This window comes from Pseudoalteromonas sp. KS88 (genome assembly GCF_004766475.1).
Lineage (GTDB): Bacteria > Pseudomonadota > Gammaproteobacteria > Enterobacterales > Alteromonadaceae > Pseudoalteromonas.
In genome coordinates, this window is the sequence record NZ_PYHV01000020.1 from 57,672 (window position 1) to 115,342 (window position 57,671).

General features: G+C 40.9%; 60 protein-coding genes (2 of these 60 cut by a window edge). 16 read left to right on the forward strand and 44 right to left on the reverse strand.

The annotated features are described in order from the left end of the window. From C7Y70_RS14165 to C7Y70_RS14200, 8 genes are all read right to left on the reverse strand, one after another. On the reverse strand, positions 1-683 hold the 5' end (the start) of the coding sequence (locus C7Y70_RS14165) for a chemotaxis protein CheA (protein ID WP_135475375.1). The gene continues 1,402 nt to the left of window position 1, outside the view; 683 of the gene's 2,085 nt are visible here — the first part of the coding sequence; it begins with the start codon at positions 681-683; its stop codon lies beyond the left edge, outside the window. A gap of 15 nt (positions 684-698) precedes the next feature. Beyond that, positions 699-1,061, reverse strand: coding sequence for a response regulator (locus C7Y70_RS14170; RefSeq protein ID WP_058561442.1), 363 nt, complete (start codon positions 1,059-1,061; stop codon positions 699-701). A 9-nt stretch (positions 1,062-1,070) separates the two neighbouring features. Continuing rightward, complete coding sequence (locus tag C7Y70_RS14175) at positions 1,071-1,343, reverse strand: STAS domain-containing protein (protein WP_099295538.1); 273 nt, start codon at positions 1,341-1,343, stop codon at positions 1,071-1,073. Positions 1,344-1,512: 169 nt separating this feature from the next. Continuing rightward, on the reverse strand, positions 1,513-2,118 hold the full coding sequence (locus C7Y70_RS14180) for an SCO family protein (protein WP_237113992.1): 606 nt from the start codon (positions 2,116-2,118) through the stop codon (positions 1,513-1,515). Further along, positions 2,115-3,023: a heme o synthase gene (gene cyoE / locus C7Y70_RS14185; protein ID WP_099295536.1), complete on the reverse strand. Its 909-nt coding sequence runs from the start codon at positions 3,021-3,023 to the stop codon at positions 2,115-2,117. The genes C7Y70_RS14180 and cyoE overlap by 4 nt, the downstream gene beginning before the upstream one ends. Positions 3,024-3,032: 9 nt before the next feature. Next, positions 3,033-4,022 carry a COX15/CtaA family protein gene (locus tag C7Y70_RS14190; RefSeq protein WP_099295535.1) on the reverse strand — a complete coding sequence of 330 codons (990 nt, stop codon included), beginning with the start codon at positions 4,020-4,022 and terminating at the stop codon, positions 3,033-3,035. Positions 4,023-4,043: 21 nt separating this feature from the next. Beyond that, positions 4,044-4,538, reverse strand: a complete 495-nt coding sequence (locus tag C7Y70_RS14195) for a transmembrane cytochrome oxidase associated protein (protein WP_135475376.1) — start codon at positions 4,536-4,538, stop codon at positions 4,044-4,046. Beyond that, positions 4,535-5,275 (reverse strand): SURF1 family protein, encoded by a 741-nt coding sequence (locus tag C7Y70_RS14200; RefSeq protein WP_135475377.1) that lies wholly within the window; start codon positions 5,273-5,275, stop codon positions 4,535-4,537. Before C7Y70_RS14200 ends, C7Y70_RS14195 begins: the two co-directional genes overlap by 4 nt. Between C7Y70_RS14200 and C7Y70_RS20800 the strand changes: the two genes are divergently transcribed. After that, positions 5,229-5,591 carry a DUF2909 family protein gene (locus tag C7Y70_RS20800; protein WP_348631090.1) on the forward strand — a complete coding sequence of 121 codons (363 nt, stop codon included), beginning with the start codon at positions 5,229-5,231 and terminating at the stop codon, positions 5,589-5,591. The genes C7Y70_RS14200 and C7Y70_RS20800 overlap by 47 nt on opposite strands. Here the strand turns inward: C7Y70_RS20800 and C7Y70_RS14210 are convergent. From C7Y70_RS14210 to C7Y70_RS14235, 6 genes are all read right to left on the reverse strand, one after another. Beyond that, the gene (locus tag C7Y70_RS14210; RefSeq protein ID WP_135475379.1) at positions 5,491-6,366 is read right to left on the reverse strand and encodes a cytochrome c oxidase subunit 3; all 876 of its coding nucleotides are present in this window, start codon (positions 6,364-6,366) and stop codon (positions 5,491-5,493) included. The two genes, C7Y70_RS20800 and C7Y70_RS14210, sit on opposite strands and share 101 nt — an antisense overlap. 11 nt (positions 6,367-6,377) lie before the next feature. Next, the gene (locus tag C7Y70_RS14215; protein ID WP_135475380.1) at positions 6,378-6,905 is read right to left on the reverse strand and encodes a cytochrome c oxidase assembly protein; all 528 of its coding nucleotides are present in this window, start codon (positions 6,903-6,905) and stop codon (positions 6,378-6,380) included. After that, positions 6,905-8,506 carry a cytochrome c oxidase subunit I gene (gene ctaD, locus C7Y70_RS14220; protein ID WP_099295529.1) on the reverse strand — a complete coding sequence of 534 codons (1,602 nt, stop codon included), beginning with the start codon at positions 8,504-8,506 and terminating at the stop codon, positions 6,905-6,907. Before ctaD ends, C7Y70_RS14215 begins: the two co-directional genes overlap by 1 nt. Beyond that, positions 8,503-9,648, reverse strand: coding sequence for a cytochrome c oxidase subunit II (coxB, locus tag C7Y70_RS14225; protein WP_099295528.1), 1,146 nt, complete (start codon positions 9,646-9,648; stop codon positions 8,503-8,505). The genes ctaD and coxB overlap by 4 nt, the downstream gene beginning before the upstream one ends. Before the next feature lie 468 nt (positions 9,649-10,116). Then, a complete protein-coding gene (gene lexA, locus C7Y70_RS14230; protein WP_099295527.1) occupies positions 10,117-10,734 on the reverse strand; it encodes a transcriptional repressor LexA in 618 nt (205 codons plus the stop codon). A gap of 94 nt (positions 10,735-10,828) precedes the next feature. Continuing rightward, a complete protein-coding gene (locus tag C7Y70_RS14235; RefSeq protein WP_135475381.1) occupies positions 10,829-11,599 on the reverse strand; it encodes a hypothetical protein in 771 nt (256 codons plus the stop codon). Between the two features lie 113 nt (positions 11,600-11,712). On the opposite strand from C7Y70_RS14235, the gene C7Y70_RS14240 reads away from it, so the two are divergent. After that, positions 11,713-12,156: a PaaI family thioesterase gene (locus C7Y70_RS14240; protein ID WP_099295525.1), complete on the forward strand. Its 444-nt coding sequence runs from the start codon at positions 11,713-11,715 to the stop codon at positions 12,154-12,156. Here C7Y70_RS14240 and C7Y70_RS14245 read toward each other — a convergent pair. Next, positions 12,153-12,533: a hypothetical protein gene (locus C7Y70_RS14245; RefSeq protein WP_099295524.1), complete on the reverse strand. Its 381-nt coding sequence runs from the start codon at positions 12,531-12,533 to the stop codon at positions 12,153-12,155. The two genes, C7Y70_RS14240 and C7Y70_RS14245, sit on opposite strands and share 4 nt — an antisense overlap. A 189-nt stretch (positions 12,534-12,722) precedes the next feature. On the opposite strand from C7Y70_RS14245, the gene C7Y70_RS14250 reads away from it, so the two are divergent. The 4 genes from C7Y70_RS14250 to C7Y70_RS14265 all read left to right on the forward strand — a co-directional run bounded on the left by C7Y70_RS14250 (position 12,723) and on the right by C7Y70_RS14265 (position 16,257). Continuing rightward, positions 12,723-13,439 carry a hypothetical protein gene (locus C7Y70_RS14250; RefSeq protein WP_135475382.1) on the forward strand — a complete coding sequence of 239 codons (717 nt, stop codon included), beginning with the start codon at positions 12,723-12,725 and terminating at the stop codon, positions 13,437-13,439. A 72-nt stretch (positions 13,440-13,511) separates the two neighbouring features. Then, positions 13,512-14,165, forward strand: coding sequence for an endonuclease (locus tag C7Y70_RS14255; RefSeq protein ID WP_099295522.1), 654 nt, complete (start codon positions 13,512-13,514; stop codon positions 14,163-14,165). Between the two features lie 96 nt (positions 14,166-14,261). After that, a complete protein-coding gene (locus tag C7Y70_RS14260; protein ID WP_135475383.1) occupies positions 14,262-15,893 on the forward strand; it encodes a S41 family peptidase in 1,632 nt (543 codons plus the stop codon). Then, complete coding sequence (locus tag C7Y70_RS14265) at positions 15,886-16,257, forward strand: hypothetical protein (protein WP_099295520.1); 372 nt, start codon at positions 15,886-15,888, stop codon at positions 16,255-16,257. The genes C7Y70_RS14260 and C7Y70_RS14265 overlap by 8 nt, the downstream gene beginning before the upstream one ends. A gap of 41 nt (positions 16,258-16,298) precedes the next feature. Here C7Y70_RS14265 and hmpA read toward each other — a convergent pair whose 3' ends face one another. From hmpA to C7Y70_RS14280, 3 genes are read right to left on the reverse strand one after another with little or no spacing between them, the layout of a single operon-like run. Beyond that, a complete protein-coding gene (gene hmpA, locus C7Y70_RS14270; protein ID WP_135475384.1) occupies positions 16,299-17,480 on the reverse strand; it encodes an NO-inducible flavohemoprotein in 1,182 nt (393 codons plus the stop codon). 26 nt (positions 17,481-17,506) lie between these two features. Continuing rightward, positions 17,507-18,739 carry an NnrS family protein gene (locus tag C7Y70_RS14275; RefSeq protein WP_135475385.1) on the reverse strand — a complete coding sequence of 411 codons (1,233 nt, stop codon included), beginning with the start codon at positions 18,737-18,739 and terminating at the stop codon, positions 17,507-17,509. Next, positions 18,739-19,005, reverse strand: coding sequence for a hypothetical protein (locus tag C7Y70_RS14280; protein ID WP_058561461.1), 267 nt, complete (start codon positions 19,003-19,005; stop codon positions 18,739-18,741). Before C7Y70_RS14280 ends, C7Y70_RS14275 begins: the two co-directional genes overlap by 1 nt. Positions 19,006-19,164: 159 nt before the next feature. Between C7Y70_RS14280 and norR the strand changes: the two genes are divergently transcribed. Further along, positions 19,165-20,724 carry a nitric oxide reductase transcriptional regulator NorR gene (norR, locus tag C7Y70_RS14285; protein WP_135475386.1) on the forward strand — a complete coding sequence of 520 codons (1,560 nt, stop codon included), beginning with the start codon at positions 19,165-19,167 and terminating at the stop codon, positions 20,722-20,724. On the opposite strand, the gene C7Y70_RS14290 is transcribed toward norR, so the two are convergent. Beyond that, positions 20,719-21,612, reverse strand: a complete 894-nt coding sequence (locus tag C7Y70_RS14290) for a LysR family transcriptional regulator (RefSeq protein ID WP_135475387.1) — start codon at positions 21,610-21,612, stop codon at positions 20,719-20,721. The genes norR and C7Y70_RS14290 overlap by 6 nt on opposite strands. 142 nt (positions 21,613-21,754) lie before the next feature. On the opposite strand from C7Y70_RS14290, the gene C7Y70_RS14295 reads away from it, so the two are divergent. Then, entirely contained in the window at positions 21,755-22,324 is a 570-nt protein-coding gene (locus tag C7Y70_RS14295; RefSeq protein ID WP_135475388.1) for an NAD(P)H-dependent oxidoreductase, read from the forward strand. Between the two features lie 3 nt (positions 22,325-22,327). Here the strand turns inward: C7Y70_RS14295 and C7Y70_RS14300 are convergent, their stop codons facing one another. Continuing rightward, positions 22,328-22,771 (reverse strand): TerB family tellurite resistance protein, encoded by a 444-nt coding sequence (locus C7Y70_RS14300; RefSeq protein WP_099295514.1) that lies wholly within the window; start codon positions 22,769-22,771, stop codon positions 22,328-22,330. 136 nt (positions 22,772-22,907) lie between these two features. Between C7Y70_RS14300 and C7Y70_RS14305 the strand changes: the two genes are divergently transcribed. Then, the gene (locus C7Y70_RS14305; RefSeq protein WP_237113993.1) at positions 22,908-23,234 is read left to right on the forward strand and encodes a hypothetical protein; all 327 of its coding nucleotides are present in this window, start codon (positions 22,908-22,910) and stop codon (positions 23,232-23,234) included. 11 nt (positions 23,235-23,245) lie between these two features. Here the strand turns inward: C7Y70_RS14305 and C7Y70_RS14310 are convergent, their stop codons facing one another. From C7Y70_RS14310 to fabR, 21 genes are all read right to left on the reverse strand, one after another. Beyond that, positions 23,246-23,839 (reverse strand): hypothetical protein, encoded by a 594-nt coding sequence (locus C7Y70_RS14310; protein ID WP_135475389.1) that lies wholly within the window; start codon positions 23,837-23,839, stop codon positions 23,246-23,248. An 86-nt stretch (positions 23,840-23,925) separates the two neighbouring features. Then, on the reverse strand, positions 23,926-24,891 hold the full coding sequence (locus C7Y70_RS14315) for an SRPBCC family protein (RefSeq protein ID WP_135475390.1): 966 nt from the start codon (positions 24,889-24,891) through the stop codon (positions 23,926-23,928). Between the two features lie 120 nt (positions 24,892-25,011). Further along, complete coding sequence (gene leuD, locus C7Y70_RS14320) at positions 25,012-25,611, reverse strand: 3-isopropylmalate dehydratase small subunit (protein ID WP_135475391.1); 600 nt, start codon at positions 25,609-25,611, stop codon at positions 25,012-25,014. Continuing rightward, positions 25,611-27,011, reverse strand: coding sequence for a 3-isopropylmalate dehydratase large subunit (gene leuC / locus C7Y70_RS14325; protein WP_135475418.1), 1,401 nt, complete (start codon positions 27,009-27,011; stop codon positions 25,611-25,613). Before leuC ends, leuD begins: the two co-directional genes overlap by 1 nt. 61 nt (positions 27,012-27,072) lie before the next feature. After that, positions 27,073-28,149 carry a 3-isopropylmalate dehydrogenase gene (gene leuB, locus C7Y70_RS14330; protein WP_135475392.1) on the reverse strand — a complete coding sequence of 359 codons (1,077 nt, stop codon included), beginning with the start codon at positions 28,147-28,149 and terminating at the stop codon, positions 27,073-27,075. Next, the gene (gene leuA, locus C7Y70_RS14335) at positions 28,146-29,699 is read right to left on the reverse strand and encodes a 2-isopropylmalate synthase (RefSeq protein WP_099295507.1); all 1,554 of its coding nucleotides are present in this window, start codon (positions 29,697-29,699) and stop codon (positions 28,146-28,148) included. Before leuA ends, leuB begins: the two co-directional genes overlap by 4 nt. 576 nt (positions 29,700-30,275) lie before the next feature. After that, complete coding sequence (locus C7Y70_RS14340; protein ID WP_135475393.1) at positions 30,276-31,334, reverse strand: hypothetical protein; 1,059 nt, start codon at positions 31,332-31,334, stop codon at positions 30,276-30,278. Positions 31,335-31,403: 69 nt separating this feature from the next. Beyond that, positions 31,404-36,071, reverse strand: a complete 4,668-nt coding sequence (locus C7Y70_RS14345) for an OmpA family protein (RefSeq protein ID WP_135475394.1) — start codon at positions 36,069-36,071, stop codon at positions 31,404-31,406. Further along, positions 36,071-37,192 carry a hypothetical protein gene (locus C7Y70_RS14350; protein ID WP_135475395.1) on the reverse strand — a complete coding sequence of 374 codons (1,122 nt, stop codon included), beginning with the start codon at positions 37,190-37,192 and terminating at the stop codon, positions 36,071-36,073. Before C7Y70_RS14350 ends, C7Y70_RS14345 begins: the two co-directional genes overlap by 1 nt. Then, positions 37,192-37,485, reverse strand: a complete 294-nt coding sequence (locus C7Y70_RS14355; RefSeq protein ID WP_135475396.1) for a hypothetical protein — start codon at positions 37,483-37,485, stop codon at positions 37,192-37,194. Before C7Y70_RS14355 ends, C7Y70_RS14350 begins: the two co-directional genes overlap by 1 nt. Beyond that, positions 37,485-37,634, reverse strand: coding sequence for a hypothetical protein (locus C7Y70_RS20695; protein WP_245321524.1), 150 nt, complete (start codon positions 37,632-37,634; stop codon positions 37,485-37,487). Before C7Y70_RS20695 ends, C7Y70_RS14355 begins: the two co-directional genes overlap by 1 nt. A gap of 29 nt (positions 37,635-37,663) precedes the next feature. Beyond that, entirely contained in the window at positions 37,664-38,626 is a 963-nt protein-coding gene (locus tag C7Y70_RS14360; protein WP_245321526.1) for a hypothetical protein, read from the reverse strand. Between the two features lie 73 nt (positions 38,627-38,699). Next, positions 38,700-39,086 (reverse strand): hypothetical protein, encoded by a 387-nt coding sequence (locus C7Y70_RS14365; protein ID WP_135475397.1) that lies wholly within the window; start codon positions 39,084-39,086, stop codon positions 38,700-38,702. A 1-nt stretch (position 39,087) separates the two neighbouring features. Beyond that, positions 39,088-39,705 (reverse strand): peptidoglycan-binding domain-containing protein, encoded by a 618-nt coding sequence (locus tag C7Y70_RS14370; protein ID WP_135475398.1) that lies wholly within the window; start codon positions 39,703-39,705, stop codon positions 39,088-39,090. Then, a complete protein-coding gene (locus tag C7Y70_RS14375; protein WP_135475399.1) occupies positions 39,702-40,652 on the reverse strand; it encodes a hypothetical protein in 951 nt (316 codons plus the stop codon). Before C7Y70_RS14375 ends, C7Y70_RS14370 begins: the two co-directional genes overlap by 4 nt. Positions 40,653-40,672: 20 nt before the next feature. Continuing rightward, entirely contained in the window at positions 40,673-41,623 is a 951-nt protein-coding gene (locus tag C7Y70_RS14380) for a hypothetical protein (RefSeq protein WP_135475400.1), read from the reverse strand. 20 nt (positions 41,624-41,643) lie between these two features. Beyond that, complete coding sequence (locus tag C7Y70_RS14385; protein WP_135475401.1) at positions 41,644-42,594, reverse strand: hypothetical protein; 951 nt, start codon at positions 42,592-42,594, stop codon at positions 41,644-41,646. 20 nt (positions 42,595-42,614) lie between these two features. Next, positions 42,615-45,677: a toxin VasX gene (locus tag C7Y70_RS14390; RefSeq protein WP_135475402.1), complete on the reverse strand. Its 3,063-nt coding sequence runs from the start codon at positions 45,675-45,677 to the stop codon at positions 42,615-42,617. Positions 45,678-45,690: 13 nt separating this feature from the next. After that, a complete protein-coding gene (locus tag C7Y70_RS14395; RefSeq protein ID WP_135475403.1) occupies positions 45,691-46,347 on the reverse strand; it encodes a peptidoglycan-binding protein in 657 nt (218 codons plus the stop codon). Positions 46,348-46,373: 26 nt separating this feature from the next. Then, a complete protein-coding gene (locus C7Y70_RS14400; RefSeq protein WP_245321528.1) occupies positions 46,374-47,552 on the reverse strand; it encodes a hypothetical protein in 1,179 nt (392 codons plus the stop codon). A gap of 106 nt (positions 47,553-47,658) precedes the next feature. Then, entirely contained in the window at positions 47,659-48,282 is a 624-nt protein-coding gene (fabR, locus tag C7Y70_RS14405; RefSeq protein WP_135475405.1) for an HTH-type transcriptional repressor FabR, read from the reverse strand. 126 nt (positions 48,283-48,408) lie between these two features. Between fabR and C7Y70_RS14410 the strand changes: the two genes are divergently transcribed. Further along, positions 48,409-49,542 carry a fatty acid desaturase gene (locus tag C7Y70_RS14410; RefSeq protein ID WP_099295505.1) on the forward strand — a complete coding sequence of 378 codons (1,134 nt, stop codon included), beginning with the start codon at positions 48,409-48,411 and terminating at the stop codon, positions 49,540-49,542. 13 nt (positions 49,543-49,555) lie between these two features. Then, positions 49,556-50,983, forward strand: coding sequence for a Si-specific NAD(P)(+) transhydrogenase (gene sthA / locus C7Y70_RS14415; protein ID WP_099295504.1), 1,428 nt, complete (start codon positions 49,556-49,558; stop codon positions 50,981-50,983). Positions 50,984-51,063: 80 nt separating this feature from the next. On the opposite strand, the gene hemE is transcribed toward sthA, so the two are convergent. Further along, positions 51,064-52,128, reverse strand: a complete 1,065-nt coding sequence (gene hemE, locus C7Y70_RS14420; protein WP_099295503.1) for a uroporphyrinogen decarboxylase — start codon at positions 52,126-52,128, stop codon at positions 51,064-51,066. Positions 52,129-52,626: 498 nt separating this feature from the next. Here hemE and rsd point away from each other — a divergent pair, with 498 nt between their 5' ends. Further along, entirely contained in the window at positions 52,627-53,097 is a 471-nt protein-coding gene (gene rsd / locus C7Y70_RS14425; protein ID WP_135475406.1) for a sigma D regulator, read from the forward strand. 56 nt (positions 53,098-53,153) lie between these two features. Here the strand turns inward: rsd and fkpA are convergent, their stop codons facing one another. After that, positions 53,154-53,906, reverse strand: coding sequence for an FKBP-type peptidyl-prolyl cis-trans isomerase (gene fkpA / locus C7Y70_RS14430; protein ID WP_099295501.1), 753 nt, complete (start codon positions 53,904-53,906; stop codon positions 53,154-53,156). Positions 53,907-54,108: 202 nt separating this feature from the next. Between fkpA and C7Y70_RS14435 the strand changes: the two genes are divergently transcribed. Both C7Y70_RS14435 and C7Y70_RS14440 read left to right on the forward strand, forming a co-directional pair. Further along, complete coding sequence (locus C7Y70_RS14435; protein WP_135475407.1) at positions 54,109-55,107, forward strand: hypothetical protein; 999 nt, start codon at positions 54,109-54,111, stop codon at positions 55,105-55,107. Next, positions 55,094-55,306: a SlyX family protein gene (locus C7Y70_RS14440; protein WP_087532623.1), complete on the forward strand. Its 213-nt coding sequence runs from the start codon at positions 55,094-55,096 to the stop codon at positions 55,304-55,306. The genes C7Y70_RS14435 and C7Y70_RS14440 overlap by 14 nt, the downstream gene beginning before the upstream one ends. Positions 55,307-55,314: 8 nt before the next feature. Here C7Y70_RS14440 and C7Y70_RS14445 read toward each other — a convergent pair whose 3' ends face one another. Continuing rightward, positions 55,315-55,518, reverse strand: coding sequence for a YheV family putative zinc ribbon protein (locus C7Y70_RS14445; RefSeq protein WP_087532624.1), 204 nt, complete (start codon positions 55,516-55,518; stop codon positions 55,315-55,317). A gap of 122 nt (positions 55,519-55,640) precedes the next feature. On the opposite strand from C7Y70_RS14445, the gene C7Y70_RS14450 reads away from it, so the two are divergent. Both C7Y70_RS14450 and C7Y70_RS14455 read left to right on the forward strand, forming a co-directional pair. Then, positions 55,641-57,563: an ATP-binding cassette domain-containing protein gene (locus C7Y70_RS14450; protein WP_135475408.1), complete on the forward strand. Its 1,923-nt coding sequence runs from the start codon at positions 55,641-55,643 to the stop codon at positions 57,561-57,563. Then, positions 57,550-57,671 carry the 5' end (the start) of a TIGR02444 family protein gene (locus tag C7Y70_RS14455; RefSeq protein ID WP_135475409.1) on the forward strand. Its footprint extends 301 nt past the window's final position, so only the first 122 of its 423 coding nucleotides appear in the window; the start codon lies at positions 57,550-57,552; its stop codon lies beyond the right edge, outside the window. The genes C7Y70_RS14450 and C7Y70_RS14455 overlap by 14 nt, the downstream gene beginning before the upstream one ends.

Genomic DNA, 57,671 nt, shown 5'->3' on the forward strand with positions numbered 1-57,671 from the left:
GCATCATCTTCCACCCACTCAAATACTTCTTTTATTGCAGTTTCAGGTTTTTCGGTATTAAGGAAAAAACGCCATGATAAATAACAATCATCCGGTGCAAGCTCCTTAATGTCAGGTACTTCGTTATGAAAAACAACTACGTCTAAATCACCGAGTTCGGCGAGTTCACTCACCATATAAAGTGGCTCATTGCCTGTTTTAAATAGGTGATGATGTGGCTTAAAGTCAATTTGAAATGTATTTAACTCTGCGTGCGGTTCAGAGCTATTTGTTGATTCATCATTTGAGCTTTCATCCAGTTCAAGGATGTGTTCGAACTTTTTACGTAACTCTATAGATTCGCTTAGGTCTGGCTCTTGCTCTGCTTGCAAGGCACTTAATAAAGCTCGCAAACAATCGATAGACTTAAGTAATAAATTGACGTGCTCGGCGGTAAGAGGGCGAGATCCATCACGAATTTGATCCAAAAGCGTTTCTAATACATGTGTAAAATCTGCGACCGAGTTAAAACCAAATGTACCACTGCCTCCTTTAATTGAATGCGCAGCACGAAATATTGTGTTTATCGCTTCTGAATCTTCTTCGCCGGGAACTAAATTTAGTAATTCTGCTTCCATGGCATCCAAGCCTTCAAAGCTTTCTTCGAAAAAAACTTCAAAAAATTGACTTAAATCTATACTCATGCCCCGCTCCCTAGATTAGCGAATCACTTTTTTTAATACTGCTAATAATTGCTCAGGGTTAAAAGGTTTGACTATCCAACCCGTCGCACCTGCAGCTTTGCCTTCTACTTTCTTATCCATTCCAGACTCTGTAGTAAGCATCAATAATGGGGTAAATTTATAATTCGGGAGAGTGCGTAATTCTCGTATTAAAGTAATACCGTCCATTACGGGCATATTTACATCCGAAATAACGGCATCAAAACCTTGCTGCTTGGCAATACTTAAAGCTTCGCTTCCATCTTTCGCTTCCGTCACATCAAATCCTGCTTTTTTTAATGTAAAGCCAACCATTTGACGCATCGACGCAGAGTCATCCACAGCTAAAATTCTTTTCATATAAACTCCTTAATCTGCATTATCGAGTACTAAATATTCACTTAAACCCAACTGGGTAATAACACTTTTTAGCGCATCACTTTGGCCAACCCAAATAATTTTATGCTGCACTGATAGTAAATGTTTTTGTAAAGAACAAAGTAATTGAACTGACGCTGTATCAGCACGAGTAACATCGCTTATATCTAAACAAACATCATCATTGCCGCTTAATTCATTTAATAAATCTTGGTGTAAGATTTCAACTTGGTTAATCGCTAATTCCGCTGGAAGTTTGATCATATACTTTGTGCTTTGCGTGTTTTACCAATTCATTACAAAAGCTTAGACGGACTTACCGAAAATGCCATAAATGCATCAAAAAAAGAGTAAATTAGTTTTCCAACCGCCTGAAAACAAAAAAGGAGCTATTCGCTCCTTTTATATTTTATACGCCCAATTTATCGCGTGTTTATTCGTAATAATCTGCAATTATTTTAAATTCCTTAAGCATTTTTTTGGTGTTTATCAGGGGCACACTTCCTTGCTTAAACTCAGGTTTGAATATTGCCCTTACAGCCCCAGTTGAATCAACCAATGCAACTGATGCGCTATGATCTACGGCGTATTCTTGTTCTGTACTATCACTAATGGCATAAATAAGCCCAAGCTCCCTGACAAACGGGAACAGTGCTTTATGCTCTCCTGATACGGCTAAAAAGTTAGGATTAAAATAATCTATGTAGGCTTTTCTTTTCTTGGCAGTATCACGTTTGGGATCCACTGATAAAAACCATATTTGCAATGCGTACTGATCACTCAGTGATTTATGGACTGCGTTTAGTTTTGCTAACGTGAGTGGGCAAATATCTGGGCAACTGGTATATCCCAGAAATACGAGGTTCCATTGCCCCTCAAAATTAGCGTTTGTCACTTCACTATTGTGTTGATCATTTAATGAAAATTCACTGAGTGGTTTTGCAGTTTCATAAACTAATGCATCTACGTTTGGCTTGCTCTTATCACTACAACCTACCAATAATAAAAAACATAAAACCACCGTTACCCATATTTTCATATAACTAGCCATTTATCAGCAAATAAGGCTATGAAGAGTAACATCAAATGGATAATTGAAAAACGAAATAGATCCATCGCAGTTCCCTCTTCAGGTGCTACTTTTAATTTAATCGCTTTATAAATGAAGACTGCGTTTAATAAGCTAGAAGCGGTTAAGTAAATCTCTCCAGACATGCCTATTAAATACGGTAGTACACACACTAATGCTAATAAAATAGAATAAGCGATGACACACGTTTTACTAAATTCAATACCATGTGTAACGGGCAGCATAGGGATTTTAGCACGTTCATAGTCACTTTTTCGTGCAATGGCTAATGCCCAAAAATGAGGCGGCGTCCACGTAAATATTATCATCACTAATAACCAAGGTGCAGCCGCCATTTGGCCTGTTTCAGACACCCAACCTAATAAAGGGGGCATTGCACCGGCAAGCCCACCAATAACTATATTTTGTGGTGTAGCCCGTTTTAAAAACGACGTATAAATAAAGGCATAACCCACCAGCGCAAAAAGTGTTAGTACAGCGGTAAGCAGATTAGCCCACATAACCAGCATAACAAAACCGCTCACACCAATGACTGCTGCAAAAGAAAGAGCGTGCCGTTTTGATAAACGCCCTTTCGCCACTGGGCGATGACGCGTACGTGCCATTTTGCTATCAATTTCGCTATCAACTACATGGTTTATTACCGCAGCGGCTGCTGATAACAGACCTATGCCCAATAAACTAATAAATTGTACAGCAACCCCTCGGCCCACATCAGGGGCAAGTGCCAGGCCCACCCAAGCAGTTAAAACCAGCATTGCCACTACTTTAAATTTACTAATTGCCAAATAATCTTTTAATAAATCGGACAGTTGGTGAGGTGTGACTTTTGTTATTGTTAATGATTGTGCCATAACAGCCTCCTAGCTACGTGCTTTTAAATAGAAACATAAACGAATAAGCGTAATTAATAGTATGGCAGCCATTAAATTATGTGCCAGCGCTACCCCTAATGGAAAATGCCAATGCACAACAGCCAGCCCTAAACTTATTTGACACACTAACGCAACCAATACAGTGATCGTGCAATGTTTAATTTTTGCTGATAAGGCATGGCTATAAATTCGCCACATTACGAGCGCAAGCACAACACACGTCACTAAAGCCCAAATTCGATGCAATAAGTGAATCGACATTCTTGCTTGCTGTGACAGCACGCCATATTCATACGTACTGTGTTCTAACGGAAGTTGAAACACACTACTTAGAGAAAAGGGTTGCCCATAACTACACAGTGGTAACCCGTTGCAATGTGGTGCGGCATAATTTGCCGCCAGCCATCCCCCTAATGCAATTTGAATAACCAATACAACCAATGCGACTAGGCTCAAGTTAAAATGACGTCGTGCAGGCGCATCTCCTCCTGCTATAGGTTTAGCGGTTAGCCTTAAATACAACAAAGCGACTAATGACAAAATACTAAAGCCGCCTAATAAGTGGCCCATTACAATAAGGGGCTGCAGATTCATTGTTACAGTCCACATGCCTAACGCTGCTTGAAATATAACTAACACTAATAAAAAAAAGGGTAATTTAACGGGGGATTTTGAGTGCTTACGTTGAATGAACGCGAAAATAAATAGCGCTAAAATCAATACCCCTAGGCTGCCAGCAAAATAGCGATGGATCATTTCTTTCCATGCTTTTGCGGTTTCAAACATCATATCTGGGTAAGTTTGTTCAACATGTGCTAAATCCGCTTCATGTTTTGGTACTGTCAAAAAGCCATAACAACCTGGCCAGTCAGGGCAACCCAACCCTGCATCACTTAAGCGCGTATAAGCGCCTAATCCTACAACCACAATAGATAAAAAGAAGGTTGCTACTACTAAGTTTTTATAATTTTTATACATCATCAGCCCCTTTTAATGGCATTAGCTTGAGCGCGAATAATTGAGTAACTTCTTTAAGTCTTTTAATAGCCCCTTTTGTGTTAAACGGTTTTGTTGTGGTTCTTGCTTATATGGGTAATGCAAAACAACTAACCCCATGTGATCAATTAGATATAAACTTGCAGGCTCAAGCTGATCTGTTTCTGCTAATTGTCGCCACGGTGTTGCGGTGTCTTTTGGTTCTCCTAAAATCACCATGTCTACTTTGCCCTGATTTTTACCCAGTGCGACATATAAATTATCCAGTGCACTTAATTGCTCAGCACACGCTTGCGAGCATTGCTGTGGGTGATTAAGTGCAATTGTCCATTGTTTGTGTTCTGTTTCTCGCCACTGCTTGAGTTTGATCTCTGTTGTTAAAAATTCACCATTGTTACTTATAGCGGGTGAGATCCACTCAAACTTGAGTGCCAGGTAGGCCATTATCAAAGGCACTAAACAGCATCCAACAAAAATAACCATCGGTTTGTTTTTCATTTTAAATCCTTCTTTTTGCTTGCAAATACAGCAACCCCAACGCATGCTAAACCAATTAATAGCCACTGCACTGCATAGCCATAATGTTTTTGCGGGCTCATTACAACAGCTTGGTAATGCGGTATACCTAGCTCATCGCCTGCGCCTTGCCGATAACCAATAAAATCAGCCATCAACGTTCCTGTTTGTTTAGAAAAAATGTCTAAATCAATATTTTGAATTCGCTTAGGCCAACCATCTGACTGGACTGCATCACTATTTTCTAAAGTAAAACCTGATAGTTTTCCTTGCTTTAATTGCACTGTCATTTCAATAGGTTGCTTTGGCAGATTAACGGATGGGAGCTGTTGACGTGTAAGTGGCGCTTTTATCCACCCCAAATTAACGACAATGGGGGTTTTACTGTCTATGGGTGTAAATAAAGTAAGCACATCGTAGCCCACTTGTCCTTGGTATATTTGATTATCCAACAACCAATAATACTGACTTGCGACTTGACCTGTAAGAGTGACTTTGATGCCAGTTTTATTCCAGGTAGCTGGTAATGCTTGCACGTTAGACCATTGCATAACCCCTTGGTCTTGCACACTATCAATATGTGCAAGTTGCAACGACTTTGCCTGTGCACGCTGTATTTGCCAATAACTCAAACGCAAACAAACGAATACCACAACTAACACCACGCAAACGATGAAAATTGAGCTAAGCTTTTGTTTACGCCATAAAACTAACTGCATAAAGGTGAACCCAGTGATTATAAAAATTATTATTGTACTGTTGTTATTGTTTATACTTTTTAACTTATTTCGTGCGCTATTTATTATGGTTTCTGGTCGTGATAAAGGACGGCCTATGTCTCATTATTTAGGCCGTCGCGTGTTATTTTCAGTTGTTGTACTTGTTGTTGTTATTGCCGCGTTCAAACTTGGTTTTATCAACCCAAATGCAAACCCTACAACACATATACAAACACAAATAAACACAACCAAACCACATCAACAAAATGCCAGTACCAAGCAGCAGCTTGAAAAGCAAAATGCTTTTTGGGACTAAAATGGCCTTTTAAAATTCTAAAGAATACAACTAATAAAATAATTGTACCCAAAGTCACATGCATGCCATGGAACCCTGTTAGCAAGAAGAACGTATTGCCATAAACACCTGAGTCTAAGATTAATCCTAGATCTTGATAAGCATGGATATACTCTTCAACCTGTAAGCCTAAAAACACAACCCCTAATAAAATAGTGGCGCCTAAAAAGACTTTTAACGGGCCTCGTTTATTGTTTTCCATTGCCACATGGGCAAAATGCAGCGTCACAGATGAGATAAGCAATATTACTGTATTTATTAAAGGTAGCCCAAGCCACCCCATTGCTTGTGTTGTATCACCGGCTGGCGTAGTTACTAATGGCCATACAGCTTCAAACGTTGGCCATAGCACCTCATTAGTCATCGCATTGTTACCTGCGCCCCCTAACCAAGGAACAGATATCATTCGGGCATAAAATAATGCACCAAAGAAAGCCATGAAAAACATTACTTCAGAGAAAATAAACCAACTCATCCCTTGACGAAATGATCGATCCATTTGGGCTGAATACAAGCCTTGATGCGACTCTTCAATCACATTTTTAAACCAGCTGAATAACATATAGAGTAAAATAGCAATGCCACCGTACAATATGTAATGTCCATTACCGCCCTCTTCGCTCGCTTGCATGACCGTTAGCGCAGCACCTACAGCGATCAAAAACATCGCGACAGCACCCACAATTGGCCAAGGGCTTTGATCAGGCACATAATATTTTTCGTAGTTTTGATTCATCTTACTTGCTCCTAATTACTAGCCAAAAATTGACTACTAATATCAAACACGGTGTATGATAAAGTTAGCTCTTCAACATCACTTGGGAGCTCAGCATCGACATAAAAAAGGAGTTTAAACTCAACCTCTTCTCCCGCTTTTAGCGGCTGTTGGTCAAAACAAAAACACGCCATTTTATGTAGGTACTTAGCTGCTTTACCCGGTGATACGGAGGGAACTGCTTGCATAACTTTGTCTTGGTTACTGAGGTTTTTTGCCTTAAATAATACTTCTCGCATTGCACCAGGTTTTACCACCACACTGTATTCATGTGATTTCACTTCAAACGGCGCGCCACTTTGAGCATGTGTTGTAAAGCTCACATCAACTTCGCGGTTATCCGTAATGGTTTTACTTTGCTGTGCTTGCTCTAGAGAGGGCTTACCATTTAAGCCAGTGATATCGCAAAAAACATCATATAAAGGCACCAAAGCAAAAGCGAAAGCAAACATGCCTATGCATATTAATACCAGCCGTTTAAGCAAAGGTGCATGCGTCATTATTTAATCTCCGGTGGCGTATCAAAGGTATGATAAGGCGCTGGTGATGGGACTTCCCACTCTAACCCCTCTGCGCCATCCCACACTTTTGCTGGCACTTTGTCACCGCCTTTTGCACACTTATAAACCACAACAACAAACAATAACTGTGACAAGCCAAAGGCAAAGCCGCCAATACTAATAATCGCGTTAAAGTCAGCAAATTGCAGCGCGTAATCTGGGATCCGCCTTGGCATACCAGCCAGTCCCACAAAATGCATTGGGAAGAACAACACGTTTACACTCACCAAAGATAGCCAAAAGTGCCACTTTGCCAAGGTGATATTAAACATATTACCCGTCCACTTTGGCAGCCAATAGTATGCCCCCGCCATTATCGAGAATACGGCTCCGGTCACTAACACATAATGAAAATGTGCCACCACAAAATACGTGTCGTGATACTGAAAATCAGCAGGTGTAATAGCTAACATCAAGCCTGAGAAGCCACCCAGAGTGAACAGCACAATAAACGCAATACTGAACAACATGGGCACTTCAAAACTAATCGATCCTCGCCACATAGTGGCTACCCAGTTAAACACTTTTACCCCAGTAGGCACCGATATCAACATCGTTGCATACATAAAGAATAGCTCTGCTGCAACGGGCATGCCTGTGGTAAACATGTGATGTGCCCAAACAATAAAGCTTAGCAGCGCAATCGAAGAAGTTGCATACACCATAGAGGCGTAGCCAAAGAGTTTTTTACGGGAAAAGGTTGGAACTATCGTCGAAATAATGCCAAATGCAGGGAGTATCATGATATACACTTCAGGGTGGCCGAAGAACCAGAAAATATGCTGGAACATAACCGGGTCTCCCCCTCCAGCAGCATCAAAAAAGCTGGTTGCGAAGTATTTATCCGTTAACACCATGGTGACCGCACCGGCTAACACAGGCATTACTGCAATCAATAAAAACGCTGTGATCAACCACGTCCAAACAAATAACGGAAGCTTCATCCACGTCATGCCAGGTGCGCGCATATTAACGATAGTGACAACCACGTTGATGGCACCCATAATGGAGCTAATGCCCATTATATGCACCGCAAACACAAATAGAGCGGTATTATCATTGCTATACGTTGTTGAAAGCGGCGCATAGAATGTCCACCCAAATGCAGGGCCACCGCCTGGCATAAACAACGATGCTAACAAAATCAAAAACGCGAAAGGTAAAATCCAAAAGCTCCAGTTATTCATTCTAGGTAGGGCCATGTCCGGCGCGCCAATCATTAATGGCACCATCCAGTTTGCCAATCCAGTAAATGCTGGCATTACTGCACCAAACACCATAATTAAACCGTGAACTGTGGTCATTTGATTAAAAAAATGAGGGTCGACTAACTGTAAACCAGGCTGAAATAATTCAGCGCGGATCACCATGGCCATCGCACCACCAATTAAAAACATGGTGAGTGAAAATATTAAATATAAACTACCAATGTCTTTATGATTAGTTGTAAACAACCAACGTTTAAAGCCCTTTGCAGGCTGATGATGTCCTGCATCGTGATGCGCAGCGTCGTTGTTATGCTCGTCTGTTATGCTACTCATGGCTTAGCCTCCGCAGTTTCATCAATCCATGCCTGAATATCACTTGGCTGAACTACTTCACCTGTATTGTTACCCCATGCGTTACGTTTATAGGTAATAACAGCGGCAAGCTGTTTAATTGATAGTTGTTTTACAAACGCCTGCATAGCTGTACCTGGGCTACCATGTACAACAATATCGATGTGATCTTTAATATCTCCCAATACGATAGGGCTTCCTTTCAGAGCAGGGAAAACACCTGGTAACCCCATGCCTGTGGGTTGATGGCAGGCAGCACAACTGGCCATGTATACTTGCTCACCAAGTACCATAAGTTCTTCTTTTGGTAGGGTTTGGTCTAATAGTGCAGCATCAGCAGCTGCGGCTTGTTGCTTAGCTTGCTTAGCGTTGGCTAACCAAACATCAAAGTCTGCCTCAGACTTGGCCTCTACTACGACGGGCATAAAACCGTGGTCCTTGCCGCAAAGTTCAGCGCATTGACCTCGGTAAATACCCTCTTCATTAATTCGGGTCCATGTCTCATTGATAAAGCCTGGATTAGCATCCTTCTTAACAGCAAAGTCAGGCACCCACCATGAATGAATAACGTCATCAGAGGTCATTAAAAAACGAATTTTTTTGTTAATTGGTAGCACTAAAGGTTTATCAACCTCAAGTAGATAGGTATCCGTTTTTTCAGCTTGATTTGCAATTTGGTCACTTGGTGTTGAAAGAATAGAATAAAAATCAACATCCTCTCCCATGTATTCATAATGCCATTTCCACTGCGACCCCGTCACTTTGATAGTGATGTCAGCTTTGCTGGCATCCTCCATTGCGATTAAAGTTTTAGTAGCTGGTACTGCCATGGCTATAAGAATGACAAAGGGAATTGCCGTCCAAAGTATTTCGACTTTTGTACTTTCATGAAATTGGGCAGGTACCGCCCCTTTCGATTTACGATGATGTATTAATGCCCAAAACATAACGGCAAATACAATCACCCCAATCACACAACATATTATAAAAATTGTCATGTGCAGTTGATAAACATTATTACTTATATCGGTTACACCTTCGCGCATATTAAATTGGCTGTTTGCCAATAATTGCTGCGGAAGCATTAGTAATATAAGCCACAAGGTAGAGCTCAATTTACCCATGTGACAGCTCCTTTTGATGCTATTGCAAGACGCAAAGCGAAGAGGCGGCACTGCTTTATTCGCGCCAATTCGTTATTTTTTATTGTTACTGATGCTATTTATGTCTTTTGACGCCATAGGGCAAAAAGATCACTAATTAACACAGCGTATTAACCAATTAGTTAAAAAATAAACAATTAGCAAGTTTTAAGGTAAATAAAATTCTATTTTGGTGCAAAAATAACAATGTTAAATCAGGGCGTTATTTTGTTTTTGGGAAATAGTGTAAGGGCTTAAAACTAGCGGATAACGAGCTATGATAAGGGATAAGACGCTACATAGAAGTGTAAGATACAGTAGCTAAAGTTGTAAAAAAAATAAAAGCACCAAATTTCACTTATTTGGTGCACTGAGCATAAAACTTAATAAGGCAGTAACTATCTGGGCAAGCGTAATGTTTATCATTGGCTTGAGTAGTAAAAACAGCTCTTACATCCAATCAGCGTTACGAATCACGCCAACTGCCAGCCCTTCAATATTAAATGATTCATGTTCAAGATCGACCTCAATTGCAGAGAACTCTTCGTTTTCGGCGTGCAATAAAACTTTACGTCCGGCTTTTTCGAGCCGTTTTACAGTCACGTCTTCATCAACACGCGCAACAACTACTTGGCCGTTTTCAGCCACTTGCGTTTTATGTACGGCAAGCAAATCACCATCCATAATACCAATGTCTTTCATACTCATACCTTGTACACGCAATAAAAAATCAGCGGCTGGCTTGAACATTAAAGGGTCAATCTGACAATGGCTTTCAACATGCTGTTGTGCAAGTATTGGTTCACCAGCTGCGACTCGGCCAATGAGTGGTAATCCAAGTTGCTCGGGTTCATCCTCTTCTACCAGCTGAATACCACGGCTTGCACCTGGCTTCATTTTAATAACACCTTTTTTAGCCAGTGCTTTTAAATGCTCTTCAGCAGCGTTTGCGCTTTTGAAACCTAAAGTTTGCGCAATCTCAGCACGCGTAGGCGGCATACCAGTATCTTTGATAAACACTTTGATTAATTCAAGAATTTGAGCTTGACGATTCGTTAATGGGCGCATACAACTGGTTTTCCATACAGTACATTTAACTGTGAGTATATACAGTTATTTGAAAATCGCAAATTTTAAATTAGTTACCTTTAGCCCTTCTTTTTTACCATCTAGTACTTAACAATAAAGTGGCGCTATTTAAACCATCATCAGATTTAAAAGATGCGCCTAAACCAAACTTTAACGCTATATGCTCATTAAACCAGTACTGTGTTTGCAACTCATAGTTATCCGTATTATTGCCATGGTCACGAACATTAGCGACCAAAGCAACTGACCAATCTTGATTTATATAATACGCTACCCGCCCTTGAACATACCGATAGCGCCCAACTAACTGCTTAGCTTGTAGATCCCAGCCTTTATTATTCGTTAAGCTGGTCCAACGCACATACGGCGCATAACTCCATTCAACCGACGTTACATTGTCTTTTAAATAATAGCCTCTCCCTTGAAAATAGTTGTAAAAAGCAGTTAAGCCTATTTGTAGTTGATCATTTACCTGGTTTCCAATTGAGGCCGTCACTAAAGAGCTGTCTGATTGCCAATGGCCGCCATCATCATCAACATGCCGCAAGCCAGCCGCTAAAATTAAGCCATGTTGCCAATAATAAGTCGCATCACTGGTAATATAATAAAGGTTGTCATTCGCAAAGCCACCTAACGCAATATTGTTCACTCGGTGCAAGTGACTTTTTAGCTCTTGAGGACCAGATAAGGCGGTTAAGTCATCACTAAAATAACGGTATCTCGCACCTAAAAATGCTTTATCGAAGCCACTTAAATCAGTGAACCCGAGATCAACCTGATGATTAATATCTGCATAGCTGGATAACGATAAACAGCTAATTAACAGCATTATTCCTTTTTTCATCTTGCGTTCCTAAAATGTAACATTAGGTATATTTTAGCTATTTAGATGATCTTAACTGTAGGAAAGTGTACAAAAGTGTAGACTGGTTTTAAATTTTTAATTGAGGATATTCCATGGCTATTTGGTATCACCCAATCACTCTAGCGCAGTGTAAACAACTTGATGAAGGCATTAATGGCCAAGGCACGTTAATGAAAACAATGGGTATAGAAATCACTGAGATTGGCGACGACTATTTAGTAGCAACTATGCCTGCAATACCTGGACACCACAATCCCATTGGAATGGTTCATGGCGGAGCAAATGTTGTGCTTGCAGAAACAGTTGCCAGTTATGCTGCTAATTTTGTTATAGATTTCACAAAATTTTACTGTGTTGGCCAAGAAATAAATGCAAACCATTTAAAAGCATCGCGCAATGGCATGCTTACAGCAGTTGCAAAACCTATACACATAGGCAAACGGACATCGGTATGGGAAATTAAAATAACAAACAGTCGAGGCGAGCTGTGCTGCGTATCAAGAATGACCGCAGCAGTGGTTGAGCGTAAAAATTAACTTTCCATCGGATAAATCGTTATCTCAACGCCTGCACCAATAGCAGATATTCGCAGCAGCGTATCTGCTTGCAGCGCTTGATTAAAACATTTTGGTGAAGTGCCTGATTCAAAGCCTATATCAAACGTGCGCCGAGAGCACGCTAGCCATTGTTTTAATGCATTACGTGAACAGGATTCAATTAATTCACACATATGGTTAATGGCTTTATCTGGTGTAGACACTTCAATATTCGCCTCAATACGCGCTAATTGACGATATTCATCTTTGTCATAGTGTAAAACTGTGGCAATTTTTTTTAAGTCTGCCACTAGTGCACTAATATCTTGTTTAGACTCAAGCTCTAGATCTACATTTAAAAATTGAATTTCCGACATGCTATTGTTTTACCCCGCGTTAATTACAACGCAAACTTTAACCTAAATTTGCGTTTATACCAAACCCTATCCCTTGCAAATTAGACCATCACCTACGTAGCTAGCCCTACTGCGACAATTTGCCACATGGTCAAACACTGTATACTTTGTAAAATACTGCACAAAAAAATAATAACAAATGAGTTCTTGATGAATAAACGTATTTTTAAGCACGCTCGTAAATGTCATAAATGGCTTGGATACATTCTTGCTTTGCAAATTTTTGCATGGCTATTAGGTGGTTTAGTCATGAGCGCTATTCCGCTTGAAAAAGTTCATGGTAAGCATTTGGCAACTCGAGCTATCGATAATTCATTTACTCAGGCAGATTACCCAGCATCGCTCGACAAAATAGTTGCTCAAGTCAAACAGCCTAAACAGATTACCTATTCTCATTTTTTAAACACCCCAATCATTACGCTAAAAACTGACACAAAAGAGCACCATTTTGATGGGGTATCGGGGCAACCATTTAGTAACCCCAATAAAAAACAAATTACTGCAAATGCAAAAGCCCACCTACTAATTGACGCTGAGATTAATACGATAAATCTACTTGAAACAGGGCCTCGAGAAGTTGGCTACAAAGAAAATATATGGCAAGTGAGTTTTAACGACACTTTTAATACAACACTCTATTTATGGGCAGAGAGTGGTAAAGTAATCACAGTTCGCAGCACAATATGGCGAATTTTCGACTTTTTTTGGATGTTGCACATAATGGACTACGATGAACGCGAAGACTTTAATAATCCATTATTGATTAGCTTCTCTGCAAGCAGTGTTTTATTTTGTTTAACTGGCTTTGTTCTATTGTTTCAAAATGTGCGTTTACGCAACCGTAGACAACCTAGAATAAGCTCCTAATAATTCATTATTTACCCATTAGATTAATCACTCTAAAATGGCGTATCCTGTAGTTCACTAAAATGATTGGATATGCCTTACTTTATTATTGCGCTGATAGCTTCACTTGTAAGCTTTAACCTCCACAGCGAGCAATTTACTCGCTTCTCAACAGCAAAAAGACATTTAATAAAAACGTTACCCAGTGATGCCAAAAGTATTTACTGTGGTTGTGATATAAAGCGCCAAGGTAAAAAGCTAATACCCGATCCAAATGCGTGCGGTTATATACCGCGCAATGCCGTGACTCGTTCAGGCAAACCGAACGCGCGAGCAGTGCGAATTGAATGGGAGCATATAGTCCCAGCATGGGAGTTTGGCCACCAGTTACAGTGCTGGCAAAATGGCGGGCGAAAAAACTGCGTGAAAACCAGTGCCCAATTTAGAAAAATGGAAGCCGATATTAATAACCTTGCGCCTGCAATCGGTGAGATTAACGCTGATAGGTCGAATTATCGCTTTGGTATGATTGCAGGTAGCGCCACACAATATGGTAACTGTCAGGTAAAAGTTAATTTTAAACAACGAGTTGTTGAGCCACCCGCTTATTCACGAAAGCGTATCGCAGATGCATACTTTTACATGCAAAAAACCTACGGATTAAAAATATCTAATAAGCAACAGCAGTTATTTAGAGCATGGCAAAACCAGAGTTTAGCGCAAACCAAAAACTCTCAGCATCTTTAACTCTACAAATGTTTACATTATAAACATATTTTTTGTTGCCTATCTTGGGCTGTATTGATATTTTCGAAACAAGTATTTACAGGAACGTAACTAAGTATGTTTAATAAAAAAAGAATCTCTACTGCTATTCTCATTGCTTTTTCTGGCCTTGCAATTACAGCATGTGGAGGCGGCGGTAGCCTAAATAAAGATTCAAATGATACAGACTCTACCAATGTGGTAACACCGCCACCACAGTCTAATGAGGTTGAATGGGTTGCGGGTGAATTTGACGCATCAAGTACGTTTAAGAATCAATGTGATGTGCCACGCACAGGCAACGATCCATACAATAATAATCAACCATACCCTGATAAAGCGGGCTCCAAGCTGACAGAAAAAATGTGGCTGCGCTCTTGGAGTGATGAAACATACCTTTGGTATGATGAAATCACAGACAAAAACCCTGAAAGCTTTGATACTGTCGCGGCATATTTTGCACAATTAAAAACTGAGCAAACCACAGATTCTGGTGCTAAGAAAGATAACTTTCATTACAGCGAACCAACAGAAGACTTTTACAAAGAAGCACAATCAGGTGTGGTATCAGGTTACGGCATTAACTGGTCATTTATTTCAAATACGCCACCAAGAGTGTTAAGAGTTGCCTATCTTGAAGATAATTCACCTGCTCAGAATGCAGGGATCCAACGTGGCGATACCGTTCTCTCTGTAGATGATGTAAGCATAGATACCAACACTCAAGATGGAATTGACTCGCTCAATAGTATTTTGTTTGGCCCAACAGCTGGCGAAGCTCATAACTTTAGAGTGCGCAGTAATGATGGGACTGAAAAATCAATCACTATTACTGCGGGTAATATTGCCAAAACCCCGGTACAGAACGTAAATACGTTTACTACACAAAACAATACACGTGTCGGTTACATGCAGTTCAATAGCCATATCGGTGTTGCACAAGAAGGTTTAATCGATGCCGTTAATAAGTTTAAGGCTGATCAAGTCGACGAATTAGTCATCGACTTTAGATACAACGGCGGTGGTTTGTTAGCCATGTCATCACAATTAGCTTACATGGTTGCTGGCCCTGCTAACACCGAAGATTTTTACTATTATCAAACCATTCAGAATGACAAGCTACCACAAGAACTACCTTTGTCATTCATTAATCAAGAAATTGATTACTCAACATTTGAAGGCAAGCAAATACTTTTACCTGATTTAAATCTATCAAAAGTTTATGTGTTGAGTACATCAGGTACCTGCTCTGCCTCTGAAGCCTTTATTAATGGCTTGAAAGGGATTGATGTTGAAGTGGTATTAATTGGTGATACAACATGTGGTAAACCTTATGGTTTTACGCCTACACACAACTGTGCAACTACTTACTACACGATTCAGTTTAGTGGTGCTAATTACAAAGGCTTTGGTGAATATTCAGATGGTTTAACACCCACCCCTTCACCCCAGTTTTCAGCTGATGTTAAAGGCTGCCCTATTGCTGATGACTTTGATCATCAACTAGGTGATACAAACGAAGCACTGCTATCGACGGCGTTATACCATATTACAAATAATGGCTGCCCTGAAGTGCCACAAAATGCAAAACAACAACCTGCCAGCTATTCACCAAGTAATGAAACTGGTTTATCGCTTGAGATACCTCAGTCGCTTTACAACACAAATATGGATTTAACCTGGCCTAGTACAGGGGATGCAAATGACTAAATACATGCTAAGTGCTGTTTGCGCAGTCATACTAACCGGATGCAACAGCACACAGGCTTTAGAGCCTCAAGATGCAACTCTAACACGCGTAAATCCGGGCATTGTTACACAGCTGCAACAAGCAATTCAAACTGCAAAAGGTGGTCCTTTAGTGACTCTTGCGGATGATGTATTTACTAAAAGCGCACAGCTTTTGATAGATCACGGCACGACTAAAGGCCCTGATGGCATGCCTATTATGGGCGCACATAACATCCCTTCAGAAAAGTTTGTCTTGCAAAAATCAGGGGAGCAATGCTTTTTATTTTACCCTAAAAAACAACTGAGTATTCCACTTAGCAATGTCGAATGTGAAGTTATTTAAAACCAAAAAGGCGCATTAAGCGCCTTTTTGCTATAAGCGGATTAAAGCGCTTGGTGTGGACCAAACACCTCGTAATGTATGCGCTCAGCATCAACGTTTAAAGCAAGCAACTGTTGCTTAATTGCTGCCATAAAACCTGTTGGGCCACATAGGTAAAAATCGCCTTCTAGCAATGGAAGTTGATCTGCAACAGTGCTTATATTCATTAACCCTCTGAACACTTCATCCTTAGTTTCTTTATTATACCAAGTGTAATGCTTTAAAGAGGAATGCACGGCAGCAAGATCTGTTAAATAATCGGCAAACGCATGATGCTCTGCATTTTCACAGGCGTGTAAATAAAAGGTGTTTGGGCTCACTTCATCCTGTAATAATGTTTGCAGCATCGCGAGCATTGGAGTTTGACCAACACCAGCCGAAATTAGCACTGTTGGTTTTTTACTGTCTTTTAAAAAGAAATCACCAGCTGGCGGAAACAGCTCTACAGTATTACCCACATCAAGTGAGTGTAAGTAGTTGGAAACAATACCAGGACCCGGTAAGCATTCTTTTTTCACACTGATTCGGTAGTTCTGTGTATTACTTTGTTGAGAAATAGAATATTGTCTAATTTCATTATATTGCATGTCATTAGGTTTAACTTTAATACCTAAATACTGCCCAGGTTTATGAGTTATTACCGCCTTGTTATCAATCGGCGCAAGTATAAAGCTGGTGACTAACGCAGACTCAATGTGTTTTTCTTTAATAACAAATGGACGTGTACCTGACCAACCTCCATGCTTGGTTTTATTGTGCTCGTAAAGCGCAGCCTCTTCGGTTATACAAATATCAGCAAGTAAAGCATACGCCTCGCGCCAAGCGTACTCTACTTCAGCGGTGAACTGCTCAGGTAATAGCTCTTTTAAGGTGCCAATCAAATGCCCACCCACAATGGGGTAGTGCTCAGGCAAGATATGCATACTGGCATGTTTATGATTAATTCGTGCTAGTGCCTCTTTTAACACATCTAAGTTATCAATGTGTTGTGCATACGCTGCTAACGCATTAAATAATGCAAACTGCTGACGGCCGCTGCGTTGATTGGCCATATTAAAAATATGCTGTAACTCAGGGTTGTGACTAAATAGCCGATTATAAAAATGTTCTGTCACAACTGTCCCTGCTTGGGCCAGTAAAGGCGCTGTACTTTTTACAATCGAAATGGTTTTTTCAGATAACATACTACGTTTCCTAATAACTTAAAAAATTAACCCCGACGCCCATCAACACGACGCCGCGTCAAAATAGGTGTGAAATGGAGCAAGAACAGTAAAAATGCCACCAGCCAACATAATGCGCTAAGCTGCCACGCAGTAGATGAGCCAATGACGGTGGGAAGTAATGAACGAGTTATCGCTGCAATAATCATTAAAATGAACGCAGCCGATATAGCGTGTGGAACACAAAGAGAACGGCCTGTATGACCCAGTGATACACGACTCATCATGGCTAAAATCATCATGCTAATCGTGCCGATAGTGATCATATGCAGCGCGTCGCTAAATAAGATAATTGAACTGAAAAAGCTCAGGGCAACTAAGGTTAAACCCACACCCAAAGCAAAATAAGACACATGCAGTGACCACAAAAGCGGCACTGTAAATACCTTCTTATTCCACCATATAAAGGAGCGAGTTAAGTGCAAAGCAGCCACAGCGCTCATTATCCAACCGGGGTTTAAACTGCGCACAAATACCTGACTAATGAAAAAAGCAGAGACACCCAGCACCGCGCAATACAGCAATATTTTATCTAATCGGGGCGAGCGCACTTGCTCGCTGAGCTCTAAGCCTCGTGCTGTAAAAAAAGGCACAACACGCCCAGCAATGAACCCAACTAATATCGTCATTACTAAGATGGCGGTATCAACGATTGATAATGCCAAGGCACTCTTTTGTAAATTGACTAACCATAGATAGGAAATATTTAAAACTGCTAGCGCACTGAGCATAAATAGGAATACATAGTTATTGTTACTTTTAGCCGCAATCAGCATATTGGCTAAAACGACAATAGCGCCAAGCCACCATAAAAACTGTAATCCAATCACCAGATATACATTAATATCGCTAACACTTGGAATTGAGAAGAAAAATGCACCGCGCGCTGCTAACCAAATCAAGGTTAACCCCATCAAACGCCATCCGCTGATACTAGGCACGCCGGTCCAGGTTTGAGCCGCGGTTAATAAAAAACCTACAGCAACAAAACCTGCAAAACCAAACATCATTTCATGAGCGTGCCAGAGTGTTGCAGGCATACTTAACTGCCAATTTGCATACCCAGTTAAAATAAGTAACCAATAGCCAATAGAAAAAAGGGCAAGCAAGCCCGCACCTAAAAAAGCAGGACGAAAAGCGAGGTTCCAGATTGGCCATTGACTAATTTGATAAAAACGCACATTTTCAGCCGCCGGCTCAGTTAAATTTATTGGGCGCATTAGCGTACCTCTCTACCTAAGCTACTTAATGCTATACAGCGCAACACATAACTAATTTTTAAAATAGTCGCTGCGATAATAGTGGAAATATGCGCCACTATTTGCAGCTTAATTGAAAGCAAATCAGCCAATGGGTAACTAAATAAAACAGTCACTCCAAGGGACAGGCAACTCAGTAAAAGCGCCCAGTTAGCGCCTCTTAATAAACGCAGGTAAAAATCAGTATCTGTGGCTAAGTTGCTGCAAACAGTGTTGTAGTAAGACATAAATCACCCTATACATTATGGATATACACCTTGTATTGCACAGAGTGAGCCAACAATTAAAGTCATTAATTATCAACAACTTAACCTTTAACCATTGACTTAAATGTCATAATGACACACCATTAAAAACAAAATAAAACACATTAGAGTCAAATTGACATGATAGATACTACTGTCCTTTTAAACACCGCTTTGCAGCTAGGCGCTATTAAGGCACAAGCCAATCACTATCAACATATTATTGAGTGTGTAAAAGGCGTAGTCTCCAGTGATGCAACTGCATTGCTTATTAGTCAAAACAACGTGTTAAAACCAGTAGCCATCGATGGCTTAATGCCAGATACATTAGGCAGACGATTTGTGATCAACGATCACCCCCGCTTACAGGCTATTTGTCGCTCAGGACAACCGTTACAATTTGCTCAAGATTGCTCGTTACCGGATCCTTATGATGGGTTACTTAACCATCAAGAAGGGGATATTCCCGTACATGCCTGCCTGGGTATGCCATTATTAGAAGGCGACACTTTATTGGGTGTGATTACATTAGATAGCCTAAATGCCCACGCCTTTGATGACTTTGATATGCAACAGCTCGCCATACTTAGTCAGCTGTGTGCAGCACAGTTAAAAACCGCCCTTTTGTTACAGCAGTACCAACATCATGCCCAACATAGTCATGCATTAGTACAAGAGTTAAATCGTGAAGCACTCACCCGAGATGGGGTTGAAATTATTGGTCACAGCCCAGCGATGCAAACCTTAAGAAATGACATAAAACTGGTTGCAGGTTCTGAATTTAGCGTACTTATTCAGGGTGATACCGGGGTTGGAAAAGAACTTGTTGCCCGCAATATACACTTACACTCGAAGCGCAGTCAGCAGCCTTTGATCCATTTAAACTGTGCCTCATTACCTGAAAATCTCGCCGAAAGTGAATTTTTTGGTCATGCTAAAGGAGCGTTTACAGGCGCAGAAAATGCACGCCAAGGAAAGTTTCAACTCGCTGATGGTAGCACGTTATTCTTAGATGAAATAGGCGAATTACCACTTACGATGCAAAGTAAATTACTGCGGGTATTACAAAGTGGTGAAATTCAAACGCTCGGCGAAGATAAGATAAAATATGTTGATGTACGTGTGATCGCCGCAACTAACCGTAATCTTAAAGATGAAGTGGCACAAGGTCGCTTTAGGGCCGATTTATATCACCGGCTCAGTGTGTATCCGTTACATGTACCGACATTAAAACAACGTGAAAACGACGTGGTACTTCTAGCCGGTTTCTTTATCGAAAAAACAGCCAGAAAACTAGCCATTAAGCAACTAAAACTGAGCGTCGAGGCGCAGCTGACATTAACTCAATACTCTTGGCCTGGCAATGTTCGAGAGTTAGAGCATGTTATAAGCCGCGCAGCATTAAAAGCCAAACAAAGCCAATGGCAGCAGGCCATCATTACTATAGAGGCTGAACACTGCGAGCTAAACCTTAATACACAGACTCAGGCTCTGCTGACAACACCTACCACCGTGTCGGAAAATAGCCCGCAACTGTCATTAAAACAAGCAACAGATACCTTTACGCATAACCTTGTTAGTCAGCAGCTTGAACAGCATAATTTTAACTGGGCCGCGACCGCACGCACTCTATGTGTTGACCGCGCTAATTTAATCAGGCTGGCAAAAAGGCTCGGCATTGAAATTAAAAAATCGTTATAAGGTTATCTCTTTAAAATACGCTTTTAAAAGTTGGCTAAAAGCCTGCACCTTCGCTGTACGATGTACCAGATGATGTGTAACTAACCATAAATCGGTAGGCCAACTTAACTCACTCGCTAATACTGGCACTAAATCGGGGTATTGCGCAGCCACATCATGTTGTAAGCCACCAATACCTAATCCTTTCACAATAGCGCGTGTTGCTTCAGAGGTTTCAGACACGCGTAATTTAACTTGTGATGCGGGAATATTTTCATCCACCCAAGCAAAGTAAGGCACCTTGGCATTGTAACCTGCTACGCCCGAAACAAAATTATGCAGCTCTAACTGCTTTAATGACTTAGGCAGCCCATGCTTCTCTATATAACGTTTAGATGCATAAAAGCCCGATGACAAATGAGCTAAGTGCTGAGCAATATAATCCCCTTCATCAGGCCGGGGACCTGCACGCACTGCGATATGCGCTTGACCATGATCTAAACGTAAACGTTTTTGGTCAAGAATGACTTCTAACTGCACTTGCGGGTGTAAACTCTGAAACTGCTCGCACACATCGCTCAGTACATCAATGAAACCACTTACAGTGGTAAGCAATAAACTGCCTCGTAAAGTGCTATCTGCTGCAATTATGTCATTATGTAAGCGCTCAAGGTCGGTATTAATAGCCTGTGCAGTAGTGAACAGTTTTGCACCGATTTCTGTGACTTTATATCCTCGAGCATGGCGGTGAAACAGTCGTGCATTTAAATTCTTTTCTAAATTATTTATCCGCCTAAGCACTGTGCTGTGGTGTACGTTCAAATTTTCCGCAGCGGCAGTCAATGTCCCTAACCGCGCAACTTCATAGGCAACTTTTACATCTTGCCAATCATCAAAGTGTATCGCCATGCTTACTCATAATTTTAACTGTGCATATATGCACATAAGTTTTGCGTTTATTTGGCTTTTCTGCAAGTAAATATTTGCTAAAGTAACTAACAGACAAACTAACCTGAACTCGGGTTAACTAAATAACATTAAGGCGAACACCATGACTGCACCAAAAATTATTGCCTTAGCAGGCAGCTTACGTAAAGACAGCTTTAACCAAAAATTGATTAATGAAGCAGCCCGCTTTGCACTAGAAAGCGGTGCAGAAGTTGAAGTGCTTAAATTAGCTGATTTAAATTTACCAATGTTCGATGAAGATATTGAAGCACAAGGTACACCACAGGGCGCACAGCTTTTGAAAGACAAACTACGTGCTGCAGATGGTATTTTGCTTGCAAGTCCTGAATATAACGGTTCGATTACCGCCGTACTTAAAAACGCTATTGACTGGGCTTCGCGCACAGAGCAAGGTGCAGTGCCTGCATTTCGTAATAAAGTAACTGCGCTTTATGCCTCTTCGCCTGGTGGTTTAGGTGGCCTGCGCGGATTAAACCATGTTCGCGATATTCTATCGGGTATCGGTAGCTTAGTGCTGGCTGACCAACTTGCAGTGCCAGCCATCCACACTGTACTTGATGAAAATGGTCGCATTAATGACCCTGCTACAGCAGAAAAAGTAGCCGGCCTTGCACAGCAGTTAGTAAGCGTTGCCAGCAAACTAAACAAGTAATTGCTAAATTTTGGTCGCTGCTAACTTAGCAGCGATAAAATCCTCATGGGTAACATACAATAAGTTTGCTACCCTGCGAATAACATACTCCTCTTGTGGGTCTAACTCACCATCGGCATACGCTAATCGCCATAATAACTCCACGATATCTATGCGCTGCTGCGCGCTGCACTGATTATTAATTTGTTTAGAAAACTGAAAGTAGTCAATCGCTTCATCTAAGCTTTTACCCGCACTTTGCATAAGCTCATCAACTTCTTCATCCGTTAACTGAAAATACTTTTTAAGTGTGAAAGTTAACGTTTTAAGTTCATCGTCCTGCTGCTGGGTATCAGCCCGCATTACTTCAATCAATAGTGCCGCTACAGCCGTTTTCAGATCATGTTCTTGCATCTGAGTTGGCTGTTCATTAAAAGTTGAAAATAGCTGTTTTATTTGTTTGAACATCACATTTTCCCTTTTTGGGTGTTAGACTTAGATCATGATTTACCACTGTAGTTAAATCGCCGACGCAATACAATAATGGAGTGTAAGGTTTATGAGAGGAAAGATAGCACGGAACTTAAAATTAAGCGGTAGTTTAATGCTATTGGTAAGTTGTGCCGTGACACACGCAGAGGTAGGCAAAACCGAAAAGCGCTATGATTTTGATCATGAAGTGCATTATCACCAAACTCAAATTGACGATAATAACTATCGCCTCGAAATACAATCAGACAGCTATCAGCACTTCCAAAAACAATCTGTGTTTTTACTACGCCATGCTCAGCGCTTATGTAAGGGCAGCTCTTTTATGTTAAAAGTGACTGATGGCGTACAAGAGTATGAGCGCTTCCCTAGCAAACCTCGCCCCTATCAGCCACCTTTAACAGTATTACTGCAATGTGAGACAGAACCCACAAAAGATTAATTTTTACTTTTTTAGTCTTTATAGCCCCAAGGCGCAGCAGGTGGTGTAATTGGTTTAGTTAAATCAAAATCAACGCGGAACTCACGGCCTTGACGAATCAAGCGATAAGTAAATTTTTCAGGGTAAATATACATCTGCCACGTATTACCCATTGATTGCGGTATACCTTGGCTCACAAACAATTCTTTTGAATATTGATCTGCAGGAAATGACTGCACGCTTTCAAAGCCCGCATCAACCGTATGACCACCATACATAGTTGATACATCATCAGTGCCGTCTTTATGGCGATGATCGTGCTTTAAGCTCAAACCACTGCCTGTTTTTGTGATGATCCACGTACGTGACGCATCATCGCCAACATGAAACGGGACTTGAAGCTCTCGCTCATCACAACGGCGAACATGCATAACCAGCTTTTTACCCGCAAACGAGCTAGGACCAGCAGCATTATCAACCGTAACTTTACCTTCATACGCTTTACCACAATGAGCGGCTATATTTTCAAAAAAGCCATCATGGCTTGGAATAGACACCAAAGGCGCAGGGCGCGCAAATGCCGCAGTAGATGCCAACAATAAAGTCGCAGCAGTTAATAATTTCATAGCATGTTCCTAAAAATATAAAGTCCTAGCTTAGCGTGATTGTACATACAAAGAAAATATTCTCGTTAAGTGGATATCGCTAAACTTTATACGGCCTTCTCAGCTCTTTTTTTAAGTAATGTGAGCAAAGAGTAATGAAAGTCCTGAAAAATCACTTCCCCCCAAAACCGCGAATAAATACCAAAGTTTGTATTGTCTTGAACAGTGGTTTTTAAGGTTAACCGTGTGTGACCATCAGACGTGAGAGTTAGGTAGTAGCCACCATAAAGCGGAGAAAAATACTCACCACCTAGCTTTACATGTTTATCAAGCGCCTTGTCGGGAATTAAATCAGGGTCGATATCAAACTGATAAAGCATATGCTGATTAGGCTGCCAATCTGTAATCACTTCTTTAAATACGACTCCTTTTTGCCATTTGCTCGTCCTTATAGCGCCGACCCCATTTGCATCCATGTCCGCTTGCAAAGGTCGGGGAATACCAATGAACTGAGAAAATGACAGTGGAAACTCCCCTTCTTCTATGTAGCTTACATCAGCCAATTGGCGCCAAACAACCTCAATCGGGGCGTGTATTACTATATCGTTTTTCACTTCATAGGTTTGCGAAAGCGCTAAAAAATTAACTTCAAGTGGCGATAATACCAAAGGTAAAAAGGCTATAGACATTAATACTTTTTTATCTTTTTGTACCCACGTACGGTGGACAAAACCAGCTAACATCCCGCCAATACTTGCAAACAGCATAAAAGCGGGCAATGCCATAGCCACACAAATACTACCTTCGAGCAACGTCGCTACACTCACCAGTAAAAACACAAAAATAGGCTGCCAAGCCTTAACAGCCATTTGTTTGTAAGACATTGATTGGTTGGCTTTGCACTCATAAAAAATACGAATATAACCAATGGCCACAGGAACTAAAAACATAAAAGAGATAGTAACAAGGCTACTAAAGTTCATCGTATTACCAAACTCTACGAATACCCGCATTGCAATACCATAAAGTGCACCTAAGATAATGCCTATGTTTTTTGGGGAAAGGGTTTGCATAAATGTTTCTTTCAATTTTTATGAGTGGCGAGCATGCCTCGAAGTTAGCAACTATTTTTACCCGCAGCAATAAAAAACGCGGCCTGAGCCGCGTTTCATCATTTAATAACTTTTAAACCACTACTGCCAAGGGCGCTCGGCGTTAAGCTTAGCTTCAAAGGCGTCGATTTGTGGGTTTAGGGTTTCGGTCACGCCGATAAAATCTAAGCCACTTAATAAACGCTCTTTTACGTCTTTGCGAATATCAAAGCTGATTGGCGCAAACTTGTTACTGGTAAGCACCTGATTTTCAAGATCGATGTCGATATGAATATCGTCGTGCTGTTCACTCAGTACAAATAAGTCTTCCAATGTTTGCGCTGGTAATGCAATCGCAAGCATTTGGTTATTACCGCAGTTATTAAAGAAAATATCAGCAAAGCTTTCTGCCAAAATCACTTCAAAACCGTATTGTTTAAGCGCCCACGGTGCGTGCTCACGTGATGAGCCACAGCCAAAGTTATCGCGAGTTAGCAGTATTTGCGCACCTTGGTAACAGGCACGATTTAATATAAAATCAGGATTTGGCTCGTCGTTATCTAAATAACGCCAATCATAAAATAACGCAGCATCAAAACCATCGCGGCTGGTTGACGTTAAGAACTGCTTAGGAATTATCTGGTCAGTATCAACGTTGTTTTTATCTAGTGGGGCCATTAAGCCGCTAAAATAAGTGCTCATTAAGCTTCTCCTCTAATATCAACAAATCGACCATGTATTGCTGCCGCTGCGGCCATTGCAGGGCTAACTAAGTGTGTACGTCCGCCACGGCCTTGGCGACCTTCAAAATTACGGTTTGAGGTAGATGCACAGCGCTTGCCTGCACCTAAACGGTCATCATTCATTGCTAAGCACATTGAACAACCCGGCTCGCGCCATTCAAAGCCTGCGGCTTTAAAAATATCAGCTAAGCCTTCGTCTTCGGCTTGTTTTTTCACCAAGCCTGAACCTGGTACAATTAACGCTTCAACACCCGCGGCTACTTGTTTGCCTTGCACGATATGAGCAGCAGCACGTAAATCTTCAATACGGCTGTTAGTACATGAGCCAATAAATACGGTATCAACGCTTGCTGATGACAGTTTTTCTCCCGCTTTTAAGTCCATGTATTTAAGTGCACTACGAATTGCATCGGCTTTAATTAAATCAGGTTCTTTATCTGGATCGGGTATAAATTCATCCACACCAATTACTTGCTCAGGGCTCGTGCCCCACGTAATTTGCGGCTGAATGCTACTCGCTTCTAGTTCCACTTCTAAATCAAATTGCGCGCCTTCGTCGGTTTTTAGCGTTTCCCAATAAGCAACCGCGGCATCAAAATCAGCGCCTTTTGGTGAAAACGGGCGACCTTTTAAGTAATCATACGTAATTTGGTCCGAAGCAATTAAACCGGCTTTCGCGCCCATTTCAATACTCATGTTACACAATGTCATACGCGCTTCCATTGACAGTGCTTCAATGCCTTCACCACAAAACTCAGCTACATAACCTGTACCACCGGCGGTACCAAGCTTGCCAATCACCGCCATTATTAAATCTTTGGCTGTCACAGTTGGGCGTAATACACCATTAATTTGAATTTTTAAAGACTTGGCTTTTTTCTGCTGTAGCGTTTGCGTCGCGAGTACATGTTCAACTTCAGAGGTGCCAATACCGTGAGCCAATGCACCAAATGCACCGTGCGTTGAAGTATGACTATCACCACAGACTATGGTAGTGCCAGGCAAGGTAATCCCTTGCTCAGGCCCCATTACATGCACAATGCCTTGATTAATTGAATTTAAATCGTAAAGCGTAATGCCAAATTCTTTACAGTTTGCATCAAGCGCCATTAATTGGTTCTTTGATACTTCGCTGGCAGCATCAAGTGATCGGCTTTTGGTCGATACATTATGATCCATGGTCGCGATGGTTTTTTCTGGGCAACGTACTTTACGGCTTTTTTCACGAAGGCCTGCAAACGCTTGCGGCGAGGTTACTTCGTGGACTAAGTGACGGTCAATATAAAGTAAGTCGGTTTGCTCATTAATACTGGCCACTACATGTGCTTGCCAGATTTTGTCGTATAAAGTTTGGGCCACTTGCTCATTCCCTAATGCTGTTTTGAGCCGAAGCATAACGGTGCTTCGGCTATGAAAATATTTAGATGCGTGAAACGATTGCTGCTGCAACATCACTAGTCGTATATCCGCCATTTGGATAAATATCTGGCGTACCAACGCCTGCCTCAACGGCTTCGGCGACTGCTTTTTCAATACTACGCGCCGCTTCGTCTTGGCCTAGCGAATAACGCAACATCAGTGCAGCACTTAAAATTTGTGCGATTGGGTTAGCAATACCTTTTCCTGCAATATCAGGTGCAGAGCCACCAGCAGGTTCATACATACCAAAACCCGATTGATTCAAACTGGCTGAAGGTAATAACCCCATAGAGCCGGTGATCATCGCGCACTCATCTGACAAAATATCACCAAATAAGTTATCGCAAAGCAATACGTCAAACTGGCTTGGTTGCTTAACTAGTTGCATCGCTGCATTATCAACATAGATGTAATCTAGGCTGACTTCTGGGTAGTCTTTGCTTATTTCTGTCACCACTTCACGCCATAATACACTTGATGCAAGTACGTTCGCTTTATCTACTGAGGTAACATGATTGCTACGCAACTTTGCCGCTTCAAAGGCAAAACGCGCAATACGTTCTATTTCTTTGCGTGAGTAAGTTTGTGTATCAAATGCAGCTTCATCAGCACCTTCACCAGTACGGCCTTTATCACCAAAATAAATACCACCGGTTAATTCACGCACACATAAAATATCAAAGCCACGCTCACTTATATCTGCTCGCAGTGGCGAAGCTGCACTTAATGCTGGTAATAGCTGTGCTGGGCGTAAATTACAAAACAGTCCAAAGTGCTTACGCAGTGGCAATAAAGAGGCGCGCTCTGGTTGTTCATTTGCCGGTAAATGCTCCCATTTCGGGCCTCCGACTGAGCCAAATAAAATCGCATCAGCCTTTTCACAGGCTGCAAGTGTTGTATCTGGTAATGCTTTGCCAAATTCATCAATTGCCGCACCGCCAATCGCATGAGGATGGCGAGTCATGGTAAAGCCAAACTTGTTACTTACAGCATCAAGTACACTTTCTGCTGCTGCCATTACTTCTGGGCCGATACCGTCGCCTGCTAATACCGCAACGCTATAATTTGTTTGACTCATCCTGCTTTCCTTTGTTGTTTTAAATCAGACACTTTTTGTGCACGATAAATTAAGTTATAAACACGGATCATGGCGCGTACTGACGCTTCAACCACATCCGCTGCAATGCCCGCACCGTGATAAGGACGACCATCGTATTTAGCTATAATATTGACTTGCCCCAGTGAACTTGCGCCTTCACCGGTGGCTTCTAAATTAAACTCTATCATTTCAACAGCCATACCCGTTAAGCGCTCAATCGCTAAGAATGACGCTTCAACTGGGCCATTGCCGGTTGCGGCTTCTTGTTTCGATTCGCCACCGATAGTCATGCCAATCGTTGAGCTCGCCACTGACTGCGAGTTAGAGGTAGAGTTAACAAACTCTAATTGGTATTTTTCGTCTTTATCACTGATTTGATTAAAATAAATCATCGCTTCAAGATCATAGTCGTAAACCGTGCCCTTCTGATCAGCTAAGGCTAAGAAGCTTGCATACAAGCTATCCATATCGTAATCAGACTTTTGGTAACCTAGCTCCTCTAAACGATGTTCAATAACGTGGCGACCTGAGCGTGAAGTCATATTTAATTGGTTGTTTGGTACACCTACGCTTTCTGGCGACATAATCTCATAGGTATTTTGCGCTTTTAATACACCATCTTGGTGAATGCCAGAACTGTGCGCAAAGGCGTTTTCGCCCACAATCGCTTTGTTAGGCTGCACTGGCATATTACAAATTTTTGCCACTTGGCGTGATGCGCGGTAAATTTCTTCACTGCGAATATCAGTGTGTACTTTTAAGTGGTCTTGGCGCATTTTCATAATCATCGCCACTTCTTCAAGCGAGCAGTTACCCGCACGTTCACCAATACCATTGATAGTACATTCAATTTGGCGTGCGCCAGCTTGAACAGCTGCAACAGAGTTTGCCACCGCTAAGCCTAAGTCGTTATGGCAATGCACACTTAAACGGGCTTTATCAATATTAGGCACATTATTCATTAAATGATGGATCATCGCCGCGTACTCGTCTGGTGTTACAAAACCAACGGTATCGGGTAAATTAATTGTTGAAGCACCGGCATTGATGGCCTGTTCAACAATTTTGCATAAATCCCAATGCGGTGTACGGCCGGCATCTTCACATGAAAATTCCACATCATCGGTATAGTTACGAGCAAGTTTGATTGATTTAACCGCCATGGCTGTAGCGTCATCTAAGCTCATACGTAATTTGTGCTCTAAGTGCAATGGGCTGGTAGCGATAAAAGTATGAATACGGCTTTGCTGTGCTGTGCGAAGTGCTTCGCCGCAGGCTTCAATGTCTTTAGCAACAGAGCGAGCTAAGCCACAGATAATAGGACCTTTTACTTCAGTCGCAATGCGTTGTACTGAACGAAAATCGGCAGGGCTCGAAACCGGAAAGCCCACTTCCATCACATCCACATTTAGGCGGCTGATCGTGTGTGCCAGTTGAATTTTATCATCTTCAGTTAGGCTTGCTTTAAGCGCCTGCTCACCGTCACGTAATGTGGTGTCGAAAATCCATACCTTGTCTTTATCCTGCATAATCTACCCTTAATTCTCAGCTACCCTAATTGCGAGATAAAAAAAACCCCGCATTTTGCGGGGTCTTTTAATGTTTTTTAATGAAGATACACTAATGCCCGCTCACATACGTTAGCAGCAGGAGGTTTAGTTTTAATGTAATTAACTGTGTATTTTGCATCATCTTTACTAAATGTGTGTGTTCAGTGAAGCCTATTTTTAACATTACAGAGAGATCGAAGCAAGCATAAAAATTTCACAAAACACCTTTAAAACACAACCACAAAGAAAATATAAACTAACATACCTTAAATAATAAGATTAAAAATACAAAACACGTTTCTTGTCACCATAATTAAATCGGCTTTAAAGTGATCCCCGATTAGATAAGTTTTGTCACTTTTATTTAAGTTTGTAAAGTAATCACATGTTTAATGATTAAAAAGTGTCATTACTCACTTTATGGCCGAAGAGCCGAAATGATTTGAGCCATATTGAACCTACTTTCACATCGATGGAATCGGTTTATTATTTTCAACATAACCTGTCAACAAATAAACAAGTGGGCTTGCAGATCCTTTGCTTAGTTCATGCATATTAACTTCCTTGCATTGCCGAATTCGTAATTGCTATAGGGTATATTGAGCCCATACCCCAAATATTATTCTCTTTTTCTAATGCTTCTGATTGCTCGCCTGTCACTATGTTTATTGTTCTTATAATACGCTCTGAAAGGAACCACCCTTTCTCATTACGCTCAGGCAAATTGCGATTGGTATATTCAAACTGATAATCTTCTTTATTAGAGAAGATAACGCCATTACCTTCTCCTATTTCTGAGTTCTTTATTTCTGGGTTAGCAATATTCACCCAATGAAAATGTGCTTTCGGCCTTGAGTGAGTCATAAACGCTAAATACTTACCATCAGGTGAAATACGGTGGTTTTTCATTTCCCACGCTTTCGGAAAACCAAAATTAACTTTGCGCACTACTTCACCATTAAACTTATGTATCCAAAAGCCATCGTGCTTTACCGCTAAAAACTCTTTATCGCCCGGGAGTAAAAATAACTCGTCAGAGTAAATTATTTCGCGCTGTGTAAGTGTTGCTGTTGATACCTTGTAGTTGTAATGTTTACCATCTGCATAAAAAATCACATTGTCACTGTCTAAGGTCCAGTTAAATGATGGGTAACCTCCACCGCCCGACATGGTAATGAGCTTTTTCTCTTTAGTGTCGTATAGCTGGCGCGTCGCTCTGTTATTTAAATACCCTGAAATAGCGATATGACGATTATCTGGTGAGCGATTTGATTTATGCAGCCCTACAGGCCTGAACTCTATAAACACCTCTTCAGGAATAATACGACGCCTGTCTGAGCCATCGAGTCTTGATGACCACAGCGTGCGTACCTCACTGTATTTGTATTTATTCCAAAACATTAACCGCGGGGATGAAAATGTATCTGCATCGCCATACACCTCTTCACGTATTTCCATCGGCCACTCAGGGTGGTCTTGATGTTCTTTAGCCCATGGGTATTTAGCAACATCAACCTCTGCCTGCTCAGAGCCTTGTGAAGATGGCTCAGAGCAACCGGTTAATAAAGCTATAAACACAAATACGGATACCGTATAGCCCTTTTTAAAAAACACCTTAAAAATCCTTTTATAAAAATCTAAATAAAAAAGCCCATATCAATGAGCTCTTTATTTACGCAATGTTTAATCGCTTAATTTGCGAACATTAATCGCCTCGATACTGACTTCATCTAAACTTTTCGAATGTAATTCAAACCATTCCTTGACCTCATCAGCCGTCATCTCATTTGAATGATAAAAACCTTTTTGGTGATCGTTTAAGTGCGGTTCGAGTTTGTTATAGCGTTTACTATTCATTGCTTTAGACCATGGCGCGTTATTGATTACTGATTTCGGTAAGTCCACCTCTAGGGCAAAGCCGTGACTGTATGTATCATCGAATAACAAGCCATCAACAGTGCTAAAGTCGGCAACGTTTATACCTGAATTACCAGCCGTTCTAAATTCTTTAAAACATAGTTTAGGTGATTCATCAACCGAGCCATTAGCGTTTATATCCACGTTACCAAAAGGGCGAATACCTTTTACGGTATTACCTTTAGGGGTTTTATAATCCAGTTTAAAACGTGCGACATACAAATGCTTTTTCTCAGTTTGGCCTTGCTTATCTAACTCAGCTTTTTTGTTATGCCAATTAAACAACGAGAGTACCTCTGGAGAATCATCTTTTAAAAATGAGATAAAATCGCGAAGTTGAAATTGCTCTTTAACTTTACGTCGTCTTGTTAGTTTATAGTGATTACCACGTATTTTGCCTCTGTTAAAACCACCTGTTAAAGAACGCTCAATTTCACCAATATTAATTAAATTACTGGAATAAGTAGGCCCTTGCAACTCACTGTCTTTAAGCCAACTTGACGAAATACCCGCCATACTTAAAGAGCACGGAATAGTATTGGGGTTAAGGTTGATCAGGTCTTTGCTATAATTACTTTCAAGTAACTCATCGGCGGTTACCACGACAAACACTTCTATTTCAGTATCCCAATCATATTTTTTAATTTTAAGGCTATTACCGTGGCGAGTGATGGTAAGGTTGTTTTTATTTTCAATTGCCCTAAGCTCGCGCTTATACAGCTCTTCATTAATAGTTTTTTTGTAAGGTCCCTCTAAATACTCATTGTTTAAATTCGCTAATGAGATAAATGGCGCGCCTTCGCCCCCAATTCTAATTGCCATAGTAACGGTTTTCTCACCATCAAATAACGCAGGGTAGGCAAAGCTTGAATCATAGCTCGTTAGGTAGTCTTTAATTAACAGTGAGCTGTGTTTTTCTTTATCAACACTCACTAAAAAGTCGTCTTCAATAAAACTAAATACCCCATCAAACTCAACGGGGCCTTGTGAAGGTGTTTGTTTAAGCGGTAAATCTACACTTGCCGTGCCAGCCACTTGGCACATAATTCTATAGCGCATATTACTGAGGCGACCAGAGTCAGCATAATCATCAACGGTATTTATCCCGGGTAATAAAAAGGCCCCTTGGTGTGCGGTTGGCTTTATACCTAAATACGTTTTAGGCCCAAGTTGATAAAATGGCTGAAATACACAGCCAACCATGCCTATATAACGCGATTCATCAAAACCGTCTTGATTAATAAATAGCTCATCTTTGGTCAGCGCACGCGCAAGCTCTGAATACTTAATACTGGTTACATCCCAACCATCAATGCGTTGCACTTCAAATGTGAGTGGTGCTATGTGGGCCATTGTTTCATCAAACACCACCAGCACTCTAACCGGTGTAAATGGGGTAATTGATTCATCCCCTAAATCACTCATTAAGTGCCATTTTTTAGTATTAACATCTTGGTAATACATCACACTACAATGATAATTTGCTTCACCGTATTGCATCATTAATGGGTCAAAAGTATCAATAAAGTTGTCAAGCTCATTGGTGCCTAAGGTATGTATCGGAAAATACTTTTGATACTGTGTTTGTAAGTAACCTTGCAAGGAAGACACTGGCGCTTTAGACATCATATAAAACCCAAGCGCAGGGCTAATTACACTTAGCCAACTTGCAGTTGATCTATTATCATCTATTACTTGTACGTGGTTGTCGTATAACGTTTTACGATTACTTGCGGCGGTTAATTTAAAGTCTTGGTTTACACCATAGGTTAATTGGTATTCCCGCTCAGCGGCACCAGAGCCTTTCATTTTATTTACGTTTTCAACTAAGTTAACCCAAAACGTATCCATTTTTATTACCGCATTATCTATTAGCGGGTACGCCCACTCATCGCCAAGTAGAAAGTTTTCAATATAGGCCTGAATCTCTAATTTTTTTGCATTGTTGATATAGTCTTCTTTGCTGCTTGCATACACTTGCGCTCTCAGTAGTAACCCCACTAAACCCGCAATGGCTTCAGCTCTTACTCTGTATTGCGCCGCCCATAAAGTGCTATTAGCAATGGTGTGGTTACTGTTCATCTCTTTGACTAAATCACGCGTTAATGCTTGGTTGGCGCTACTTCGTTCGCTTTGCTGTTTTTGCCTATCATCAACCGCTAAATATTGTTTGCATATATTATCTGTCATTATTTCATCAGCTAAGGCAGCAACGCCACGAGTAACAACAGGCGCGGCGTCTACCACCGCTTTAGCAAGCCCAATTGAACGTGCCACAAGCGCGGTATGAGGTATTACACTTAATACCGCAAGCGCAGTGTCAAGCGCGGCCATTAATGCTTTGTCGCCCTCTTTTGAGCGTGCTATTTTTTTCTCAACACTTAAGCTACGGTAACGTTCTAAATTATTCAGCCCCTCACGAGAAGCACTTACAGCAAGGCTACTGACAATATAAGCTTTAAGGCTTACCCGCCGGTTAATTGCACGTTGGCTTTCTGAGTCGTTATCAACCACGTTCTCAAGCATGCCGTACCCATATACCCGCATGCGAGATTCAACTTGGTTATGATCCATACCGCGGCTAATCATTTGCTCAGCTAAAATAGTTTTAACAGCCTCAGCGCGCCTTAAAGACAGCTTTTTATTATATTCAACGCCACCTATATCACAGGTATACCCTGAAATATCAACCATTGCATTAGGGTTTGCGAGCAGCCCTTCAACAATAATTTGGCTACGCGATATTATTTCATTTTGGTACCGCTCACTCACAACGTCACTATCAAGTTCAAACTGGCTTTGAATAACTACATCGTGGCTTACTTCGCGCTCGCTTAAACGGGCAAAATAATCATCAGCTACTCTTTTATAATGACTAACACTGGTGTTTAAGGTGTTTTCCGCTTCACCAAAATACGATATGGTCGCCTTACTAAACGCGCTAATACTTACAGCTAAATTAACGGTATTAATAGACTTATCTAATACGTTAAGTACGCTCGCAGGAATACCTAACTTACTACCGAAGGTATTATTGAATTGCAGTCTCTCATTTTCAGTTAATGGATGCGATTTACTAAAAGGCAAGAAGTATTTGCTTAATGCATCGCTTGTTGTCACGCCACTGGGGTTAGTTAATGCCTCCCTCATTTTAGCCCAGGCATCAACACCGCTATCAAGTGCAAAGGTAGCATCAAGCATTGCTGATACTGCAGGGTCTTGGTTAGTTTGAAAGTGTGTATGCAGCGTTTTAGCTACTAACTTGGCAAATTTCCCTCGGTTATCATAGTGTACGCCATCGGCATCAACATATTGCTGCATGTCGGCAACTAAAAAGCCCGCAGCAAGGCTGGCGCGGGTTTTAGTTAACTCCCAGTTTGTACAGTAATCTAAAAAACCACTGGCAATTGCCGTAGGTTTGCTATTCGGCATTTTGGCATCAGGCGAGCCATATTCAGGCAAGCCTTTTTTTGGCTCATTAGGATCAAAAGCCTCAGGGGCAGAGGCCGTGTTTTTTGCAAAGTTGATTAAGTGGGTGTAATAACTCGGAAACTGCTTAATCAGTGACTCTTCAACTGAAATTGGATCGCAGTTAATAATATCAAATTCACCCGCTTCATTTTGAATGTCAAAATGCAACATTTCGCTGAGTTCGTAATAAGGGGTGCCATCTTCGTCATAGTTAAGAGCGTTTTGACTCCAAAGATAAAGCCTTTTTTCTAACTCTAAAGCGTCTAACTTTATCCGGATTTTATATAAACCAGCCCTCAGTTTTTGATCATTATTATTTATAACTGCACTATAAACTTTACTTTCTTCTTTCTTGGCTTTTGCTATATCAAAAAAACCTTTAATTGGCGCTTCAGCACCTTTTATTATTTCAACATTACCATCGCCAGTTGCCAGCGGAATAGAGCGATTTACACTGAGCAACAGCGCCCGTGTTTTGGGTATAACATAACCATAAATATGGGTTACCTTGCATTTAATAATGTGTTCATTATACCAGTCGCTGTAGGTTGTATCTTTATTATTAGTGTCGGGGCGTTGTAAATCTGCAACTGCAATTTCTTTGTAGCTGAGAGTATTAGTTTTACCCTTATAGCTTTCTAGTTGAGTTTTAAACGCATCAAACCACTTATCACCTTGGCTTGCCGCTAACAAGCTTATCGCATCAACCGGCGGCACTATAATAGGTCGGGTTTTATGGGCATGAAACAGTGTTCGTGTTGTTAACTGCTTGTCATCAACAGCCTCAAGCACCGCACCTTCATCACTACTTAACAGTATTGGGGCAGCTCCATCGCTATCAGCCACCACCACACGGTTAAACAGCGGGGTGAGCTTACTAATTGGCTTACCTTCATTCACATAGCCCGTCAATAAATACGCTTTAGGGAAGCTACATATTCCTGTATTAAATCGCTCTGTCATTATTCATCCTTGATATTAAACACATCTAAAATACGTATACTGCCCATACCCCAAATGTTGGTCTCTTTAATTAGTATGGACTTTTTTTCTTTTGTAATAAGGTTATATTCCTCAAGGTACACATCATAAAAAAAACCACCAGTACCAATTGGCTTTTTAGTCTTTTTTAGGTATTTCGAAAATACCTTATTTTTTTTATCTGAGAAAAAATAACTCCATGTTTTTTTTGGCAATATAATGCGCTTACTGGGGTCTGATAAATTAATCCAGTAATTTTGCGCTGCCCCAAGCCCCTCTGATACAAAATAAATATAATCACCAAAAGGTGATACCTTAAAACTACGCATAGAAAGGTGGTTGTTATACCCTAAATCGACCTTCTCTATCACATCGCCATTAAAATCATGCAACCAATACTCATTTTTTTTATGTGCTAAAAAGGTTTTACCATCTGGCAATAAATACAAGCCATTAGAGTAAATAATTGGCCGCTCAGTAAGTGTTTTAGTGGGTACGTGGTAGTTATAATGTTTACCACTGGCGTAAAAAATCACATTTTCACTGTCTTTAGTCCAATTAAAATGCGCATAACCATGGCCTTTACTCATAAAAATAAACTGTTGGGTTTTAGTGTCCCACAGCTCACGGGTAAAGCCGTGCTCTGTTGTATCCATAGATAAAGCAATGTAGCGGTTATCTGGCGAGCGCTCAGGTTTATGTAGCCCAACCATCCATTTATCAGTAAATGCGGTTTCGGGAATAATGCGGCGCCTATCAGAGCCATCCATACGTGCAGAAAATAATGTAGTTTGCTCCATCCACTCTATATCAGCACTAAATAAAATACGTGGGGTTGAAAATGTTTCTTTATCGCCATACACCTCATTGCGCACCTCTTTAGGCCACTCAGGATGGTATGTGTGGCGATATGCAAAATTACCTTTACTAAACCGGCTAGGTTGTTCTTGTTCAGCCGTTTGTTTTTCTGGTGGTTTAACTTCATCACCACAGCCTGTTAATAGCAACGTAGCGACACTTAGTAACATTATGATTGCACGGCGTGAAAATGACTTAGTTAACAGCGGCGTTAGAAGTGAGTTTTTTACTGAGATTAATGACATCAATAGTCCTTGATTGTACTGTGTAGATTGGTTGCGATCGCAGCTATGTGAGGATTTCTAGGTATCGGAGCATGAAACGGGTTTCGTGTTGTCAACTGCTTGCCATCAACAGTTTCTAACACCGCACCTTCATCACTACTTAATAGTATTGGTGTCGCTTCATTACTATCAGCCACCACCACACGGTTAAACAGCGGGGTGAGCTTACTAATTGGCTTACCTTCATTTACATAACCCGTGAGTAAATACGCTTTAGGGAAGCTACAAATCCCTGTATTAAATTGCTCTGTCATTATTCATCCTTGATATTAAACACGCCATAAATATATACTCGCATCATGCCCCAAATATTACTTTCTTTGATGGGTATTTCTCGTGTTTGCTGAGTATTTAAATCGAATTCATAAAAAAAATAATCTAAATAAGTCTGACCATTTCCCATTAAATCAGTCGAATCTTTAAACCTCCTAGTTAACACTTTATTTTTTTATCTGAGAAAAAAAACGTCCCTGCTTTCCTTGGTAGTATAATGCGCTTGCTGGGGTCTGATAAATTAATCCAATAATTTTGCGCGGCCCCAAGCCCCTCTGATACAAAATAAATATAAACGCCAAAGGGGGATACTTCTAAATACTTCATAGTAAAATGGGTGTTATAGCCTAAATCAACCTTTTCATTCACGTCGCCATTAAAATCATGTAACCAATATTTATTTTTTTTATCGGCTAAAAAAGTTTTACCATCTGGCAATAAAAACAAGCCATTAGAGTAAATAATTGGCCGCTCAGTGAGCTTTTTTGTAGGCACATGGTAGTTATAATGCTTACCACTGGCGTAAAAAATCACATTTTCACTGTCTTTGGTCCAGTTAAAATGGGCATGACCATAGCCTTTACTCATAAAAATAAACTGTTGGGTTTTAGTGTCCCACAGCTCACGGGTAAAACCGTGCTCTGTTGTATCCATAGATAAAGCAATGTAGCGGTTATCTGGCGAGCGCTCAGGCTTATGTAGCCCAACCATCCATTTATCATTAAATGCAGTTTCGGGAATAATCCGGCGCCTATCAGAGCCATCCATGCGCGCAGAAAATAATGTAGTTTGCCCCGTCCACTCTATGTCGGTACTAAATAAAATTCGCGGAGTTGAAAACGTTTCTTTATCGCCATACACCTCATTGCGCACCTCTTTTGGCCATTCAGGGTGGTATGTATGACGATACGCCATTTTATCTTTACTAAATCGGCTTGGTTGCTCTTCAACAACTTGTTTTTCTGGTGGTTTAACTTCACCGCCACACGCAGTTAATAGCAATGTAGTAATACTTAGCAATATCATTGCGCTGCTACGCACGCTTTTACTAAACGCCTTTATATCCGTTATGTTGTGTAAAAACGGTTTAAATCGGGTTTTGTTCCGTGGGATTAATAACATGGATAATCCTAGTATATGCGGTGTGAATTTATTAATAGATTTATCTTATAAATCTATATTATTTATAATAAATTCACTCATCATCTATATTAATGCTTGGCATTAATTCTGCTTGCGGTGTTTGACCACTGAGCTGTGCATAAGGCACTCGTTCAAATATATAAAAAGGCTCAGCCCCGTCATTAGGATCTTGTAATAAATTAAATGTACCTTCTGTAGGGATTTTTTTAAACGTGAGCCGAACCCAATCTGTATCTACAATACGCCGTTCTCCAACAGGGCATTCTTGGCGCCAACAGCTTTCCACATGTTCCAAAATAATTTTCTCATTGAGCGGGTTTATTGGTTTGGCCGATGATTTAGTTAAATTTAACTGGTATGCAAAGGTGATTTTTGGATCTGTAATATACTTTTTATTTATATTATTTACTTGCATGGGCGTACACTGTAAAGCACTCATTTTAACTCCCAAATACTTGCTGTAATTTTGCTTTGGTTTTAGGCCCCGCAATGCTATCGACTTCAAGTTCGTGCTCATATTGAAATTCTTTTACCCCGGCTTTGGTTTTTGGGCCATTAATGCCATCTACCTTACCGCAGTCAAAGCCCAGTAAATTACAACGCGCTTGCACGCCTGAAAGCGTGTCTATTGGGTCTAAATGACCAACTTGTGCGGTAAAACTTTCACTGGGTGAGCTTTGATCTTCCTTGAGGTATAAATCGACTTGAGCGGTGAGGGTGTCGTTTTCGTTTAGCTCAACTTCAACTAGGCCGTCGCTCGGTAAAACGGTATCGATAGTTTGGCTGCCTATGTTGAGTACAATACGTTTGCCAGTGATGTCATCACCATCTTCATGAATTATTTGCAGGCGAAAATATTCTTTTTCGTTTTGTACTACAAAGGTGTTTACGCTACTGGTGCGCAGCGGCATAAACTTTTCTTTTTTAGGTGGTATGGTAATTTCATCGCCCGGGTAAATTAAGTTTGGATCAGGGCGCAGCGCTCTAAACTCAGCATTACTGGGGTGGTTATAAAGCGCTTTTGAAGTTCTAAAACCATCAGCCCTTACCTTATTCACACAGGGGGAATGGGTAAATTGTCTTTATCAAGCGGGATATCTGTATCATTCTCCGATAAATGTGTTAACACCGCATTTAGCTGCTGCGCAAAATCTTTTGGTTTTTCATCATCAAAAAATGCAAAGGGTTTGTCATCGGTTTGCCACTGTTCATGCTGTGGCATTACATGCTCGCGGCCATATTCCATAAATTGGCAAATAAATGCCAATACTGGCTCGTACGCATCTTTGCCGTTGTAATAAGGATTATGACGAGGTTGCACCATAAAGTTTGCCCATTGCATGTCACCGCGCTTACCAAGGCTGCGCGTTTGAATACGCATCATTTGAGAGTCTTCATGTATTCGTAGGTCTTTAAAATGCTGGGCGCGAACGTTGCCCTTATACCAGTGATAAACAATTTGCCGATTACGGTCAAACACCATCGGCGCTTGGCGTTTAAAAAAGATCAAAAAATACAATAAGGGCGGAAGTGTTAGTATAATAAAGATGGATAAAATTATATCTCGCTTAAGGCGAAACGTACCGCCAACATCAGCGGTTTCATAGTAGTGATAATGCATATAGCGGCTTAATGACATTTTGCCATTTTCATCAAGCCGTTCATAAATATTTTTCCTCACGGGGGGTAAAGTGGAAGATAAAAAATAGTTTTCTCCGTATTTTTTTTTATAAGAGTCAATATATTCCAAAGTTTCCTGTTCAACTGACTTCCACATAGAATAAAAACCAACTACCTGGTAAAACGCAATAAATGACACCATGAATAACATCGGGATAATGCCCATATTACGTGCTTTAATAGAGTTGTTGCTAAGCTTACAGGCATTATCATCAACATAGATGATCGGCGGTGGTGGCATCTCTGAGCTAGGCAATTTAAATGCCAGCAACGCTTTTATTTTATTGATTAATGGTACTGGGTAAATTGGTTTAATTAATGTCATTGTTTTTTACTTAACCGTATTCATGCTGGAGGAATAGGCAAGTTGTCTTTATCAAGCGGGATATCTGTATCGTTCTCTGATAAATGTGTTAACACTGCATTTAATTGCTGCTCAAAGTCTTTTGGTTTTTCATCATCAAAAAATGCAAAGGGCTTATCATCGCTTTGCCACTGTTCATGCTGTGGCATTACATGCTCGCGGCCATATTCCATAAATTGACAAATAAATGCCAGTACTGGCTCATACGCATCTTTACCGTTGTAATAAGGGTTATGGCGCGGTTGCACCATAAAATTAGCCCATTGCATGTTGTTGTGTTTATCAAAACCACGTGTCTGAATACGCATCATTTGAAAGTCTTCATAAATCCGTAAATCTTTAAAGTGCTGGGCGCGTACCTTGCCTTTGTACCAGAGGTAGACAATTTGTTTATCACGATCAAACACCATCGGTGCTTGACGTTTAAAACGAATAATAAAAAACAACAAAAGTGGAATAGTAACAGCATAAAAAACTAAAAGTGAAATGTCTTTTTTAAGGCGATAAGTACCGCCAACTTCGGCAGTTGTATAATATCGATAATGCATATAATTACTTAATGATAGCTCACCATTTTCATCTAACATCTCGAACCACATTCTGCGAACTTCGGGAATATCTGGTGATTTAAAATAATTATTACCAAGTTCTTTTTTATAAAAATCTATTTTTTTTTGTACAGACTCTTCTTTCTTACCCCAACCAGTATAGAAGTCATCAACATTCAAATGTACAGCAAATAAAATCATTAATAACAATGGGATCAGTCCCATATTACGGGCTTTCATTGAATTATTACTAAGCTTACAAATATGTTCATCTACATACACTATCGGTGTTGGCGGCGGTGCCTCTTTAGTGAGTTGAAAGCTAAGTAGTACTTTCAACTTATTTGCTAAAGGTACTGGGTAGTGGTGTTTAATCAAAGTCATTGTTTTTTACTTAACCGTATTCATGCTGGAGGAATAGGCAAGTTGTCTTTATCAAGCGGAATATCTGTATCGTTCTCTGACAAATGTGTTAACACTGCATTTAATTGCTGCTCAAAGTCTTTTGGTTTTTCATCATCAAAAAATGCAAAGGGCTTATCATCGCTTTGCCACTGTTCATGCTGTGGCATTACATGCTCGCGGCCATATTCCATAAACTGACAAATAAACGCCAGTACTGGCTCGTACGCATCTTTACCGTTGTAATAAGGGTTATGGCGCGGTTGCACCATAAAATTAGCCCAACGCATATCACCGCGCTTACCAAGGCTGCGCGTCTGAATACGCATCATTTGTGAGTCTTCATGTATTCGTAGATCTTTAAAATGTTGAGCACGGACGTTGCCCTTATACCAGTGATAAACAATTTGCCGATTACGGTCAAACACCATCGGCGCTTGGCGCTTAAAAAAGATTAGAAAATACAATAAAGGCGGCAGTGTCAGTATGTAAAATACCAACATAAAAATATCTCTTTTGAGTCTAGCCGTGCCGCCAACATCAGCCGTCTCATAGTAGCGGTAATTTATATACTTACTTAATGTAAACTTTCCATTTTCATCGAGCCGCTCATAATTGTTTTTTCTTACCGGGGTTACAGCTGAGGATAAAAAATAATTTTCCCCATATTTTTTTTTATGAAATTCAACTCGTTCCTGTATCCTATGTTCATTTGACTTCCATGTCGAATAAAAACCAGCTATCTGGTAAAAGGCAATAAATGACACCATGCACAACGCCGGAATAATACCCATATTACGAGCTTTTATTGAGTTGTTGCTAAGCTTACAGACATTATCATCAACATAGGTGATCGGCGGTGGTGGCATCTCTTCGTTAGGTAATTTAAATGCCAGCAACGCTTTTAATTTATTGATTAATGGTACTGGGTAAATTGGTTTAATTAATGCCATTATGGCCTCTTTTATTAATTTCAGTTCGGCATAAAGTCATTATCAATCATACCAATAATTGCATCATCAAGGACTTCGTTTTCAACTAAGTAACGCTTAGGCACAATACTATTAGGGCTAGGCTCATAGTACCAATACAAAGTCACATTATTTTTGTGCTGATGCTGCAAACTTAACGTAAATGTTGCCACCCCTGATATTAAAGCGCTTTTTAGTGCGTTTAGTTGCTCTTTTAATTGCTTAGTTAAAGCGGGGGCTTCTTCTGGTACAACTGTATAAATTTCGCTCCCCCCTTTTAGTGACGCAATCGCCATGCCATCAGCTTGCTCTAACCTATTTACCATAACTTTAAAATGCAATTGCGATATTCCCTGCTTAAAATTAGGTAAAGTAAAATGAAAATCTGATTGCCCCGTTTTATGCTCAAGCGCTAACACCGGGCGATTAAATAAATTTTCAAATTCTTGCAATTCCACTTTGTAAGCATCTGCTATTTTTTGCTCTTCATATATATCAAAAGCTAGTTCTAATCTATCACTTACCTCTAAACGTTCCTCCGATACATCAAGCGGATTATATTTGTCGCCCTTATCCCAAAATGGATACTTTTCACTACCCCCCCAAAAACAACAAGAGAGCAATAATTCTACATCGTTTTTACCATGGATAAATGCAACTGCCGCACCTGCACCGATTGCAATTAACCCCACAACAGTTAATAAAAGGCTTACTGGCAAGGCGCCAGTTGTTGCTGTTGCACCAGCACCATAAAGCATCGCTTGCCCTGCCAAAATAAAAGAGCCTGCTGAAATAGCTAAGTAGCCAACCCCTTCCTCGTCACTACCCATATTAAAAGCATGTAAGCTACTTATTGATGAACTAATACCACCAGTAATATTCGCCACTAAAATAAGCCGAGCAGCCACTTTACCCGTAACAAACTCACTTAGTGATTTACTTAAACGTGTTGCCTGCGATGGTAACTTTTGCATTGCTTGGGGTTGTAACAACTTAGGCTGCACCTTAACACCTAGTTTTAGTGTGTCACTTCCTATGGTAGCGATATCAACCGTTAGCGCTGAGAGCACACTCGTCCATGTCATCACAGATTGAAATGTTGAGCGGTTTTTTAGTGGGTTTGTTATATCAAATCGATTTTGGTGGATTAGGTCGTTAATTGCTAAAAGATTAAAAAAGGCACTTAAACCAGCAAAGCTGCCATCTACTAAAAGCGCAATTTTACTCGCTTCACTGTAAGGGCTATGCACAAACTCATAATTATTGTAATGACGAGCATCAACCTGAATTTCTGATAAGGTAATCAGCGTGGGGAGTTTAGCGTCTTTTACGCCTTCAACCCAGTCAAATGCCGCTTGCCCTAGCTTAATTTTATGCTCAGCACTGCCGACATAACGCTCTGCTGTTTGCGGGTTAGTTACATGTAAGGTGTGGTTTAAGTTTGAGTCATTGATGACTTGGTTAAGCAGTTTCTCTAGCTGTGACTCGGTGAGAGAAACTGTTTTATCGAGTATTTGTATGCCATATGCGTTTAAGATAGCGGGGACTACTTTGTTGGCGATATAATTAATCCCTGCCCCAGCACTTACACCAAATAGTTTTTTTGCGTAGTCCAAACTCACCTTTGTAGGTGAATATAACTTAGAGATAACCGGGGCTATCGTCACCATCAGTCTATCTAGTGCTCTTAAGGTGTTTGCAGTAAAGTCTGTGCCCTTTTGTGGTTGCGTAATGATTGGCCTTAAAAAGTAGTGCCAAAATATGGCGATTGGTGACGTATGACTGTTGTTTTCGGCTTGTTCAGCTCCTTCAATAAACAACTGCTCAAAGGCTTTATTTCCCGGGGCTGATGCTAACATTCCGGCAAACATATCAGTGTAGATATCGCACACCTTAACAAATTCATTTTCCTGCTCAGCATCTTGTTCGGGCTCTGCAAAAAAACTGTGCAGGTAGGTATTTAAGCTCCCCACTTGATTTTGATGCGGCGCAGCTTCCATAAATGCGCTATACAAATCGACGAACTCTTGCTGGCGTGCTAAGTATGTACGCTGACGTTTATCCATTGCTTGCCAATAGCGGCCATGCTCTTGCCAGTTGATGTTTTCTGCTAAGGCTTCTTTAATAACTTCGTCTTTACTACTACAAAGCGCTTGTACAAACGCGCCTATTGTATAGGGATAAATGTTTTGAGCGGATTCGGCTTGCTGTAAAATACACAGCTGAGCATGGGCAAGTGCAATATCTTTTTGTCGCCCAACAGGGTCAAATAACGCAACAATTTTAGATTTTTTAGAAAACCTCAATGTGTGATTGATTAGTAAGGAAATATAACTTGCATCAAGCTCGTAGGAGTCATCCGTAGTTAGCACATCTAAACTAATTTCATTTTGATCAGCCTCTGTACTTGCTTGAAACTTTAAAAAACGCTCTTTGCGCTCTCTGTAATCTTCAACAAGCTTCCACAAATTGGTTTCTGTAGCTGGAACAAAGTCCTGCCCGTCTTCTTTTTGAAGGTCAATTAACTGCATGCATTCGCGACGAAAGCTTTGCTGACTTTGCAGCTTATCGAGTACTTCCTTTGCTAATTCATGCTCGGTATAAACAATAGAGACTTTTTTTACTTCTCTACTGGCAAATACAAAACCATAGCTACCATCATCAGAAAGCTTACACTTTTTATGTGTATCCACTTCGATACCTTGAGAAGCATCGACACCATTTTTAAATTTGTACTTAACAAAATGTTCTGTCGCTATGCCTTTATCACTTTTGCGTTTTTCATATTTAAAAATATGCAGTAAATCTGTTGCAGGATTATCTTCATCAAATAGATAAACCCACCCCTCACGCAGTAAACGAATAATATAACCCTGCCCATCTTTAATCGTTCTTGCATGTAATAACGTATTTAAATCTGTGGGTAGCGCATTTTCATGTAATGTTTCTTCAAAAAAATTGGCATAGGCATATCTCACGGGATAAATAGGTGTCACTTCAGTATCAACTATCACTTTATTGATGCTATTAACCGCCATAGGTAAGGCATTATTTGCTGTATTCATTCTATTCCTTAGATTAAGATCCATAAACTTGCTTTAACTTAGCTTTTGTTTTTTCCCCTGCTATTGCGTCAACCTCTAAGCCATGCACAAATTGAAATCCCTTAACACCTGCTTTAGTTTTTGCGCCATTAATTCCATCTACCTTACCGCAATCAAAGCCCAGTAAATTACAACGCGCTTGCACACCTGAAAGCGTGTCTATTGGATCTAAATGACCAACTTGTGCGGTAAAACTTTCACTGGGTGAGCTTTGATCTTCCTTGAGGTATAAATCGACTTGAGCGGTAAGGGTGTCGTTTTCATTTAGCTCAACTTCAACTAAGCCGTCACTCGGTAAAACGGTGTCGATAGTTTGGCTGCCGATGTTGAGCACAATACGTTTACCGGTAATATCGTCACCATCTTCATGAATTATTTGTAAGCGAAAATATTCTTTTTCATCGCGAACCACAAAGGTATTTTTACTACCTGTTTTTAGCGGCATGAATTTTTCGGTTTTTTGCGGGATCTTTATAATATCCCCAGGAAAAATTAGGTTAGGATCGGGCCGCAGTGTTCTAAATTCAGCATTAATTGGATGCTGGTAAAGGCTTTTTGAGGTCCTAAAACCATATTGTCGCGCAATCCTTAACAGGGTTTCTCCTTGCGTTACTGTGTGTTGCTGGGCCATGATTTATATCCTTATAAATAATTAGCTTAGGGCGCTAGGCCTACAAGCCAATCTTTGTCGTCTAATTCAAAAAAGCTGACTTTGGCGTTTTCAAAATCAGGTCCTGAGACATTGGCGTAGCCATTTTGATCAAGTTGGCCAGTAATAACATGCCCGTTACGCAGACGAATTTTATAACCCATGTTAGCTTGCGGTTCGCCTGCTTCGTCGAGCAGTTCGATTTCATACGCTAATGTCGGCTGTTCAACGGTAAAGGTAGTGGTATCTACTGCGCCACTGGCGGTTACAATCACATTATAAACACCTGGTTTCACAGCAAAGTAGTGCTGCCAAAACGAGACTTCGTCGGGGCGTTTTTTAGCAAGCTGCAGAGTAACTTGCCCGCTGGTTGGCCCTTGCCACTTAATAACCACTGTGCGACTGTTGCTACATGAGCCTTCAATATTAAGCTTCCAGCCATCGGGCACTAATAAACTAGTGCCGGGTTGGGCTGGCTTGCGTTCGCTAAAACCTAAGTTGTAGTCGTAGATTAAATTGGCATTTTTATAACCAGTATATTGCTGGGCGAGCTGCTCTACGCTTTCACTCGCTTGTAAAAGATGGTTTGAAAAATTTTGCCTAACTTGATGCGACGCTTTTAGCAATACAGTACTTTGTAAAGCGGGCTTATATATACATACTGCGGGCAAGTGAACTTCAACAACAGTAGGACTTAAAGCGCGCCTATTTTGCTGCATTGATTGGGCAATATACTTTGCTTGACCTTCGCCATATTGGCTATTGAGTAGCGCTGGATTTGCTAAAAAGTTTGCTTGTTGAGTGTCATTTAAAAAGTGCTCAGAAGCCGAATAATCAGGTGCAACATTTGCTCCGCCAGCTGAGGAAAACTTAGTGTTACTTGCGGGCTCTTTTGGATAAACAGCTAAGCCTTGCGTAGTATTTTTATAGGTGTTGTAGCTGACTTTTCGCCATGTTTTTTCATTTACCCAAAATTGGCTACGAGGATCATCACGTAGTCGTGCGGCTTGGCGTTTATCAATAACACCATACTGATTATCTTGAATAAGCCGTTGTAGTTTTTTCGGTAATAAAAAGAATTCAGCACGCCTGACGTACGAAAACGTTACAACAGGTGCAATGGCTTCATCTTTTATTTCATCAAAAACATGGGTATGTTGGAAGTTCACCGCGTCCTTGGTGAGCATGTGCATCCTCGCTCTCTCTATTACTTAGCTTTAATCAACTAGGTACAAATGTAGTTACCAATAATAAAGAAATAGGAACAAAAAATCTACAGGCATTTATACTGACTCATTTGCTTTCAGTCTGATTATCACGCACATAATTACTCGCACCGCGGGTAATGTAACGTAACTGCCAAATCACTCGCTCAACCAACTCATCACGTTGTTGGCCTTCCAAATCAAGGGCTTCTGCTCCTGCATTAAATACCAGGGTAACCATTGCTTCTGCTTGAATGTATGCTTGAGTTGCATCACAAGGTGTTTCGCTTTCAAGGTAATGTGCCAGCTCCAAAATAAAATGCTTTATTTCCCGGGCAACGGCTGCTCTGAATGCTTTTGATGTGCCCGAACGTTCTCTCAGAAGCAATCTAAACTGATTACTTGAGTTATCAATGAACTCCATAAAAGTCACCACGGAGGTCGTGATCACACTGCCACCGCTAGCGATACGTCGGCGCGCTTGGCGCATCAATTGACGTAATGTTAGACCAGCTTCATCAACCATGGTCAAGCCCAGCTCATTCATATCTTTAAAGTGGCGATAAAACGAAGTAGGCGCAATACCCGCTTCACGAGCAACTTCACGTAAACTGAGGTTAGAAAAACTATGATCAGCACTTAATTGATTAAATGCCGCCTCAATTAAGGCTTGTCGTGTTTTTTGTTTTTGTTGCGCGCGAACACCCGACATGAACTACTCCTGATTTAATTTAAATCAAATTATGGTGACTTTTAGCTTAATTCCCCAGTCTAATACTTGACGGCGAGAGAATGAAATACTATTTTAGCGTACAAGTGTACGCTCAGATTTTTAAAGATGAAAAAACCACCGATAATTTGGACCAATGTCCTATTTTTTAGCCTGACCTTTTTGGCTGCTGTTACCTTAGTTCCTTGGTATGGAATTACCCATGGATTTACCAGTGCGCATTGGATTGCTTTTGTTGCGTGTATGTTTTATGCCGGCATGTCGATAACTGCTGGCTATCACCGCCTATGGGCACATAAAACCTACGACGCTCACCCTGTCATAGAGGCTTTTTTTGCTTTAGGTGGTGCTTTTGCATTACAAAATAGCGCGCTGCATTGGAGCAGCGATCACAGAATTCATCACGGCCAAGTAGATGACCCTGTAAAAGACCCATACGCTGCAACTAATGGCTTTTGGTATAGTCATATAGGTTGGATGTTGCGTGATTATCAAGGTGATAGCTATGGTGATTACAGCAACTGCCGTGACTTACAACGCAATAAAGTAGTTATGTGGCAGCATCGTCACTATATGAAATTGGTATTGGCAACAAACATTGGTATTCCTTTAGCCCTTGGTTTAATGGTCGGCGATGTATTTGGTATGCTATTATTAGCTGGATTATTGCGTTTAGTGTTAAGCCAACATTTTACATTTTTTATTAATTCAGTGGCGCATATTTGGGGCTCTCGCCCTTACACTGAAAAAAATACAGCCCGTGATAATGGCTTTTTAGCGCTATTCACCTATGGCGAGGGGTATCATAATTTTCACCATATATTTGCCAGCGATTACCGCAATGGCATTAGATGGTTTCATTATGATCCTACAAAATGGCTAATTCGCTCGCTTGCAGCATTAGGCTTAGCACATAAGTTGAAACGTACGCCGGTCGAACGTATTGAAAAAGCGAAGGCCGAAACGCTCATGAATAAAACGCAAATTCGCTTAGCTAAATTGCCACTAGCGCAAGATAAGCTAACATTGTTGCAGCAAGAATATGATTTATTGTTGAAAAAACTACAGCACTTTTGCGCCCTAAAAAAACAGGTGCTAGAAGTTAAAAAGAATAACATGCTGCAACAATGCGAAAAATCAGCTTTAATTACACAATACCATGAATTAGAAGCCGCTTGGGAAAGTCAAAAGCAAGCATGGCTAGCACTGAATGCGAGGTTATTAAAAGCCTCTTTTAGTTAATGTAGGAGTGGCAGTGGCCAAACAACAAGTAAAGAAAGAACAGCCATCATATCAATATGATGCAATTATTATAGGCACAGGACCTGGCGGTGAAGGTACCGCCATGAACCTGTCTAAAAGCAACAAAAAAGTAGCCGTTATCGAACGCCAAGAAGGCGTAGGCGGAGGCTGTGTGCATTGGGGTACCATTCCATCAAAAGCCCTACGCCATTCAGTTAGCCGCTACATTGAATACAAAGCAAACCCGCTATTTAGTATGGGTGAACGCCCCACCCGCTTAACTTTTCCCGATATTTTGCGTCACGCAAGCTCGGTGATCTCAAAGCAGTCTAACTTGCGTAGCAGCTTTTATGATCGTAACCGCATTCATTTATTCCAAGGTGATGCGAGCTTTATTGATAAAAACACCGTTGAAATTACTCGCCTAGATGGCTCAACAGAGCGCTTGACGGCAAAGACTATTGTTATTGCCACAGGTTCACGCCCGTATCGCCCACCTGAAGTCGATTTTACTCACTCGCGTATTTACGACAGCGACACAATTTTAGGGCTTGAGCATGACCCTCATCGCGTTTTAATTTATGGTGCTGGTGTAATTGGCTGTGAGTATGCGTCTATTTTTAAAGGGCTCGGTGCTAAAGTAGATCTAGTTAACACTCGCGACCGTTTATTGGCGTTTATGGATGCTGAGATATCAGATGCATTAAGCTACCACTTTTGGAACAGCGGCATTGTTATTCGTCATAACGAAGAGTTTGACCGCATTGAAACCCGTGAAGACTGCGTAATAATGCATTTAAAATCAGGTAAACGTGTAAAAGCGGATTGCATTTTATTTGCTAATGGCCGAACTGGTAACACCGACGGTTTAAACCTTGAAGCTGTTGGCTTGAAAGCTGATGGCCGTGGCCAGCTAAAAGTCAACGAAACATACCAAACCGAAATCGATAACATTTACGCTGTGGGTGATGTAATTGGTTACCCGAGCTTAGCCAGTGCGGCGTTTGACCAAGGCCGAATTGCAGCGGATGCCATTGCCTGTGGTAATTGCGATGAAAAGCTGATCATTGATATTCCGGCGGGTATTTATACTATCCCTGAGATGAGCTCTGTTGGCAAAACTGAGCAAGAGCTTACTGCGGCTAAAATACCTTACGAAGTAGGTCGTGCGCAGTTTAAACACTTAGCTCGTGCACAAATTGCAGGCACTGAAGTAGGGAGTTTAAAAATATTGTTTCACACTGAAACCAAAGAAGTACTCGGCGTACATTGCTTTGGTGAGCGTGCCTCAGAAATTGTTCACATTGGCCAAGCCATTATGGAACAAAAGCATGGTGGTAATAATATCGATTACTTTGTTAATACGACCTTTAACTACCCAACCATGGCTGAAGCCTATCGCGTTGCGGCACTTAATGGCTTAAACCGTTTATTTACATAATCCGTATTTAATAAGCGCTTAAAGACAATAAAAAGCCCGCTAATTTAGCGGGCTTTTTAAATTATAAACGCTAATAGCCTTTATTTATGATATTGCGCACTTAACTCATGTACCGCATTGATGAATACACCTGCATTTTCAGGATCAACATCCGGTGTTATACCGTGGCCTAAGTTAAATACGTGACCATTGCCAGTACCAAAGTCTTCTAAAATCGTACCAACTTCTTGACGAATACGATCATGCGTACCATGCAGCATTGATGGGTCCATATTACCTTGTAGCGCTACTTTATCGCCTACACGACGTTTAGCATCACCAATGTTGATAGTCCAATCAAGCCCAACAGCATCACAGCCTGTTGCCGCGATTGCTTCTATCCATTGACCACCGTTTTTAGTAAACAATGTTACAGGCACTTTACGGCCGTCATATTCACGGATTAAACCATCAACAATTTTATGCATATACTGCAGCGAGAATTCGTTGTAATCACGTGGGCTTAATACTCCGCCCCATGAATCGAAAACCATAAGCGATTGCGCACCCGCTTTTACTTGTGCATTTAGATAATCAATCACTGAATCAGCTAGTTTATCAAGCAATAAATGCAATGTTTGCGGCTCTGCAAACGCCATCTTTTTGATTTTACCAAATACCTTGCTGCTACCACCTTCAACCATATAAGTGGCTAAAGTCCAAGGTGAGCCAGAAAAACCAATAAGTGGCACTTCACCTTTTAGCTCACGACGAATAGTGCTTACGGCGTTCATTACATAACCAAGTTCATCCGTTGGGTCGAGCTTTGGAATTTTCTTAACGTCAGCTAAAGATGAAATTGGACGTTCAAATTTAGGGCCTTCACCGGTTTCGAAGTACAAACCTAAGCCCATTGCATCTGGGATCGTTAAAATATCGCTAAATAAAATAGCTGCATCTAGCGGGTAACGACGCAATGGCTGTAAAGTCACTTCACAGGCAAGTTCAGCATTTCGACACAGGCTCATAAAATCGCCCGCTTGTGCACGTGTTGCGCGGTATTCAGGCAAATAGCGGCCAGCTTGGCGCATCATCCATACCGGAGTCACATCAACAGGTTGTTTTTGTAATGCACGTAAATAACGGTCGTTTTTTAATTCGCTCATAGCGTAAAGGATCCTAAAACTTGTAGATATTGCGCAGATTGTATCACCATATGGCACAGCGCTCTATCGCAATAATTGTAAAACACCCCTGTATAGATTTAGATCAAAGGTTTTATGCAACGTAGAAAAAATGCCCGAAAAAGAATGTAACATTTAAATTTTTTTATTAATAAGTTTGCAACATACAAAAAACCTTGGTATAACTTGTCCCGCGTTAACAAAAACAATAATAAAAATTGTATAACAACAAAAATAAAAATCTTCCCAAAACAAAAAGAAAGCTTGTTTTAACAAGTCATGGAAAAAGAAATTAAACCACCATTTATGGTGGTTTTTTCTTGCCTTAAAGAAACTAAACACATTTTTATTTAACTTCGATAAGTTAATTTAAATCAATAGCTTAAAATTTTGTTACTGAATAAAGAAAAAAATGTGTTGATCTTTTCTCCATATTTCATTGTTATATAAACAAAACCAACCCGGCTTAGGAGAATAATCATGCTGACGCGTTTGGAAAAAGCTCAACAAAAATGGGGCGGGAGCCACACAATTATCGATAAATGGCTTACAGAGCGCCAAGAGCTGCTCGTGCTTTATTGTAAAATTGCTGGTTTTTCACCGTATGACAAAAATGATCACGCTTTACCCGATCAGCTGCAAATTCAAACCTTTTGCCAAATTTTAATGGATTATTTGTCTGCTGGACACTTTGAAGTGTATGACGACATAGCAAAAGCTTGTGAGCAAAAAGGTCCTAAAAGCCAACAACTTGCCAATGAATTATACCCTCGCATCTCTGACACAACGGATATAGCATTAGACTTTAACGACAAATATGCCGAAGTTGCAAAAGATGATTTGTTGAATCAATTTGATAATGACTTATCTAAGTTGGGTGAAGCGTTAGAACTACGCTTTGAGCTAGAGGATGAACTCATCGATAACCTATATTCAAATCACTCTGAATAAAAAGTAATTTATACAAAAAAGGGGCCAATTGGCCCCTTTTTGCTAGCTTGAGTAAATTACTCAGCAGCTGCTACTTCTTCTTCACCTTGAATTTCAAGTAATTCTACTTCAAAAACAAGTGTTGAGTTAGCAGGGATCTTACCTAAATCACGTTCGCCATAAGCAAGCTCTGATGGAATAGTGAATTTGTACTTAGACCCAACAGGCATAAGCTGTAAACCTTCAGTCCAACCTGCGATAACACGGTTAAGTGGGAATGTTGTAGGTTCATTACGTGAATAAGAGCTATCAAATTCTGTGCCGTCTAGTAAAGTACCTTTGTAATGTACTTTAACAACGTCAGTCGCTACAGGCTTTTCACCGTCACCCATTGACAGTACTTCGTATTGAAGACCTGACTCAGTCACTGTTACGCCTTCTTTTGCAGCGTTATCAACTAGGTATTGTTCACCCGCAGCTTTGCTTTTCTCTGCTTCAACTTTCGCCTGAGCTTCTTGCTTAGTACGTACAGATGTATCAAGTGCAGTTAATACTTCACGGATTTTCTCTTCATCTAGCTTAGACTCGCCAGCAAGCGCATCTTTAAAACCGCGCATAAGTAATGCTTGATCAAGCTCAACACCTAGCTCAGTTTTGTCAGCTAAATCTTTATTTAAAAAGTTACCTACAGATGCACCAATACCGTATGCTTGTTGTTGTGCTTCAGTTTCTAACTTTACAGGTGCTTGTTCTTGTTTTGCTTCTTGATTACAAGCTGTAAGCGCTAAAACTGACGCTGCAATCAATGACAATTTAATCGTCTTTTTCATTTTAAATCTCCGACACACTTTGCAGATGTCATTTATTGTATTATTACTAGTTAAAGATTAACGGCCTACGTGATAGGCTGCTTATCTAATTACTGAGTAAGGCAATATGCCAATTTCAAATCATTAGATAAACGACCTCGACCTTTATCGCGTCCTAGTCTAACCTCTCAGTCAATAAGAGTTAAGGGGAAATACCTGTAATATGTCGATATTTCGTACTTTTTTGTATCTTCTGTGCTGTACTTTATTAATTGCCTGCTCAGAACAAAAAGAACACGCGACTGCCAGCTATGAGCACGCAGCAAAGGGCGCATTTGCCTCTGCCCTTTCTCATGATGGCCGGTATAGCCTGATCTCATCTATACACCATGGGGTCGCCCTATGGGATAATCAACAGCAGGTATTAAAATACCAATGGTTTCAGCAACAAGACCAAGATAGTTTGGTACATACTGTTGCCATCGCCTTTGATAACAGCCATGCCGTTACCGCTGAAAAAACCACGTTTGCCGTTTGGGATATCAACACGGGTGACAACGTTGGCTACTACAAAATAAAAACCGCCACCATTCGCGATATCGCTATTAGCAACCAAGGCCGCAGTGTTTTGTATGGCCGTAGCGACAATGTTGTGGTTTACCTCAACTTAGAGACCGGAAGGCGCATTGAGTTCCTTGGCCACCAAGAAAAAATTAACGTGGTAGATCTTTCACCCAATGGCCGCTTCGCATTAAGTGGATCAAATGATTATGTTGCCTACTTTTGGGATACGCAAAGCGGCCAAGTTATTCACCGTTTTAATCACCCCAACCGTGTTACGCAAGTAGCCCTTGATCCACAAGGTCGCTATGCCTTTACCGCAGACAGTATGGCACAAGCACATGTATGGCAGCTGACAACAGGTGATCTTGTTAGCAAACTAAAGTATATTGCCCGTCAGAAAATTTTTACTGCGGTTCGATTTAACGAACAAGCAACGTTGCTGTTAACTGGCTCACCTAACCGCTTAGTTGATTTATGGCAAATAGCCGATGGTGAAAATATTCAAAGCTGGCGAGTCACTCCGCGTGAAGGCAGTAAGCCTAAATCTGCGGTGGTATTAGATGTCGCGTTTACTGATAACGATACTGCGTTGTTAACCGAAAGCTCCAGCGGAATCGCTGAGCGCTTTACTATACGAGAAGCTAATGAACACAATTGAACATCGCTTAATGGAGCTTGAGGCCAAAGTAGCCTTCCAAGACGAGACCATTGATATTTTAAATGATGAAATTAAAGCTCACCAGCAGCTGTTGGCTAAAATGAAACGCCAAACAGAGCTACTGGCTGAAAAAATAAAAGAGTCGCAACAACCCTCTTTAATGTCGCAAATGCAAGAGCCGCCGCCACCGCATTATTAAACAAACGGTTAATCGCCCGGCTTAAACACGCCAATCACTTGTTCAAATTGGCGTGTTGATGCTTGCACAGCTTGCTCTGGCTGAGTCATTTTATGACCGCACTGAACGCACTCAACCTTTTCAACGTCATGCTCTTTATAAAGCATCATCATGTCCATGGTTTTACATTCAGGGCAGGTTGCACCCGCAATAAATCGTTTTCTCTGTTTCACACCGTTTCTCCACAGTTTTAACTGCTTTCATTTTATCCTAATACAGATACGATTGATAACCATAAGTCGATCCGTGCTATGATGTGGGCAATTAAATCAGGGCACAATAAAGTAACGTATTCATGATCCAAATTTCAGAAATAGAACTACTGCGTGGCGGTAAAGCACTATTAAAAGATGCTTCAGCAACCTTATTCCCCGAACATAAAGTGGGCTTAGTTGGAGCCAATGGCTGCGGTAAATCTACCTTATTTAGCTTATTAAAGTCAGAGCTTTCGTTAGATGCGGGTAACTATACTATTCCGAAGGACTGGTCTATTTCGTCAGTAAAACAAGAAACACCAGCGCTTGAAATAAGCGCTATTGATTACGTATTACAAGGCCACCCTGATTACTACGCGCTGCGGATTGCATTACGTGAAGCTGAGCAAAATAACGACGGCGATACACAAGCCAAAGTGCATATTCAGCTTGAGAACATTAAAGGCTACAGTATTGAAGCCAAAGCAGGCGAACTATTGCACGGTTTAGGCTTTGCCAATAACCTAATTGAAAACCCAGTCAGTGCGTTTTCTGGTGGTTGGCGTATGCGTTTAAACCTAGCCCAAGCACTGATTCGCGATGCCGACTTGCTACTGTTGGATGAGCCAACTAACCACTTAGACTTAGATGCCGTATATTGGCTAGAACGTTTTTTACGCGCTTACACAGGCACGCTGGTATTGATCTCTCATGACCGTGAATTTTTAGATGCAGTGGTTGATCAGATTTGGCATATCGACCAACAAAAAATCAATGTATATAAAGGCCACTATTCGCAATTTGAACGCCAAAAAGCCGAGCGCTTACTGCAACAACAAGCGATGTTTGAAAAACAACAGGAGCAAATTGCCCACCTTGAGCAATTTATTACACGCTTTAAAGCCAAAGCCAGTAAAGCTAAGCAAGCACAAAGTCGTGTAAAAGCCCTTGAGCGTATGGAAAAACTTGCCCCAGCGCATGCCGATTCGCCATTTGATTTTGAATTTGCCGAGCCACTTGCCTTACCTAACCCGCTTATGACACTTGATAAAGCCAAAGCAGGTTATGGTGATGTGACTATTTTAGATAGTATAAAACTTAACTTAGTACCGGGTAGTCGTATTGCACTTCTTGGGCGTAACGGTGCGGGTAAATCAACACTTATTAAACTCCTCGCTGGCGAGCTACAGCCACAAGCCGGTGAAGTATTTCAACACCAGGGTTTAAACATCGGTTACTTTGCGCAGCACCAATTAGAATCCTTAGATTTAAAAGCCAGTGCCGTTACACATATCCAGCGCTTAAATCCAAAAGCCAGTGAGCAATCTCTGCGTGACTTTTTAGGCGGTTTTGCATTTATAGGCGACAAAGCGCTTGAGCCAGTTGCGCCATTCTCGGGGGGTGAAAAAGCCCGCCTCGTTTTAGCTATGCTAGTCTATCAAAAACCTAACTTACTGCTGCTGGATGAGCCAACCAACCACCTTGATTTAGAAATGCGCCACGCTTTAGTGATGGCGTTGCAAGGCTTTGAAGGTGCTATGGTTACGGTATCGCATGATCGCCATATGCTCAAAAACACCGCCGATGAATATTACTTGGTTGATAACGGAGAAGTCACACAGTTTGGCTATGACTTAGATGAGTATTACCAATGGTTACTCAATGCCAATAAAGAAGCCGCAAAGGTTGGGCAAACTGATGACGAACCAAAAGCAAACTCACAAGTTAACCGCAAAGAGCAAAAGCGTTTAGAGGCAGAATTTAGAAAATCAATTCAGCCCCTTAGAAAGCAAATTGAAAAACTTGAAAAACAACTCGATAAACATTCAGCAGAACTAAACGAAGTTGAAGTTGCACTGGGCGATAACACCCTTTATAACGATGACAACAAAGCCAAGCTAAAAGAGTTAATAGCAAAACAAGCGACATTAACACCTAAAGTAAACGATATCGAAGAAGAGCTACTCATGGCCCTTGAAGAGATGGAAGAAAAAGAACAAGCGTTTGCCGATGAACTTGCTTAACTGCGATGACTTTTGGCAATTTGCATGTGACCTTTATAGCAAAGGTGACATGCAAACGCGTCTGTTGGATTATCAAAACCAGCAAGGTAAAAATGTAAACCTGTGTTT

What these genes read in the sequence shown, in the direction of transcription:
- C7Y70_RS14310 (WP_135475389.1), bottom strand. Translation starts at nt 23,839, where the DNA reads ATGAAATTATTAACTGCTGCGACTTTATTGTTGGCATCTACTGCGGCA.
- rsd (WP_135475406.1), top strand. Translation starts at nt 52,627, where the DNA reads ATGCTGACGCGTTTGGAAAAAGCTCAACAAAAATGGGGCGGGAGCCAC.
- C7Y70_RS14170 (WP_058561442.1), bottom strand. Translation starts at nt 1,061, where the DNA reads ATGAAAAGAATTTTAGCTGTGGATGACTCTGCGTCGATGCGTCAAATG.
- cyoE (WP_099295536.1), bottom strand. Translation starts at nt 3,023, where the DNA reads ATGGCACAATCATTAACAATAACAAAAGTCACACCTCACCAACTGTCC.
- C7Y70_RS20800 (WP_348631090.1), top strand. Translation starts at nt 5,229, where the DNA reads ATGAAAATTGAGCTAAGCTTTTGTTTACGCCATAAAACTAACTGCATA.
- C7Y70_RS14275 (WP_135475385.1), bottom strand. Translation starts at nt 18,739, where the DNA reads ATGCGCCCAATAAATTTAACTGAGCCGGCGGCTGAAAATGTGCGTTTT.
- C7Y70_RS14215 (WP_135475380.1), bottom strand. Translation starts at nt 6,905, where the DNA reads ATGACGCATGCACCTTTGCTTAAACGGCTGGTATTAATATGCATAGGC.
- C7Y70_RS14315 (WP_135475390.1), bottom strand. Translation starts at nt 24,891, where the DNA reads ATGCAAACCCTTTCCCCAAAAAACATAGGCATTATCTTAGGTGCACTT.
- C7Y70_RS14350 (WP_135475395.1), bottom strand. Translation starts at nt 37,192, where the DNA reads ATGTCATTAATCTCAGTAAAAAACTCACTTCTAACGCCGCTGTTAACT.
- C7Y70_RS14235 (WP_135475381.1), bottom strand. Translation starts at nt 11,599, where the DNA reads ATGAAAAAAGGAATAATGCTGTTAATTAGCTGTTTATCGTTATCCAGC.
- C7Y70_RS14175 (WP_099295538.1), bottom strand. Translation starts at nt 1,343, where the DNA reads ATGATCAAACTTCCAGCGGAATTAGCGATTAACCAAGTTGAAATCTTA.
- C7Y70_RS14375 (WP_135475399.1), bottom strand. Translation starts at nt 40,652, where the DNA reads ATGACATTAATTAAACCAATTTACCCAGTACCATTAATCAATAAAATA.
- leuA (WP_099295507.1), bottom strand. Translation starts at nt 29,699, where the DNA reads ATGCAGGATAAAGACAAGGTATGGATTTTCGACACCACATTACGTGAC.
- C7Y70_RS14200 (WP_135475377.1), bottom strand. Translation starts at nt 5,275, where the DNA reads ATGCAGTTAGTTTTATGGCGTAAACAAAAGCTTAGCTCAATTTTCATC.
- fabR (WP_135475405.1), bottom strand. Translation starts at nt 48,282, where the DNA reads ATGTCGGGTGTTCGCGCGCAACAAAAACAAAAAACACGACAAGCCTTA.
- C7Y70_RS20695 (WP_245321524.1), bottom strand. Translation starts at nt 37,634, where the DNA reads ATGGGAAATGGTCAGACTTATTTAGATTATTTTTTTTATGAATTCGAT.
- C7Y70_RS14210 (WP_135475379.1), bottom strand. Translation starts at nt 6,366, where the DNA reads ATGAATCAAAACTACGAAAAATATTATGTGCCTGATCAAAGCCCTTGG.
- C7Y70_RS14400 (WP_245321528.1), bottom strand. Translation starts at nt 47,552, where the DNA reads ATGCTCACCAAGGACGCGGTGAACTTCCAACATACCCATGTTTTTGAT.
- C7Y70_RS14195 (WP_135475376.1), bottom strand. Translation starts at nt 4,538, where the DNA reads ATGAAAAACAAACCGATGGTTATTTTTGTTGGATGCTGTTTAGTGCCT.
- leuD (WP_135475391.1), bottom strand. Translation starts at nt 25,611, where the DNA reads ATGAGCACTTATTTTAGCGGCTTAATGGCCCCACTAGATAAAAACAAC.
- C7Y70_RS14365 (WP_135475397.1), bottom strand. Translation starts at nt 39,086, where the DNA reads ATGAGTGCTTTACAGTGTACGCCCATGCAAGTAAATAATATAAATAAA.
- fkpA (WP_099295501.1), bottom strand. Translation starts at nt 53,906, where the DNA reads ATGAAAAAGACGATTAAATTGTCATTGATTGCAGCGTCAGTTTTAGCG.
- C7Y70_RS14280 (WP_058561461.1), bottom strand. Translation starts at nt 19,005, where the DNA reads ATGTCTTACTACAACACTGTTTGCAGCAACTTAGCCACAGATACTGAT.
- C7Y70_RS14385 (WP_135475401.1), bottom strand. Translation starts at nt 42,594, where the DNA reads ATGGCATTAATTAAACCAATTTACCCAGTACCATTAATCAATAAATTA.
- C7Y70_RS14435 (WP_135475407.1), top strand. Translation starts at nt 54,109, where the DNA reads ATGTCGATATTTCGTACTTTTTTGTATCTTCTGTGCTGTACTTTATTA.
- C7Y70_RS14355 (WP_135475396.1), bottom strand. Translation starts at nt 37,485, where the DNA reads ATGACAGAGCAATTTAATACAGGGATTTGTAGCTTCCCTAAAGCGTAT.
- C7Y70_RS14180 (WP_237113992.1), bottom strand. Translation starts at nt 2,118, where the DNA reads ATGAAAATATGGGTAACGGTGGTTTTATGTTTTTTATTATTGGTAGGT.
- norR (WP_135475386.1), top strand. Translation starts at nt 19,165, where the DNA reads ATGATAGATACTACTGTCCTTTTAAACACCGCTTTGCAGCTAGGCGCT.
- C7Y70_RS14300 (WP_099295514.1), bottom strand. Translation starts at nt 22,771, where the DNA reads ATGTTCAAACAAATAAAACAGCTATTTTCAACTTTTAATGAACAGCCA.
- hmpA (WP_135475384.1), bottom strand. Translation starts at nt 17,480, where the DNA reads ATGTTATCTGAAAAAACCATTTCGATTGTAAAAAGTACAGCGCCTTTA.
- hemE (WP_099295503.1), bottom strand. Translation starts at nt 52,128, where the DNA reads ATGAGCGAATTAAAAAACGACCGTTATTTACGTGCATTACAAAAACAA.
- C7Y70_RS14410 (WP_099295505.1), top strand. Translation starts at nt 48,409, where the DNA reads ATGAAAAAACCACCGATAATTTGGACCAATGTCCTATTTTTTAGCCTG.
- C7Y70_RS14290 (WP_135475387.1), bottom strand. Translation starts at nt 21,612, where the DNA reads ATGGCGATACACTTTGATGATTGGCAAGATGTAAAAGTTGCCTATGAA.
- C7Y70_RS14295 (WP_135475388.1), top strand. Translation starts at nt 21,755, where the DNA reads ATGACTGCACCAAAAATTATTGCCTTAGCAGGCAGCTTACGTAAAGAC.
- C7Y70_RS14255 (WP_099295522.1), top strand. Translation starts at nt 13,512, where the DNA reads ATGCCTTACTTTATTATTGCGCTGATAGCTTCACTTGTAAGCTTTAAC.
- C7Y70_RS14305 (WP_237113993.1), top strand. Translation starts at nt 22,908, where the DNA reads ATGCTATTGGTAAGTTGTGCCGTGACACACGCAGAGGTAGGCAAAACC.
- C7Y70_RS14395 (WP_135475403.1), bottom strand. Translation starts at nt 46,347, where the DNA reads ATGGCCCAGCAACACACAGTAACGCAAGGAGAAACCCTGTTAAGGATT.
- coxB (WP_099295528.1), bottom strand. Translation starts at nt 9,648, where the DNA reads ATGGGTAAATTGAGCTCTACCTTGTGGCTTATATTACTAATGCTTCCG.
- C7Y70_RS14440 (WP_087532623.1), top strand. Translation starts at nt 55,094, where the DNA reads ATGAACACAATTGAACATCGCTTAATGGAGCTTGAGGCCAAAGTAGCC.
- C7Y70_RS14240 (WP_099295525.1), top strand. Translation starts at nt 11,713, where the DNA reads ATGGCTATTTGGTATCACCCAATCACTCTAGCGCAGTGTAAACAACTT.
- C7Y70_RS14265 (WP_099295520.1), top strand. Translation starts at nt 15,886, where the DNA reads ATGACTAAATACATGCTAAGTGCTGTTTGCGCAGTCATACTAACCGGA.
- leuB (WP_135475392.1), bottom strand. Translation starts at nt 28,149, where the DNA reads ATGAGTCAAACAAATTATAGCGTTGCGGTATTAGCAGGCGACGGTATC.
- C7Y70_RS14345 (WP_135475394.1), bottom strand. Translation starts at nt 36,071, where the DNA reads ATGACAGAGCGATTTAATACAGGAATATGTAGCTTCCCTAAAGCGTAT.
- C7Y70_RS14380 (WP_135475400.1), bottom strand. Translation starts at nt 41,623, where the DNA reads ATGACTTTGATTAAACACCACTACCCAGTACCTTTAGCAAATAAGTTG.
- lexA (WP_099295527.1), bottom strand. Translation starts at nt 10,734, where the DNA reads ATGCGCCCATTAACGAATCGTCAAGCTCAAATTCTTGAATTAATCAAA.
- C7Y70_RS14360 (WP_245321526.1), bottom strand. Translation starts at nt 38,626, where the DNA reads ATGTTATTAATCCCACGGAACAAAACCCGATTTAAACCGTTTTTACAC.
- C7Y70_RS14390 (WP_135475402.1), bottom strand. Translation starts at nt 45,677, where the DNA reads ATGAATACAGCAAATAATGCCTTACCTATGGCGGTTAATAGCATCAAT.
- ctaD (WP_099295529.1), bottom strand. Translation starts at nt 8,506, where the DNA reads ATGAGTAGCATAACAGACGAGCATAACAACGACGCTGCGCATCACGAT.
- C7Y70_RS14190 (WP_099295535.1), bottom strand. Translation starts at nt 4,022, where the DNA reads ATGTATAAAAATTATAAAAACTTAGTAGTAGCAACCTTCTTTTTATCT.
- C7Y70_RS14260 (WP_135475383.1), top strand. Translation starts at nt 14,262, where the DNA reads ATGTTTAATAAAAAAAGAATCTCTACTGCTATTCTCATTGCTTTTTCT.
- C7Y70_RS14245 (WP_099295524.1), bottom strand. Translation starts at nt 12,533, where the DNA reads ATGTCGGAAATTCAATTTTTAAATGTAGATCTAGAGCTTGAGTCTAAA.
- C7Y70_RS14450 (WP_135475408.1), top strand. Translation starts at nt 55,641, where the DNA reads ATGATCCAAATTTCAGAAATAGAACTACTGCGTGGCGGTAAAGCACTA.
- C7Y70_RS14250 (WP_135475382.1), top strand. Translation starts at nt 12,723, where the DNA reads ATGAATAAACGTATTTTTAAGCACGCTCGTAAATGTCATAAATGGCTT.